Annotated in this window: 53 protein-coding genes (2 of these 53 running past the window's edge); 23 read left to right on the top strand and 30 right to left on the bottom strand. The window is 71.3% G+C overall.

The window, feature by feature from the left end:
- The 3 genes in view from DW297_RS12465 to DW297_RS12455 are tightly spaced (each overlapping or abutting the next) and all read left to right on the top strand, a layout consistent with a single transcriptional unit that may run on beyond the window.
- Window positions 1-460, top strand: the end of a protein-coding gene (locus tag DW297_RS12465; protein ID WP_136032845.1) for a heme/hemin ABC transporter substrate-binding protein. Its footprint begins 647 nt before the window's first position; 460 of the gene's 1,107 nt are visible here — the last part of the coding sequence; the start codon falls outside the window, past its left edge; the stop codon is at window positions 458-460.
- A complete protein-coding gene (locus tag DW297_RS12460; RefSeq protein ID WP_136032843.1) occupies window positions 457-1,530 on the top strand; it encodes a FecCD family ABC transporter permease in 1,074 nt (357 codons plus the stop codon). Before DW297_RS12465 ends, DW297_RS12460 begins: the two co-directional genes overlap by 4 nt.
- Window positions 1,530-2,300: a heme ABC transporter ATP-binding protein gene (locus tag DW297_RS12455; protein ID WP_240744612.1), complete on the top strand. Its 771-nt coding sequence runs from the start codon at window positions 1,530-1,532 to the stop codon at window positions 2,298-2,300. Before DW297_RS12460 ends, DW297_RS12455 begins: the two co-directional genes overlap by 1 nt.
- Here DW297_RS12455 and DW297_RS12450 read toward each other — a convergent pair.
- Window positions 2,297-2,665: a sterol carrier family protein gene (locus DW297_RS12450; protein WP_136032839.1), complete on the bottom strand. Its 369-nt coding sequence runs from the start codon at window positions 2,663-2,665 to the stop codon at window positions 2,297-2,299. The two genes, DW297_RS12455 and DW297_RS12450, sit on opposite strands and share 4 nt — an antisense overlap.
- A gap of 54 nt (window positions 2,666-2,719) precedes the next feature.
- Between DW297_RS12450 and DW297_RS12445 the strand changes: the two genes are divergently transcribed.
- The 4 genes from DW297_RS12445 to DW297_RS12430 all read left to right on the top strand — a co-directional run bounded on the left by DW297_RS12445 (window position 2,720) and on the right by DW297_RS12430 (window position 6,609).
- Window positions 2,720-3,394 carry an NUDIX hydrolase gene (locus DW297_RS12445; protein ID WP_136032837.1) on the top strand — a complete coding sequence of 225 codons (675 nt, stop codon included), beginning with the start codon at window positions 2,720-2,722 and terminating at the stop codon, window positions 3,392-3,394.
- Window positions 3,395-3,442: 48 nt separating this feature from the next.
- Entirely contained in the window at window positions 3,443-4,720 is a 1,278-nt protein-coding gene (purD, locus tag DW297_RS12440) for a phosphoribosylamine--glycine ligase (protein WP_136032835.1), read from the top strand.
- Between the two features lie 105 nt (window positions 4,721-4,825).
- Window positions 4,826-5,305, top strand: coding sequence for a winged helix-turn-helix transcriptional regulator (locus tag DW297_RS12435; protein WP_136032833.1), 480 nt, complete (start codon window positions 4,826-4,828; stop codon window positions 5,303-5,305).
- Window positions 5,302-6,609, top strand: a complete 1,308-nt coding sequence (locus DW297_RS12430; RefSeq protein WP_136032830.1) for an MFS transporter — start codon at window positions 5,302-5,304, stop codon at window positions 6,607-6,609. The genes DW297_RS12435 and DW297_RS12430 overlap by 4 nt, the downstream gene beginning before the upstream one ends.
- A 36-nt stretch (window positions 6,610-6,645) precedes the next feature.
- Here DW297_RS12430 and DW297_RS12425 read toward each other — a convergent pair whose 3' ends face one another.
- Together DW297_RS12425 and DW297_RS12420 are read right to left on the bottom strand one after the other, a co-directional pair.
- Window positions 6,646-7,374 carry an amino acid ABC transporter ATP-binding protein gene (locus DW297_RS12425; RefSeq protein WP_136032829.1) on the bottom strand — a complete coding sequence of 243 codons (729 nt, stop codon included), beginning with the start codon at window positions 7,372-7,374 and terminating at the stop codon, window positions 6,646-6,648.
- Window positions 7,371-8,849 carry an amino acid ABC transporter substrate-binding protein/permease gene (locus tag DW297_RS12420; RefSeq protein ID WP_136032827.1) on the bottom strand — a complete coding sequence of 493 codons (1,479 nt, stop codon included), beginning with the start codon at window positions 8,847-8,849 and terminating at the stop codon, window positions 7,371-7,373. The genes DW297_RS12425 and DW297_RS12420 overlap by 4 nt, the downstream gene beginning before the upstream one ends.
- A 189-nt stretch (window positions 8,850-9,038) precedes the next feature.
- On the opposite strand from DW297_RS12420, the gene DW297_RS12415 reads away from it, so the two are divergent.
- A complete protein-coding gene (locus tag DW297_RS12415; protein ID WP_136032824.1) occupies window positions 9,039-9,344 on the top strand; it encodes a hypothetical protein in 306 nt (101 codons plus the stop codon).
- 38 nt (window positions 9,345-9,382) lie between these two features.
- Here the strand turns inward: DW297_RS12415 and DW297_RS12410 are convergent, their stop codons facing one another.
- The 3 genes from DW297_RS12410 to DW297_RS12400 form a co-directional block, all read right to left on the bottom strand.
- Window positions 9,383-10,930, bottom strand: a complete 1,548-nt coding sequence (locus tag DW297_RS12410) for a DHA2 family efflux MFS transporter permease subunit (protein WP_136032822.1) — start codon at window positions 10,928-10,930, stop codon at window positions 9,383-9,385.
- Entirely contained in the window at window positions 10,927-11,553 is a 627-nt protein-coding gene (locus DW297_RS12405; RefSeq protein ID WP_136032820.1) for a PadR family transcriptional regulator, read from the bottom strand. The genes DW297_RS12410 and DW297_RS12405 overlap by 4 nt, the downstream gene beginning before the upstream one ends.
- Window positions 11,554-11,639: 86 nt before the next feature.
- Window positions 11,640-11,852 carry a DUF2945 domain-containing protein gene (locus DW297_RS12400; protein ID WP_136032818.1) on the bottom strand — a complete coding sequence of 71 codons (213 nt, stop codon included), beginning with the start codon at window positions 11,850-11,852 and terminating at the stop codon, window positions 11,640-11,642.
- A 104-nt stretch (window positions 11,853-11,956) separates the two neighbouring features.
- On the opposite strand from DW297_RS12400, the gene DW297_RS12395 reads away from it, so the two are divergent.
- Together DW297_RS12395 and DW297_RS12390 are read left to right on the top strand one after the other, a co-directional pair.
- Window positions 11,957-12,832, top strand: coding sequence for a phosphoribosylaminoimidazolesuccinocarboxamide synthase (locus tag DW297_RS12395; RefSeq protein ID WP_136032816.1), 876 nt, complete (start codon window positions 11,957-11,959; stop codon window positions 12,830-12,832).
- A 148-nt stretch (window positions 12,833-12,980) separates the two neighbouring features.
- Window positions 12,981-14,336, top strand: coding sequence for a uracil-xanthine permease family protein (locus tag DW297_RS12390; protein ID WP_136032815.1), 1,356 nt, complete (start codon window positions 12,981-12,983; stop codon window positions 14,334-14,336).
- A gap of 164 nt (window positions 14,337-14,500) precedes the next feature.
- On the opposite strand, the gene DW297_RS12385 is transcribed toward DW297_RS12390, so the two are convergent.
- From DW297_RS12385 to DW297_RS12365, 5 genes are read right to left on the bottom strand one after another with little or no spacing between them, the layout of a single operon-like run.
- Window positions 14,501-16,213, bottom strand: coding sequence for an acetyl/propionyl/methylcrotonyl-CoA carboxylase subunit alpha (locus DW297_RS12385; RefSeq protein ID WP_136032813.1), 1,713 nt, complete (start codon window positions 16,211-16,213; stop codon window positions 14,501-14,503).
- Window positions 16,210-17,790, bottom strand: a complete 1,581-nt coding sequence (locus tag DW297_RS12380) for a 5-oxoprolinase subunit B/C family protein (RefSeq protein ID WP_136032811.1) — start codon at window positions 17,788-17,790, stop codon at window positions 16,210-16,212. Before DW297_RS12380 ends, DW297_RS12385 begins: the two co-directional genes overlap by 4 nt.
- Complete coding sequence (locus DW297_RS12375) at window positions 17,790-18,590, bottom strand: putative hydro-lyase (protein WP_136032808.1); 801 nt, start codon at window positions 18,588-18,590, stop codon at window positions 17,790-17,792. Before DW297_RS12375 ends, DW297_RS12380 begins: the two co-directional genes overlap by 1 nt.
- A gap of 1 nt (window position 18,591) precedes the next feature.
- A complete protein-coding gene (locus tag DW297_RS12370; RefSeq protein ID WP_136032807.1) occupies window positions 18,592-19,356 on the bottom strand; it encodes a LamB/YcsF family protein in 765 nt (254 codons plus the stop codon).
- 4 nt (window positions 19,357-19,360) lie between these two features.
- A complete protein-coding gene (locus DW297_RS12365; RefSeq protein ID WP_136032805.1) occupies window positions 19,361-20,638 on the bottom strand; it encodes an NRAMP family divalent metal transporter in 1,278 nt (425 codons plus the stop codon).
- A gap of 172 nt (window positions 20,639-20,810) precedes the next feature.
- On the opposite strand from DW297_RS12365, the gene DW297_RS12360 reads away from it, so the two are divergent.
- Window positions 20,811-21,467 carry a GntR family transcriptional regulator gene (locus DW297_RS12360; protein ID WP_136032803.1) on the top strand — a complete coding sequence of 219 codons (657 nt, stop codon included), beginning with the start codon at window positions 20,811-20,813 and terminating at the stop codon, window positions 21,465-21,467.
- 17 nt (window positions 21,468-21,484) lie between these two features.
- On the opposite strand, the gene DW297_RS12355 is transcribed toward DW297_RS12360, so the two are convergent.
- The 6 genes from DW297_RS12355 to DW297_RS12330 form a co-directional block, all read right to left on the bottom strand.
- Window positions 21,485-22,156, bottom strand: a complete 672-nt coding sequence (locus tag DW297_RS12355) for a TetR/AcrR family transcriptional regulator (RefSeq protein ID WP_136032801.1) — start codon at window positions 22,154-22,156, stop codon at window positions 21,485-21,487.
- A 158-nt stretch (window positions 22,157-22,314) separates the two neighbouring features.
- Window positions 22,315-23,313: a LacI family DNA-binding transcriptional regulator gene (locus tag DW297_RS12350; RefSeq protein ID WP_275090546.1), complete on the bottom strand. Its 999-nt coding sequence runs from the start codon at window positions 23,311-23,313 to the stop codon at window positions 22,315-22,317.
- A 91-nt stretch (window positions 23,314-23,404) separates the two neighbouring features.
- A complete protein-coding gene (locus DW297_RS12345; RefSeq protein WP_205828288.1) occupies window positions 23,405-24,871 on the bottom strand; it encodes a GH1 family beta-glucosidase in 1,467 nt (488 codons plus the stop codon).
- 5 nt (window positions 24,872-24,876) lie between these two features.
- A complete protein-coding gene (locus DW297_RS12340) occupies window positions 24,877-25,767 on the bottom strand; it encodes a carbohydrate ABC transporter permease (RefSeq protein WP_136032796.1) in 891 nt (296 codons plus the stop codon).
- Entirely contained in the window at window positions 25,764-26,807 is a 1,044-nt protein-coding gene (locus DW297_RS12335; RefSeq protein WP_136032794.1) for a carbohydrate ABC transporter permease, read from the bottom strand. Before DW297_RS12335 ends, DW297_RS12340 begins: the two co-directional genes overlap by 4 nt.
- A 115-nt stretch (window positions 26,808-26,922) precedes the next feature.
- Entirely contained in the window at window positions 26,923-28,233 is a 1,311-nt protein-coding gene (locus DW297_RS12330; RefSeq protein ID WP_136032792.1) for an ABC transporter substrate-binding protein, read from the bottom strand.
- 145 nt (window positions 28,234-28,378) lie between these two features.
- Here DW297_RS12330 and DW297_RS12325 point away from each other — a divergent pair, with 145 nt between their 5' ends.
- The 3 genes from DW297_RS12325 to purQ all read left to right on the top strand — a co-directional run bounded on the left by DW297_RS12325 (window position 28,379) and on the right by purQ (window position 29,936).
- Entirely contained in the window at window positions 28,379-28,912 is a 534-nt protein-coding gene (locus tag DW297_RS12325; protein ID WP_136032790.1) for an adenine phosphoribosyltransferase, read from the top strand.
- Window positions 28,913-28,983: 71 nt separating this feature from the next.
- Complete coding sequence (gene purS, locus DW297_RS12320) at window positions 28,984-29,232, top strand: phosphoribosylformylglycinamidine synthase subunit PurS (RefSeq protein ID WP_136032788.1); 249 nt, start codon at window positions 28,984-28,986, stop codon at window positions 29,230-29,232.
- Window positions 29,229-29,936 (top strand): phosphoribosylformylglycinamidine synthase subunit PurQ, encoded by a 708-nt coding sequence (gene purQ, locus DW297_RS12315; RefSeq protein WP_136032786.1) that lies wholly within the window; start codon window positions 29,229-29,231, stop codon window positions 29,934-29,936. Before purS ends, purQ begins: the two co-directional genes overlap by 4 nt.
- A gap of 72 nt (window positions 29,937-30,008) precedes the next feature.
- Here purQ and DW297_RS12310 read toward each other — a convergent pair whose 3' ends face one another.
- Window positions 30,009-31,295 (bottom strand): hypothetical protein, encoded by a 1,287-nt coding sequence (locus DW297_RS12310; RefSeq protein ID WP_240744611.1) that lies wholly within the window; start codon window positions 31,293-31,295, stop codon window positions 30,009-30,011.
- A 230-nt stretch (window positions 31,296-31,525) separates the two neighbouring features.
- Here DW297_RS12310 and DW297_RS12305 point away from each other — a divergent pair, with 230 nt between their 5' ends.
- The 4 genes from DW297_RS12305 to DW297_RS12290 all read left to right on the top strand — a co-directional run bounded on the left by DW297_RS12305 (window position 31,526) and on the right by DW297_RS12290 (window position 37,765).
- Entirely contained in the window at window positions 31,526-32,422 is an 897-nt protein-coding gene (locus tag DW297_RS12305) for an SDR family oxidoreductase (RefSeq protein WP_136032784.1), read from the top strand.
- A 146-nt stretch (window positions 32,423-32,568) separates the two neighbouring features.
- Window positions 32,569-34,233, top strand: a complete 1,665-nt coding sequence (locus tag DW297_RS12300; protein WP_136032782.1) for a glycoside hydrolase family 13 protein — start codon at window positions 32,569-32,571, stop codon at window positions 34,231-34,233.
- Between the two features lie 77 nt (window positions 34,234-34,310).
- On the top strand, window positions 34,311-35,318 hold the full coding sequence (locus DW297_RS12295; RefSeq protein ID WP_136032780.1) for a LacI family DNA-binding transcriptional regulator: 1,008 nt from the start codon (window positions 34,311-34,313) through the stop codon (window positions 35,316-35,318).
- 125 nt (window positions 35,319-35,443) lie between these two features.
- The gene (locus DW297_RS12290) at window positions 35,444-37,765 is read left to right on the top strand and encodes an arylsulfatase (protein WP_136032778.1); all 2,322 of its coding nucleotides are present in this window, start codon (window positions 35,444-35,446) and stop codon (window positions 37,763-37,765) included.
- Window positions 37,766-37,785: 20 nt separating this feature from the next.
- On the opposite strand, the gene DW297_RS12285 is transcribed toward DW297_RS12290, so the two are convergent.
- Window positions 37,786-39,417: an FAD-dependent oxidoreductase gene (locus DW297_RS12285; protein WP_136032776.1), complete on the bottom strand. Its 1,632-nt coding sequence runs from the start codon at window positions 39,415-39,417 to the stop codon at window positions 37,786-37,788.
- 249 nt (window positions 39,418-39,666) lie between these two features.
- Here DW297_RS12285 and DW297_RS12280 point away from each other — a divergent pair, with 249 nt between their 5' ends.
- Window positions 39,667-39,933: a metal-sensitive transcriptional regulator gene (locus tag DW297_RS12280; protein WP_136032774.1), complete on the top strand. Its 267-nt coding sequence runs from the start codon at window positions 39,667-39,669 to the stop codon at window positions 39,931-39,933.
- A gap of 32 nt (window positions 39,934-39,965) precedes the next feature.
- Here DW297_RS12280 and DW297_RS12275 read toward each other — a convergent pair whose 3' ends face one another.
- From DW297_RS12275 to DW297_RS12245, 7 genes are all read right to left on the bottom strand, one after another.
- Window positions 39,966-40,496, bottom strand: coding sequence for a flavin reductase family protein (locus tag DW297_RS12275; protein WP_136032772.1), 531 nt, complete (start codon window positions 40,494-40,496; stop codon window positions 39,966-39,968).
- Window positions 40,497-40,592: 96 nt separating this feature from the next.
- Window positions 40,593-42,839: an exo-beta-d-1,3/1,6-glucosidase gene (locus DW297_RS12270; RefSeq protein ID WP_136032770.1), complete on the bottom strand. Its 2,247-nt coding sequence runs from the start codon at window positions 42,837-42,839 to the stop codon at window positions 40,593-40,595.
- A complete protein-coding gene (locus tag DW297_RS12265) occupies window positions 42,839-43,924 on the bottom strand; it encodes an ABC transporter permease (protein WP_205814343.1) in 1,086 nt (361 codons plus the stop codon). The genes DW297_RS12270 and DW297_RS12265 overlap by 1 nt, the downstream gene beginning before the upstream one ends.
- Window position 43,925: 1 nt before the next feature.
- Window positions 43,926-45,014 carry an ABC transporter permease gene (locus DW297_RS12260; RefSeq protein ID WP_136032768.1) on the bottom strand — a complete coding sequence of 363 codons (1,089 nt, stop codon included), beginning with the start codon at window positions 45,012-45,014 and terminating at the stop codon, window positions 43,926-43,928.
- Complete coding sequence (locus tag DW297_RS12255; RefSeq protein WP_136032766.1) at window positions 45,011-45,814, bottom strand: ABC transporter ATP-binding protein; 804 nt, start codon at window positions 45,812-45,814, stop codon at window positions 45,011-45,013. Before DW297_RS12255 ends, DW297_RS12260 begins: the two co-directional genes overlap by 4 nt.
- Window positions 45,811-46,635, bottom strand: a complete 825-nt coding sequence (locus tag DW297_RS12250) for an ABC transporter ATP-binding protein (protein WP_136032764.1) — start codon at window positions 46,633-46,635, stop codon at window positions 45,811-45,813. Before DW297_RS12250 ends, DW297_RS12255 begins: the two co-directional genes overlap by 4 nt.
- 109 nt (window positions 46,636-46,744) lie before the next feature.
- A complete protein-coding gene (locus DW297_RS12245; RefSeq protein ID WP_136032762.1) occupies window positions 46,745-48,406 on the bottom strand; it encodes an ABC transporter substrate-binding protein in 1,662 nt (553 codons plus the stop codon).
- Between the two features lie 125 nt (window positions 48,407-48,531).
- On the opposite strand from DW297_RS12245, the gene DW297_RS12240 reads away from it, so the two are divergent.
- Window positions 48,532-49,176, top strand: a complete 645-nt coding sequence (locus tag DW297_RS12240) for a TetR/AcrR family transcriptional regulator (protein ID WP_136032760.1) — start codon at window positions 48,532-48,534, stop codon at window positions 49,174-49,176.
- Between the two features lie 20 nt (window positions 49,177-49,196).
- A complete protein-coding gene (locus DW297_RS12235) occupies window positions 49,197-50,414 on the top strand; it encodes an amidohydrolase (protein ID WP_136032758.1) in 1,218 nt (405 codons plus the stop codon).
- A gap of 58 nt (window positions 50,415-50,472) precedes the next feature.
- Here DW297_RS12235 and DW297_RS12230 read toward each other — a convergent pair whose 3' ends face one another.
- From DW297_RS12230 to DW297_RS12220, 3 genes are all read right to left on the bottom strand, one after another.
- Window positions 50,473-50,790: a hypothetical protein gene (locus tag DW297_RS12230; RefSeq protein ID WP_136032757.1), complete on the bottom strand. Its 318-nt coding sequence runs from the start codon at window positions 50,788-50,790 to the stop codon at window positions 50,473-50,475.
- Between the two features lie 49 nt (window positions 50,791-50,839).
- Window positions 50,840-51,544 (bottom strand): GTP pyrophosphokinase, encoded by a 705-nt coding sequence (locus DW297_RS12225; protein WP_136032755.1) that lies wholly within the window; start codon window positions 51,542-51,544, stop codon window positions 50,840-50,842.
- Window positions 51,545-51,671: 127 nt separating this feature from the next.
- Entirely contained in the window at window positions 51,672-52,748 is a 1,077-nt protein-coding gene (locus tag DW297_RS12220; protein WP_136032752.1) for a VanZ family protein, read from the bottom strand.
- Window positions 52,749-52,973: 225 nt separating this feature from the next.
- Here DW297_RS12220 and DW297_RS12215 point away from each other — a divergent pair, with 225 nt between their 5' ends.
- Together DW297_RS12215 and DW297_RS18955 are read left to right on the top strand one after the other, a co-directional pair.
- Window positions 52,974-54,929, top strand: coding sequence for an APC family permease (locus tag DW297_RS12215; RefSeq protein WP_446724372.1), 1,956 nt, complete (start codon window positions 52,974-52,976; stop codon window positions 54,927-54,929).
- Between the two features lie 155 nt (window positions 54,930-55,084).
- Window positions 55,085-55,255, top strand: coding sequence for a hypothetical protein (locus tag DW297_RS18955; protein ID WP_168442854.1), 171 nt, complete (start codon window positions 55,085-55,087; stop codon window positions 55,253-55,255).
- Between the two features lie 4 nt (window positions 55,256-55,259).
- Here the strand turns inward: DW297_RS18955 and DW297_RS12210 are convergent, their stop codons facing one another.
- On the bottom strand, window positions 55,260-56,023 hold the 3' portion of the coding sequence (locus DW297_RS12210) for an aminotransferase-like domain-containing protein (protein WP_136032750.1). Its footprint extends 643 nt past the window's final position; only the last 764 of its 1,407 coding nucleotides appear in the window; its start codon lies off the right edge, out of view — the gene reads right to left on this strand; it ends in the stop codon at window positions 55,260-55,262.

Here is a 56,023-nt window from a genome sequence, read left to right as displayed (position 1 = left end):
GCGCCTCGATGCGCGGGTGGCGTCCGTGCTCGGCGAAATCGCGCAGGTGACCCCGGCCGCACCGGAGGACCGCGCCCGCATGCTGTTCCTCTACGTGCGCGGCAGCGCCAACGTCTACTACATCTTCGGCGCGGACTCGGGGGCGGACTCGCTCATCGATGCGGTCGGCGGTGTCGACGTCGCCTCCGAGATCGGCTGGGACGGCATGAAGCCGATGACAGCGGAGGCCCTGGTCGCCGCGCAGCCGGACGTGCTCGTCATGATGACCGACGGCCTGGAGTCCGTGGGAGGCATCGACGGGCTGATCGAACGGATCCCCGCCGTGGCACAGACCCCCGCCGGGGCGAACCGCCGGGTGATCGACATGGCCGACGCGGAGATCCTGAGCTTCGGTCCCCGGTCGGCCGACGTGATCGGCGCCCTCGCCCGCGCGCTGTACACCGCCGAGCCGCCCCAGTGAGCGGCGAGGTCGTCACCCCCACGCCGGCGCGGCACCGCGGACTGCGCTTCGGGCTGGTCGTCACGGGGCTCCTCGTCGCCCTCGCCGTCACGTGCGTCGTCTCGATCACCAGCGGTCAGTACGACCTGTCGCCCACGGCGTTGCTGGGCGTGCTGCTGCGGGGCCTCGGCGTCGACACCGCCTGGGCGCCGGACGCCGCCACGGACTACGGCGTGATCTACACCCTGCGACTGCCGCGCCTGGTGCTCGGCCTGCTCGTGGGCGCCGCGCTCGCGGTGTCCGGCGTGCTCATGCAGGCGATCTTCGGCAACCCCCTCGCCGACGCGGGCGTGGTGGGTGTCTCGTCGGGCGCGGCGCTCGGTGCGGCGGCCAGCATCACGTTCGGCCTCGCCACGTTCGGCATGTGGACCACCCCCGCGTTCGCGTTCCTGGGCGGGCTGGTCGCGGTCTTCTCCGTTTACCTCCTCAGCCGCTCGGGCGGCCGCACCGAGGTCGTGACCCTGCTGCTCACCGGCATCGCCATCAACGCCATCGCCGGGGCGGGCATGGCGTTCTTCACCTTCCTCGGCACCACGTCGACGCGCGAGCAGATCGTGTTCTGGCAGCTCGGGTCGCTCAACGGGGCCCTCTGGTCGAACATCCAGCTCGTGGCGCCGCTCGTCGCGATCGGCGTCGTGGTCGCCCTGATCGTCGCGCCGAGCCTCGACCTCTTCGCCCTCGGCGAGCGCACCGCCCGGCACCTCGGCGTGCGCGTCGAGCTGCTGCGCCTCGTGGTCATCGTGACCGTCGCGCTGCTGGTGTGCGCCGCGGTCGCGTTCGCCGGGATCATCGGTTTCGCCGGCCTCGTCGTGCCGCACCTCATGCGCATGATGATCGGACCCGCACACCTGCCCCTCGTGATCGCCTCGGCCCTCGGCGGCGCGCTGCTCATCGCGGTCGCCGACCTCGTCGCCCGCACGGCCGTTCCCCTGGCCGACCTTCCGATCGGCATGATCACCTCCCTCGTGGGCGGGCCGTTCTTCCTCTGGCTGCTGGTGCGCACGCGCCGTCGCTCGGGAGGGTGGGCGTGATGCCGCGGCTGCGGGGCACCGGACTCACGGTGCGCGTGGGCGAGGGACGCACCATCCTCCACGACGCCTCGATCGACGTGCACGCGGGCGAGGTGCACGCGCTCGTCGGACCGAACGGCGCGGGCAAGTCCACCCTGTTCGGCGTGCTGGCGGGCGACGTCGCCCCGGCCTCCGGGGAGGTGCTCCTCGACGGCCGCCCGCTGCGAGACCTGCGGCCGCGTGCCCTCGCGCAGCAGCGGGCCGTGCTGCTGCAGGAGAACACGGTCACCTTTCCGTTCACCGCGGAACAGGTCGTGCGCATGGGCCGCACCCCGTGGGCGCGCACCCCCGCGGCCGACGACGACGACCGGATCGTCGCGGACGCCATGAGGCAGACCGAGGTCACGGCGCTCAGGCCCCGCGCGGTGCCCTCCCTCTCCGGCGGCGAGCGCGCCCGCGTGGCCCTGGCCCGGGTGATCGCCCAGAGCACCGGCGTGCTGCTGCTGGACGAGCCCACCGCGGCCCTCGACCTCAAGCACCACGAAGACGTCATGCGGCTCCTCCGCGCCCGCGCCGCCGAGGGGGCCGCGGTGGCCATCGTGCTGCACGACCTGAATGCCGCGCTCGCGCACGCCGACCGCGTGACCCTGCTCGCGGACGGCCGCGTCACCGCCGGCGGAACCCCGGCCGAGGTGCTCACGGCCTCCCGGATCGAGCAGGTCTACGGGCAACCCGTCGACGTGTTCCCCCACCCGGCCACGGGCGTGCCCCTCGTGGTCGCGCGACGCTAGGGCCGCAGCGGCAGCACCCCGGCGAGGTCGGCCCTGGTGCCGGAGGCGTGCACCCGACCGGACTCGGCCGCGGCGGTCCAGGCCTCGGCCCCCGTGGCGACCGCGATCCAGGTCGCCGCGTCCATCTCCACGACGTTCGGCGGGGTGCCCCGGGTGTGCCGCGGGCCCTGGATCACCTGCACGGCCCCGAACGGCGGCACCCGCACCTCGACGCTGTTGCCCGGTGCCTTCTCGTCGAGCAGCTGCAGCAGATACCGCACCGCGGTCGCGAGCGACGTGCGCGGGGGCCTCTCGCCCGCCGCCTCCGCCGCCCGGACGGCGTCGAGCGCCGCACGACCGTCGATGATGTCGATCTTCCTCGCCATGGCTCCACCCTAGAACCGCGGCCCCCGCACCCGGCCGCGGCCTAAGCTCGGGGTATGAGCATGCACCCCCAGGGCGCGCGCGCCGAGCTGCTCGCCGCCGCCACGGATCACTCCTGGGGCGTGCCGATCCCCCCGCTCGCCGACCCGCGCACCGCGCACGACGCCGCCGTGCTCATCCTGTTCGGCGTGCTCGACCGCACCCCGGCACCCGCCGCCGACGCCGCCGTCTCGCGCGACCTCGACGTGCTGCTGCAGCGCCGCGCCCCCACGCTGTCGTCCCACCCCGGGCAGGTGTCGTTCCCCGGTGGTCGCGTCGAGCCGACCGACGCGGATGCCGTGGCCACCGCGCTGCGCGAGGCCGAGGAGGAGACAGGGCTCGACCCCGCGGGGGTCGAGGTGCTGTCGACCCTCCCGGTCATCCCGCTCGCCGCGAGCAACCACCTCGTCACACCCGTGCTCGCGTGGTGGCAGTCGCCGTCGCGGGTCGTCGCCGTCGATCATGCGGAGACCGTCGAGGTGTTCCGCGTGCCGGTGGCCCAGCTGCTCGACCCCGCGACCCGGTTCACCTCGACGCTGTCGCGGATGGGCCGCACGTTCCGCGGCCCGGCGTTCGACGTGGACGGCACCATCGTGTGGGGGTTCACGGCCATGGTGCTCGATGCCCTGTTCGACGCCACCGGCTGGACGGTGCCGTGGGATGCGACCGTGGAGCGGCCCATCGAGCTGTGACGCGCGGACGGCCGAAACCCGCTGTACCGGCCTCGGTAGGCTGGACGGGTGAAGATCCTCGTCCTCGGTTCCGGTGCCCGTGAGCACGCGATCATCCTCGCCCTGCGCGCAGAGGAGGTGGAGCACGAGATCGTCGTCGCCCCGGGCAACGCCGGCATCGCGCACGACGCGACGCCCGTGTCGGTCGACCCGCTCGACGCGGCCGCGGTCACGGCGTTCGCGAACGAGCACGCGGTCGACCTCGTCGTGATCGGGCCGGAGGCTCCACTGGTCGCCGGTGTCGCCGACGAGCTCCGCGAGCGCGGCATCCCCGTGTTCGGACCGGGCAGGGCCGCGGCGCAGCTGGAGGGGTCGAAGTCGTTCGCCAAGCGGGTCATGGACGCCGCGGGCGTGCCGACCGGGCGGGCCGTGCGTGCCGCGACGACCGCTGAGGTCGAGGCCGCGTTCGACGACCTGGGCGCCCCGTACGTGGTCAAGGCCGACGGGCTCGCCGCGGGCAAGGGCGTGATCGTGACGGACGACCGCGCCGAGGCGCTCGCGCACGCCGCGCAGTATCTTCCCGCCGGGCCCGTGCTCGTGGAGGAGTTCCTGTCCGGTCCCGAGGTGTCGCTGTTCTTCCTGAGCGACGGCGACACCGTGCGGGCGCTCAGCCCCGCGCAGGACTTCAAGCGGGCGTACGACGGCGACGCCGGTCCCAACACGGGCGGCATGGGCGCGTACTCCCCGCTGCCGTGGCTCGCGGAGCAGTTCGGCAGCGAGCAGGCCTTCGTCGAGGAGGTCACGCGCGACGTGGCGCTCCCCGTGGTCCGGCAGCTCGACGCGGAGGGCACGCCGTTCATCGGGCTGCTGTACGCCGGGCTCATCCTCACCCCGAACGGCGTGCGGGTGATCGAGTTCAACGCGCGCTTCGGCGACCCCGAGACGCAGGTCGTGCTGCCGCGGCTGCAGACCCCGCTGTCGCAGTTGCTGTTCGCCGCGGCCTCGGGCACGCTCGAGGATCAGCCGGAGCCGGAGTTCCGTGACGACGCCGCCATCACCGTGGTCCTCGCGAGCGAGGGCTACCCGGAGTCGCCGCAGACCGGCCGTCCGATCGAGGGCCTGGACGCGGCGGCCGAGGTCGAGGGTGTGCGCCTGGTGCATGCCGCGACCGCGAGTCCCGACGCGCCCGGAGGCTCCCTCATCGCCACGGGCGGCCGCGTGCTGAACGTGGTCGCCGTCGCTCCGGACTTCCGCACGGCGCGCGACCGCGCGTACGACGCGATCGGGCGCATCCGACTCGAGGGCGCGCACTTCCGCAGCGACATCGCCGCCCGCGTCGCCGAGTAGCGCGCGGCCCGGCGGGAGGGAGCGGTTGCGACAGGGGTCGCGCGAATCCTGCCGTTCTGCGGGGATCGGCTTGACACCGCCGACTTTCTTCAAGAAAGTGACGGCATGCCCCTCCGTTCCGACTGGTCGTCCGCGACGTGCCCGATCGCCCGCTCGGCCGACGTGCTCGCCGACCCCTGGGTCCTCCTTCTTCTTCGCGAGCTGTTCTCCGGCCGCACCCGCTTCGACGAGCTGCGCGCGGCCACGGGTGCCGCCGACTCCGTGCTGTCGCGCCGGCTCACCGCCATGCACGACGCCGGGCTCCTGACCCGCGAAGACCCGAGCGAGGCTCGCAGCGGCTACCGCCTGACCGACGCCGGACTCGCGACACTGCCGATCCTCCACGCGTACGCCCGCTTCAGCCGCACGACCGACCCGGACGGCCCCTGGGGGCTCGAGGTCTCGTGCGCGCGCTGCGGTGACACCGCCGTCTCCGTGGACTGGTGCGCGCACTGCGACGCCCCGCTCGACGCGCACAGCACCCGGTGGGCCCGGCGCAGCATGGGCGGCGAGCCGTTCGCGCTGCACACCGGGGCGAACGCATGACCGCCGAGTCCGTCGACGAGCCCGTACAGGACCCACCCGCACGCCGTCGCCGCCTCCACCCCGCCTGGACGGTCGCGCTCGTCGCCCTCATCGCCCTGATCGGCGCCGCGGGGTTCCGGGCGGCGCCGGGCGTGCTCATGGTGCCGTTGGAGGAGGAGTTCGGCTGGACGACGGCCGAGCTGTCGCTCGCGGTCTCCGTCAACCTGCTGCTGTACGGGCTGATCGCCCCCTTCGCGGCCGCGCTCATGCAACGCTTCGGCATCCGCGCGGTCACCGTCACCGCCCTGTTCGTGATCGGTGCGGGCGCCGCCCTGAGCGTGCTCGTCGCCACCCCCGCCCAGCTCATCCTCACGTGGGGCGTGCTGATCGGACTCGGCACCGGGTCGATGGCGCTCGTGTTCGCTGCGACCATCACCGACACCTGGTTCGCGACGCGCCGCGGTCTCGTGTCCGGCGTGCTCACCGCGGGCAGCGCCACCGGACAGCTGATCTTCCTGCCGGTCATCGCGGCCGCGGCGGAGGACATCGGCTGGCGAGGGGCGTCGTTCATCATCGCGGGCGGCGCGCTCGCGGTCGCGCCCCTGGTGTGGATCTTCGTGCGCAACCGCCCGAGCGACCTCGGCGTCGGACGGTACGGCGAGCCCGCGCCCGCCTCCCCACCGGCACCCCTGCCCCGAGGCAACGCCTGGGGTGCCGCCGCCCTCGCCCTCCACACGCTCCGCGAGGCCGCCCGCACCAAGACGTTCTGGGCCCTCGCGATCGGCTTCGCGATCTGCGGCGCGACCACCAACGGCCTGATCGGCACGCACTTCATCCCCAGCGCGCACGACCACGGCATGCCGACCACGACCGCCGCCGGGCTCCTGGCCGTGGTCGGGATCTTCGACATCGCGGGCACCGTGTTCTCCGGCTGGCTGACCGACCGCGTCAACCCGCGCATCCTGCTCGCCGCGTACTACGCCCTGCGCGGGGTGAGCCTGCTGTTCCTGCCCAGCCTGCTGTCGGCCGAGGTGCAGCCCAGCATCATCGTGTTCATCGTGATCTACGGCCTCGACTGGGTCGCCACGGTGCCACCGACGATCGCGCTGTGCCGCGAGGTGTTCGGCGACCGCGGCCCGCTGGTGTTCGGCTGGGTGTTCGCCGCCCATCAGATCGGTGCGGGCATCGCCTCGATCCTCGCGGGGCTCGTGCGCGACCACACCGGTCAGTACACGGTCGCGTGGTTCGCCGCGGCCGGCCTCTGCGCCGTCGCGGCGCTGGTCAGCGCGACCATCCGTCGCCACCCCGCACCCGTCCGCGAGTAGCCCGCTCCTTTCGCGGAACGACGCGGACGAGTACGGTCAGAGCACCTTCGACAGGAAGTCCTGCAGGCGCTCGTTCTTGGGGGAGCCGAACAGCTCGGCCGGCGCAGCCTCCTCGACCACGACACCGCCGTCCATGAACACCGTGCGGTCGGACACCTCGCGCGCGAAACCCATCTCGTGCGTGACCAGCACCATGGTCATGCCGCCCTCGGCCAGGTCGCGGATCACCTGCAGCACCTCGCCGACCATCTCCGGGTCGAGCGCGCTGGTGGCCTCGTCGAACAGCATGATCTCGGGGTCCATCGCGAGCGCACGGGCGATGGCGACCCGCTGCTTCTGGCCGCCGGAGAGCGAGGCGGGCTTGGCGTCCGCCTTCTCCGACAGTCCCACGCGCTCCAGCAGCGACAGCGCCCGCTCGCGCGCCTGGGCCTTGGTCATGCGGCCGAGCTCGACCGGCGCGAGGGTGATGTTCTCCAGCACGGTCATGTGCGGGAACAGGTTGAAGTGCTGGAAGACCATGCCGATGCGCTGGCGCACCTCGTCGAGCTTGACGCTCTTGTCGGTGAGGTCGACCCCGTCGATGACGACGTGCCCCGAGGTCGGCTCCTCGAGCTTGTTGAGGCAGCGCAGCAGCGTGGACTTGCCCGAGCCGGAGGGCCCGATCACCGCGACGACCTCGCCGTCGTCGACCGTGAGGTCGATGCCCTTCAGGACCTCGTTGTCGCCGAACGACTTGTGCAGGTTCCTGACGTCGATCTTGCTCATGCGTTGAGCGTCCTCTCCAGGCGGTTCGCGAGCAGCGTCAGCAGCGTGATCACGACGAAGTAGATGATGGCGACGATAGTGAGCACCTGCGCCGACAGGTAGGTGGAGGCGATGATCTGGCGCGACACGAAGGTCAGCTCCGCGAGGCCGATCACGCTGATGAGCGAGGTGTCCTTGAGGGTGATGATGCCCTGGTTCACGAACGAGGGGATCATGATGCGGAACGCCTGCGGCAGCACGACCTTGCGCATCGTCTTCCAGTGGCTCAGGCCCAGCGAACGCGAGGCCTCGGCCTGACCGGGGTCGACCGCCTGGATGCCGCCGCGGATGATCTCGGTCATGTACGCACCGGTGTTGAGCGACAGGGTGATCGCGCCGGCCACGAACGGGTCGAACTTCAGGTCGGGGATCAGCTGCGGGATCGCGAAGAAGACGAAGAACGCCTGGATCAGGATCGGGGTGCCGCGGAACACGTACACGTAGGCCGTGGCGACCCAGCGGAACGGCGCGAACTTCGAGATGCGCCCGAAGCCGAAGATGATGCCGAGGATGAAGGCCGCGACCACCGCGACGATCGTGGCGAGGATCGTGAGCCACAGACCCTGCATGAGCGCGGGCCAGTACTTCACCGCCACCGAGATGATGTCGGTGGGCTGCGCGCTCGGCTCGCCCTCACCCGAGGCGAGGTACGTGTCGACGATCTCGTCGTACTCGCCCGAGTCCTGGAGGTTCGCGAGCCCCGCGTTGAACATCTCCAGCAGCTCGGCGTTCTGCCCCTTGTTGACCGCGAAGCCGTACTCGCCGCCGAGCTCCGGGTCGCCGATCAGCCGGAAGCCCGACCCCTGCTGGATGCCGTACGCGAGCACCGGGAAGTCCTCGAAGTAGCCGACCGCCTGCCCGGCCTTCACGGCATCGACCATGTCGGTCGTGTCCTGGTATGGCGTGATGCGGAAGCCGTACTTCTCCTGGTTCTCCTCGGCGAAGGTCTGGCCCTGCGTGCCGGTCTTGACCGCGACCGCCTTGCCGTCGAGGTCGTCGAGCGACTCGATGTCGCTGGACTCCAGCACCCCCAGCTGCACCCCGCTGGTGAAGTACGGGTCGCTGAAGTCGAACGTCTGCTGACGCTCCTCGGTGATCGACATGCCGGCCATCACCGCGTCGACCTGGTTGGACTGGAGGGCCTGCACGGCGGCGTCGAAGCCCAGCTGGCGGATCTCGACCTCGAAGCCCTGGTCCTTCGCGATCGCGCGCAGCAGGTCCATGTCGATGCCGACGAGCTCGCCGTTCGCGTCCGTGAACTCGAACGGGGCGAACGTGGTGTCGGTGCCGATCACGTAGGTCTCGCCCTCGGCCGCGGCGGGCGCGGCTCCGGCGAGGAGCGCCCCGGCGGCGACGAGCGCGGCGAGCGCGGAGGCGGTCGCCGTCCGGGCGAAGCGGCGCAGGCGGCGCGCCGTGGAGGATGGATTTCGGCTCACGTCGAGTGCTCCTCGGAGGTTCGGATGGGGCGACCCGGCGGCCGCCGACCATCCACCCTAACCCTGTGAACCGGCTGAACCGGAACGCCGGAGTCCGCGGAACCCGCGTAATGAACCGGCTGTCGCGTCGTCTCATCAGCAGGGCATGCGGGGGCAGACGCCCTGTCAGACACAGGATCGGGGGGACCGATGCGTGCCGTCGCGCACACCAGCTTCCACACGTCAGCCGAGGCGGACTCCGTGCTCGCCGCCGTCCGGCGGATCGCCGAACGGCGCCACCACGCCGAGTGGCGCATCGTCGATGACCGACGCGTCGTGTTCACGACCCGCGGCTCCGCGTTCTCGGGCCCGCAGACCGTGCACGTGGCCGCGGCCGCGCTCCCGGACGGGTCCGACGTGCGGATCGCCCTGGAAGAGCCGGAGCGAGGTCACGCCCGGCGGGCGCGCGGTGCCGCCGACCGCCTCAGCGCCCGCCTCCAGCTCGCGCTGCGCTGAGGCGCCGACTCACGACACGGCGAGGCGCCTCCCCCGGCTCACGCGGGAGGGGCGGGGGCCGCGGTGGCCGGAGCCGCCGCGTCGTCACGGTCGTAGCGACCGAGGAACAGCGCGGCCACGAGCGCGACGACGATCACGGCCGCGGGCAGCAGCAGCGCCTGCGCCATACCTGCCGCGAAGCCCTCCGCCACCTGCGGCGGCAGCGACCCGCCCCCGCTGATACCCGCCGGCGCGTCCGACAGTCCGGGCAGGTTCGCCTCCAGCCGCGACTGCATGAACGCGGCGATCGACGCCGAACCGATCACCGAGCCGATCGTCCTGGTCGTGTTGTAGATGCCCGCGCCGGCACCGGCCTGCCGCGGCGGCAGCTTGCGCGTGGCCGTGGTCGCGAGCGGACCCCACATGCCCGCGTTGCCGATGCCCATCAGGGCCGACGGCAGCAGGAACATCAGGATCGGGGTGTCCATGGTCGTCAGCGCCGAGTACCAGAGCAGCGCCCCACCCACGCAGAGCAGTCCGGGGATGAGGATGACCCGGGGGTCGACGCGGTCGAGGATCTTGCCGGCCACCGGAGCCAGCACTCCCGACAGCACCGCCATCGGGATGAGCAGCATGGCCGCCTCGGTCGGGGTGAGCCCGCGGGCCGTCTGCAGGAAGAACATCATCGGCAGCGACATGCTGGTGACCGTGAAGCCGACCGCGGCGATCGCGACGTTCGCGCCCGAGAAGTTGCGGTCGCGGAACAGCCCGAGCGGCACGAGCGGCTCACTCCGGGTGCGGGCCTGCTGCACGATGAACAGCGCCAGCACCACGACGCCCGCGATGATCAGGCTCCACACCGAGATCGGACCCCAGATCACACCCCAGTCGAACTTCTCGCCCTCCTGCAGCCCGAACACGATCAGGAACAGGGCCACGGCGCTCAGCACGACACCGACGAGGTCGAAGCGGTGCGGGTGCGTCTTCAGCCTCGGCACCAGGATCCACGCGAGCACGAACGCCACGACGCCCACGGGCAGGTTCACGAAGAAGATCCACTCCCAGCCGAGGCCGTCCACCAGCAGGCCGCCCGCGAGCGGGCCGACGAGCGTGGCCACGCCGGCGGTCGCCCCCCACAGCCCCATCGCCGCACCGCGTCGCTCCGGCGGGAAGGTGCGCGTGATGACGGCCATGGTCTGCGGCGTCATGAAAGCGGCGCCGAGGCCCTGCACGGCACGCGCCGCGATCAGGCCCTCGAGGGTGGTGGACAGCCCGCACCACAGCGACGCGAGCGTGAACACCGCGAGCCCGATCAGGTAGATGTTCTTCGGGCCGAAGCGGTCACCGAGGCGTCCGGTGATCAGCAGCGGCACCGCGTAGGCCAGCAGGTAGGCGCTGGTGACCCACACGACGTTGTCGAGGTTGTTGGTCTGCGGGTCGAGCGCGGCCTTGATGGCCGGGTTCGCGACCGACACGATCGTGGTGTCGACGAGGATCATGAAGAAGCCGATGACGAGCGCCCACAGGGCGGGCCACGGGCTCTTCGGCGCGTGACCGGCCGCGAACGGGCCGGTCTGAGGCCCTGCGGCCTGGCGGGATTCGGTCATTGCTGTGCAGCCTTTCGCTGAGCGCGGTAGCGGTCGGAGTCGTCGAAGGCGTCCGGCCCCCAGGGGAGATCATCGCCGTCGAGGCGGGTGAGCAGGGAGTCGAGCCAGCGCAGCTCCGCGTCGAGCAGCGCCTCCTGTCGCTCGATCTCGACGAGGACCTGGGCGGGGACGCCCTTGGTGCGGGCGCCGCGGAGCCCGTCATGGTGCAGCGCGTGCGAGTCCCGGAGGGCGGCGCGGCGGACGTGGAGCAGCGCGACGACATCGGTGCGTTCGAGGTTGTGGGCCTCGGCGAGCGCGACCCGGGCGTCGACCTCGCGATCGATGCGGGGCAGGGCGCGACGCACCCAGGAGACCACCGTCTCGCGCCCCGCGTCGGTGAGCGTGTAGGTCGTGCGCTCCGGCCGCTTTCCGTCGCGGTCGGTCCCGACCTCGGCGAGCAGCCCCGCCCGCTGCAGCCGGGCGACCGTGTGGTACAGCGTGCCGTTGGTGACGGTGATGAGCCGATCGTCGTGCCGAGCGCGCAGCAGCCGGACCATCTCGTAGGGGTGCATGTCGCTCTCGCGCAGCAGCGCGAGCACCATCACGCCGAGCGGCGTGAGCGCGTCCACCGGGTCCTTCGCCATGTCCCCACCTCGATTAGTCCATGTGGACTATACGCCCGATCAGGCTCCCGGCGCCACGTCGCGCGGCGATACCGGTTCCGGGCGTCTCACCCCAGCCGACGCAGAGCGGAGCCCTTGTGCGCCGCACGATCGCCGCTCTTCTCCGACTCCACGAGATACGCCGGCTCCTCGTCCGAGGCGGTGAAGTGCTGCCCCGCGAACGTGAAGTCCTTCGTCCGCTTCTCGACCACCGTGCCGCGCGTGCGCCCCTGCGACGTGTTCCAGCTCACCCGATCGCCTTTCGCGAGATCCTTCGTCATACCCGCTCCCTTCGATGCGGCGATCCTCGCCCCGGGAGCACGCGGCCCGCGCTCCCCTTGACTTCTGTGCGGGCGCCGCCACGGGAGACCGGGATAATGGGCGGGTGAGCACACCCACGGCAGGCACCGCGCAGAGCATCCCCGGTTGGCGACACCTCTACTCCGGCAAGGTCCGCGACCTCTACGCCTCGGAGGACCCGGCCGACACCCGTATCCTCGTCGTCGCCTCCGACCGGGTGAGCGCCTTCGACGTGGTGCTGTCGCCCGGCATCACCGACAAGGGGGCCCTGCTCACCCGCCTCAGCCGCTGGTGGTTCGCCCAGCTCGACGTGCCGAACCACCTGGCCCCGGGCGAGCTGCCCGAGGAGGTCGCCGACCGCGCGATGCTCGCCCAGTCGCTGGAGATGCTCCCGATCGAGTGCGTCGTGCGCGGCTACATCGCCGGCTCCGGCTGGGCCGAGTATCAGGAGCACGGCACGGTGTGCGGCATCACCCTCCCGGACGGCCTGCACAACGGCGACCGGCTGCCCGAACCGCTGTTCACCCCCGCGTACAAGGCGCCGATGGGCGAGCACGACGAGAACATCACGTTCGACCGCGTCGTCGAGCTGGTCGGTGCCGAGCGAGCGGCCGAGCTGCGCGACACCTCCCTGGCCGTGTACGCGAAGGCGGCGGCGATCGCCGAGGAGCGGGGCCTGATCCTCGCCGACACCAAGTTCGAGTTCGGCACCGACGCCGACGGCACCCTGCGCCTCGCCGACGAGGTGCTCACCAGCGACTCCTCGCGGTACTGGGACGCCGAGGCGTGGCGCACCGGCACCACCCCGGCCGAGCGGATGGCGAGCTTCGACAAGCAGATCGTGCGCGACTGGCTCGCCGCGAACTGGGACAAGCAGGGCGAGCCGCCCGCGCTGCCCGACGAGGTCGTCGCCCGGACGACCGCGCGCTACCGCGAACTGATCGACCGCCTGGGCGCCTGAGCCGGACTACTCCACCCGTCGCACGTCGGTGGGGCTGACGTCGTCACCCGTGTAGAGGAGCGGCTGGCCGATCGGCGCTCAGGCAACACTCAGGAATCGGTAGTGTTTCTTCAGCACTCCCGCCACCCCCGAACCCTGAGGAGCCCGCATGGCCCTGTGGAAGCTGCACGGAAACGGACGCACGGTCGAGGCCGGCGCGGTCGTCCGTCCCGACGAGCGCCTGAGCTGGTCCGCCACCGTCGCGATCGGACTCCAGCACGTCGTCGCGATGTTCGGCGCCACCTTCCTCGTGCCGACGCTGACGGGCTTCCCGGTCTCGACGACCCTGCTGTTCAGCGGCCTCGGCACCCTCATCTTCCTGCTCATCACGAAGAACCAGCTGCCCAGCTACCTCGGCTCCTCGTTCGCGTTCATCGCCCCGATCACGGCCGCCGTCGCCGCGGGTGGCACCGGCTCGGCGCTCGCGGGCGTCGTCGCGGTCGGCGTGCTCCTCGCCGTCGTCGGGCTCGTCGTGCAGTTCGCCGGGCTGCGATGGGTCGACGCACTCATGCCCCCGGTCGTCGCGGGGGCCATCGTCGCCCTGATCGGATTCAACCTCGCCCCCACCGCGTGGAGCAACTTCCAGCTCGACCCGGTGACCGCGACCATCACCCTCGTCGCGATCATCCTGTTCGCGGTGCTGTTCCGCGGCTTCCTCGGCCGCATCTCGATCTTCCTCGGCGTCGCGGTCGGCTTCATCTGGGCCGCGTTCACCGGCTCGTTCGACGTGCCCAACGCCCTCCGCGGCGGCAAGACACCGGCCGAGCTCATCGCCGAGGCACCCTGGGTCGGCCTGCCGCACTTCCAGCTCCCCGACTTCGTCGAGCCGGGCACGTGGTCGACCATCGCGATGTTCCTGCCGGTCGTGCTCGTGCTCATCGCCGAGAACGTCGGCCACGTGCGCGGCGTCGCGACCATGACCGAGGACCCGTCGATCAACAAGCACACCGGCCGCGCACTGATCGCCGACGGCGTCGCGACCACGATCGCGGGCGGCTTCGGCGGCTCGGGCACCACGACCTACGGCGAGAACATCGGCGTCATGGCCGCGACCCGCGTGTACTCGACCGCCGTCTACTGGGTGGCGGGCCTCTTCGCGATCCTGCTCGCGTTCTCCCCCAAGGTCGGCGAGGTGTTCAACTCGATCCCCGCCGGCGTGCTGGGCGGCGCGACCACGGCCCTGTACGGCCTGATCGGCATCATCGGCATCAAGATCTGGGTCGACAGCCGCGTGGACTTCTCGCGCCCGGTCAACCAGTACACGGCCGCGGTGTCGCTCGTGATCGGCATCGCCGGGTTCTCGATGCAGCTCGGCGACTTCGCGTTCGGCGGCATCGTCCTCGGCACCGTCGCGGCGCTGCTCATCTACCACCTGGGCAACCTGATCGCCCGCGCCCGCAAGACCGGCGCCGACGACCCGAAGCCCCTCGAGCCCGTCGGCCCCCTGGGCGGCGACCCCGCGTAACGCCCGGGGTCCCGTCCCGTCCCGTCCACTGTCGGGATCGAAAACGCACCTCCCACGCACGTCGGAGGTGCGTTTTCGCACTCCCACGCGCCGGTCGGGCGGGGGCGGGGCGGGCGGGGGCGGGAGGACGGGGGACGGGAGGGCGGGGGACGGGAGGACGGGGGTCAGGCGATCGTGGCGAGGACGGCGTCGGGCGCGACGGTCGCGCCGGTCTCCGCGCGGCGGGTGAGAGTGCCGGGGCGGTGCGCGGTGACCGTCGTCTCCATCTTCATCGCGTCGAGCACGGCCACCGGGTCGCCCGCCGCGACCTCCGCGCCGTCGTCGAGCAGCCACCGCACGAGCGTGCCCGGCGCGGGAGTCCGGAGCTCGGACGCGTCCGCCGCAGGCTCCGGTGCCGGCTCCGGCACCGGACGGCCGATCCCCGCCAGCAGCTCCGCGGGCAGCCCGAGCACGACCCGGCGGCCATCGACCTCCACGGGGAACCGCTGCAGCCCGGACACCGGTGCGACCGCCGGTCGCGGCTGCGCGTCGAGCGCGGGCAGCAGCACCGTCTCTATCCACTGCGTGTGCACCCCGAAGGTGTCGGTCGCGAACGCGGGGTCGTCGATCGCGCGGAGGTCGAACGGGATCACGGTCGCCGGGCCATCGACGGCGAGCTCGCGCAGCGCCCGGCGTGCTCGCACGAGGGCGGCCTCCCGGGTGTCCGCGTGCACGATGAGCTTGGCGATCAGGGAGTCGAACGCGGGCTGCACCACGTCGCCCGCCTCGATGCCGCTGTCCCATCGCACGCCGGGGCCGCCGGGGATGCGCAGCGCCTCGACCCGCCCCGGGCTGGGAAGGAACCCGCGACCGGGGTCTTCCGCGTTGATGCGGAACTCGAACGCGTGACCCGACGGCCGCGGGGTCTCGGTGAACGACGGCCCCTCGCCGAACGCGATGCGGAACTGCTCGCGCACGAGGTCGGTGCCCGTGACCTCCTCCGTCACCGGATGCTCGACCTGGAGGCGGGTGTTGACCTCGAGGAACGAGATCGTGCCGTCGGCCGCGAGCAGGAACTCCACGGTGCCCGCCCCGCGGTACTGCACCTCGGCGCAGATCGCCCGCGCCGCCTCGTGGATCGCCGACCGCTGCTGCGGAGCGAGTGCGGGCGCCGGTGCCTCCTCGATCAGCTTCTGGTTGCGCCGCTGCATCGAGCAGTCGCGATCGCCCACCACGACCACGCCGCCGCGGCCGTCGCCCAGCACCTGCACCTCGATGTGCCGGGGGCGCTCCAGGAACCGCTCCACGAAGCACTCGCCGCGACCGAAGGCGGCCACGGCCTCCCGCGTCGCCGCCTCGAACGCCGCCGCCACCTCGGACAGCTCCCGCACGACCTTGAGGCCGCGGCCGCCCCCGCCGAACGCGGCCTTGATGGCGATCGGCAGCCCGTGCTCCTCGGCGAAGGCCACGGCCTCCTCCGGGCCGGAGAGCGGCTCGTCGGTGCCGGCCGCGAGGGGCGCGCCGACCCGCTGGGCGATGCGCCGCGCGGTCATCTTGTCGCCGAGGGCGTCGATGCTCTCCGGCGACGGGCCGATCCACACCAGCCCCGCGCCCTCGACCGCCCGCGCGAACGCCGCGCTCTCGGAGAGGAAGCCGTAGCCGGGGTGCACCGCGTCGGCCCCGCTGCGGCGCGCGGCGTCGATCAGCGCCTCGACCGACAAGTAGGTGCTCGCGGCCGTGTCACCGCCCAGGCCGACGGCCTCGTCGGCGAGCCGCACGTGCAGCGCATCCGCATCCTGATCGGCGTACACGGCGACCGACGTGTATCCGGCCTCGGCGCAGGCGCGGATCACGCGCACCGCGATCTCGCCGCGGTTGGCGATGAGCACACGGGTCATGGGGTCTCCTTCACGGTGAAGCGCACGTGCACCCCCGGCGGGAGCTGCGCGGCGAGGTCGAGGCTGCGGTCGGTGAGTGCACCGATGATGGGGTAGCCGCCCGTGAGCGGATGATCGGGGAGGAACAGCACGGGCTGACCGTCCGGCGGCACCTGGATCGCGCCGGTCACCGCGCCCTCGCTGGGTAGCTCCCCGCCCACGGCACGCTCCAGCGGCACCTCGCCGTGCAGCCGGATGCCGACGCGGTCGGAGCGGGGCGTCACCGTCCACTCCTGACCGGTGAGCGCGGCGACCCCGGCCGCGGTGAACCAGTCGTCGCGCGGGCCGAGCGTGATCTCGAGCGCCACGGTGTCGCCCGGGGCGGGAAGGTCGCGCGGCAGGACGACCGGATCCACCGAGGTCACCGGGGCCGTGCCGATCGGCACGACATCGCCCGCCGCGAGGGGCCGCGGGCCGAGCCCGGCGAGGGTGTCGCTGGCGCGGCTGCCGAGCGCCGGGGCGACGTCGATCCCCCCGCGCACGGCGATCACGAAGCGCAGCCCGCGCTCGGGGTGACCGAGGGTGAGCTCGTCGCCGTCGACCGTGGCGAACGGTGCCCCGGGGGCGATGTCGCGCGGCACGCCGGCGGCGTCCGTGAGGGTGAGATCCCCGGTCGCTCCGGCCACCGCGGCCACCCCGGCTCCGTGGAACCGCAGCACCGCACCGCCCACGCACTCCAGGACGGCAGCGGCGGAGGGGTTGCCGACCGCGCGGTTGGCGTCGCGCAGGGCCACCCGGTCCGCGATGCCGGAGGCCGAGACGCCCAGGGCGGCATAGCCCGCGCGACCCTCGTCCTGCACGAGCAGCTGCAGCGACGAGCGCACGACCTCCACCGCGGGGGCTCCGGGAGCGCGCGGCCCCTGGGTCGCGGAGGCTTCTCCGCCGCGCGGATCCGCGCCGCCGGCGCTCTCGGCCGACGCGACGACCGCGGCCCGCTCGGCCCGCACGAACCGCACCCGCCGCCCGGGTGCGAACAGTGCGGGAGGGTCGCGGTCGATGTCCCACATGGCCAGGTCGGTGCGGCCGATCAGCTGCCAGCCGCCGGGGCTCTCGCGGGGGTAGACGCCGCTGAAGGCTCCGGCGACCGCGACCGAGCCCGCGGGCACGCGCGTGCGCGGCGACGAGCGGCGCGGCACGTCGAACAGCGCGTCGTCGCTCACCGCATAGCCGAAGCCGGGCGCGAAGCCCGAGAACGCGACCCGCCAGTCGGCCGCGAGGTGACGCGCGACGAGCTCTTCCGCCGACACCCCGAGCAGCGTCGCCGTCTCGTCGAGGTCTTCCCCGTCGTAGCGCACCGGCACCTCGACCTCGCCCGCATCGGGGAGCTCGGCGGCGTCGACCTCGGTCGCGGCGAGCACCCCGGCGAGCGCGGCGGCCGTGGTGCGCAGCGGGTCGTAGCGCACCAGCACCGTGCGCGCGCCGGGGATGCGCTCGACCACGCCGGGCACGCCGTCCCACGCGAGGTTGAGTCGCATGGCCTGTTCGAGGTCGTCCGCCTCGACCAGGAGCGCGCCGTCGGAGGCCGTGAGGATGCGCATCAGACCCGGTACTCCGCATCCGGCACGTCGGTCACGAACATGTAACCGGGAGCGTGTGTCACGGCGAACGGCGGCTTCGACGCCATGATCGCCGCCTGCGGGGTCACACCGCAGGCCCAGAACACGGGGATCTCGCCGTCGCGCAGCTCGGGGGCGTCGCCGAAGTCCGGGGTCGACAGGTCGGTGATGCCCAGCGAGGCCGGGTCGCCGATGTGCACGGGTGCGCCGTGCACGGCCGGCGTGCGGGCGGAGATCTGCACGGCGTCGGCCACGCGGTCCGCGGGGATCGGGCGCATCGACACGACCATCTCGCCGCGCAGCCGTCCGGCCGGCGCGCAGTCCACGGCCGTGCGGTACATCGGCACGTTGCGCCCGAGCTCCTGGTGACGGATGGGGATGCCCGCCTCGACGAGACCGGTCTCGAACGTGAAGCTGCAGCCGATGAGGAACGCGACGAGGTCGGGCTGCTCGGCCCACGCGGCCGTCGCGTCGGTCACCTCCTCCGCGAGCTCGCCGTCGCGCCAGATGCGGTAACGGCCGATGTCGGTGCGGATGTCGCTGCCCGGCGCCAGCCGTGACTCCACCTGGCCCTGCTCGATCACCTCGAGCACGGGGCAGGGCTTCGGGTTGCGCTGCGCGTACAGCAGCGTCTCGAACGCCCAGTCGGCCGGCACGGCGATGAGGTTCGCCTGCGTCAGTCCCGGCGCGACGCCGCTGGTGGGCGCGGAGTGTCCCGCCCGGTGCGCGGCGCGGGCGGCGCGCGCAGCGGTGAGCTGGTCGGGGGTCGCGAGCACGGCCATGTCAGACTCCGGCGAACGGGGCGATCGTGATGCCCTCGGCCTGCAGCAGGCGCTTCGTCTCGGCGGCCATCGCGACCGAGCCGGGGCTGTCGCCGTGCACGCAGATGGACTGGGCGGACACCGCGACGTCGGTGCCGTCGATCGCCCGGATCACGCCGTCGGCGGCGAGGCGCACCATGCGCTCGGCGACCGCGGTCGGGTCGTGCAGCACGGCGCCCTCCTCGGTGCGCGACACGAGCTGTCCGTCCGGCTGGTAGGCGCGGTCGGCGAAGGCCTCAGCGGCCACCGCGAGCCCCGCCCGCTGTGCGACGTCGAGCACCACGCCTCCCGCGAGCCCGAGCAGCACGAGCGAGGGGTCGACCGCACGGATCGCCGCCACCACGTCTTTCGACTGCCGCTCGTCGCGGGCGATCGTGTTGTAGAGCGCGCCGTGGGGTTTGACGTACGAGACCCGACCGCCCACCGCGGCCGCGAGCCCCAGGAGTGCGCCGAGCTGGTACTCGACGTGGGCCTGGAGCGTCGCGGAGTCGATGTCGACCTTCGTGCGCCCGAAGTTCTCGTAGTCGCGGTAGCCGGGGTGCGCGCCGATCACGACGCCTCCGGCGACGGCCGCGGCGAGCGTCTCGCGGATGCCCTCGGGGCTGCCGGCGTGGAAACCGCACGACACGTTCGCGCTCGTGACGATGCGCAGCATGCTGGCGTCGTCGCTGACGATCCGGTCGGGGACGTTCTCGCCGAGGTCCGAGTTCAGGTCGATGGTCGCCATGTCGTCACGCTCCGATTCCGAGGAAGGCGAAGATGGGGCCGATCGAGACGGCACCCATGTACCAGGTGAGGGCGGTCACGACGGTACCGGCGATCAGCAGCCACATCGGGTACTTCCGGTCGCCGAGCAGGTCGCGCCGGAACCAGCCGATGTACATGAACACCGTGAGGCCGATCGGCAGGATCAGGCCGTTGAAGCCGCCGACGAACACGAGGATCGCCGCGGGGGCCGTGCCGATCGCGAGGTAGACCCCGAGCGAGACGACGATGAAGGCGACGGTCGCGAGCTGCAGGGGCCAGCCGCCGTGCAGCTTCGCCGTGAACGTCGACAGGAACGTGGCCGAGGTGTAGGCGGCGCCGATCACGGAGCTGATCGCGGCGGCCCAGAAGATCGCGCCGAAGATGCGCAGACCCGCGTCGCCCAGCACGGCGCCGAACGCCTGCCCGGCCGGGTTCGCGGCCTGCGACGAGAGGTCGAGCGCCACGCCGGAGGCCACCACCCCGAGGATGGCGAGGAACAGCACGTACCGCATGATGCCGGTGACGAGGATGCCGTTGGCCGCGGCGCGCATGACGGGCTTCGCGTACTGCGGGCCGACGTGGCCGGAGTCGAGGTAGCGGTGCGCACCGGAGTAGGTGATGTAGCCGCCGACGGTGCCGCCGACGATGGTGGTGATGGTGGCGAAGTTGAGTTGGTCGGGCACGAGCGTCTGCCGCAGCGCGTCGCCGATGGGCGGCTGGGCGATCAGGGCGACGACCACGGTCATCACGATCATGCCGATGCCGAGGACGATGAGCACGACGTCCATCACCCGGCCGGCCTTCTTCACCAGGAAGATGATGATCGCGAGCGCCGCGGTGAGTGCGCCGCCGATCTTCGGGTCGATGCCGAGCAGGGCGTTGAGACCGAGGCCACCCCCGGCGATGTTGCCGATGTTGAACGCGAGGCCGCCGATCACCACGAGCACGGCGATGACGTGCCCGGAGAACGGGATGGCGCTGTTGGCGAGCTCGCCGGCGCGCTTGCCCGAGGAGGTGATCATGCGCCAGATGTTCAGCTGCACCGCGATGTCGACCAGGATCGACACCAGGATCGCGAACGCGAACGCGGCCCCCATCTGCGCCGTGAAGGTGGCGGTCTGCGTGATGAAGCCGGGCCCGATGGCGCTCGTGGCCATGAGGAAGATGGCGCCGATGACGGCACTGCGTCCCGCGCGCTTCTTCGCGTGGGCGGCGCGGGCCTCGTCCTCCGGGGAGAGGGCGGCGGTGGACTGCTCGGACATAGGGGGGTCCCATCGTCGTTGGTGGGTGTCGGATCGATACCCAGTGTAGAACGGACAGACACCGATTGTTCAACAATCATGTTTCCGTCGTGCTACAGCGCGATTGCCGTCGTGTGATTCCCGCGGAGACCCGATCCCGGCCCGCCGCCCGCCCCGCACCTACGATGAAGGCATGAACCAGCAGGGCCCGCTCGCCGACGTGCTCCGTCAGCTCATCATCGACGGCGACGTCGCCCCCGGCTCCCGCCTGTCGGAGTCCGCCCTCGCCGAGCGCTTCGACGTGTCGCGCAACACGCTCCGCGAGGCGTTCCGGGTGCTCGCGGAGCAGGGCCTGGTCGAGCACGTCCCGCACCGTGGGGTCTCCGTGGCTTCCCCGTCGATCGCCGACGTGATCGACATCTACCGCGCCCGCCGCATCATCGAGTGCACGGCCCTGCGCCAGTCCGAGCCGGAGCACCCCGCCGTGCAGCGCATGAGGGAGGCGGTCGCGGCCGCCGAGGCCGCCGTGGCCGGCGTCTCCCGCGACGACGCCGCCGCGTGGCGCACGGTCGGCAGCGCGAACATGGCGTTCCACGTGGCGCTGGTCGACCTCGCCGACAGTCCGCGCCTGGCTCGCACGTACCGCAACGTCGCGGCCGAGCTGCGTCTGGCCTTCTTGAAGATCGACGACCCGCGGGCGCTGCACGAGCCGTTCGTGCGCAAGAACCGCGCCGTGCTCGACACCTTCCTCAGCAGGGGCGCCGAGGCGGGCGCCGCCGAGCTCGAGCGCTACCTGGTGCAGTCCGAACGGGTGGTGCTCGGCGCGTTCGCGCGCATGCACCTGGACTGACGCACCGCGCGCCGAGGTCAGGCGTTCGGGTCGGGCCGGAGCGCCCAGGTGGCCCGGGGCCGGGGCTCGCCGGTCCGCGGCGGCACGTCGAGGGGCATCGGGGCCGCCGGTTCCGGCAGTCCGTAGCGCCGGTGCAGCCAGCGCCGCGCCTCCTCCAGCGGATACGTGTCTCCGAAGACGCAGTACTTCACGAACACGCCCTCGAGGGTGCTGCGGAGCATGACCTCCTCCAGCGCGGGGTCGTCGGCTCCGCGCGCGCGGAACACTTCGCGCACAGCGTCCTCCGCCGCGGTCGCCGCCTCGGCGTGACGCTGCTCCGATTCCGCGAAGAGCCGGTGTGTGGAGGGCTGCTGCTGCATCGCGAGCACGGCGCGCTGGAGCGGCATCGCGAAGGCCGTGGCCATGAGGGCGCCGTCGATGATCGCGGCCAGCATCTCGTCGGGGGTGCCGTCCACCCGCGCGAGCCCGAGCACGGTCTCGAACCAGCGGTCGATCACCGCGGCGACCAGCTGCTCCTTGCCGCCGAAGTGGTAGTTGACCAGACCCTGGGCGACGCCGGCTCGCGAGGTGATCTGGGCGATGCTGGCACCCGCGACTCCGCGCTCGCTGAAGACCGCGATCGCCGCCTGCAGGATGTTCTCGCGGGCGCGCTCGCGCGCCTGGCGGTTCTGCTCGTCGGTTCGGGCCATGCGGCGACCACCTCCCGGGGTCACAAGAATATCGCCGCTCCGTGTAGCGTGTACGTTGAACGTTTGTTCAGTTCATGCGTTCGCGGGGTTCGCCCCCACCCGACGCACGGGTGCATCCCTGGCCATGAGGGGGCGTCAGGGCCGCACCCGTGCGCGCGTCAGGCCGAGCCGCGCACCACGAGCTCGGTGGGCAGGATCGTCGTCTGCGGCGGGTCCTCCCCCGCCAGCCGCGACAGCAGCACGCGGGCCATGGTCTCGCCCTGCGCATACATCGGCTGGCGCACCGTGGTGAGGGCCGGATCGGTGCTGACCGCCACCGAGGAGTCGTCGAAACCGACCAGGGCGATGTCCTCCGGCACCCGCACCCCCGCCGCGCGCAGCGCCGTGAGCGCTCCGCGTGCCATCAGGTCGCTCGCCACGAAGATCGCGTCGGGACGACCGGACGCGAGCAGCCGACGAGCCGCCTCCGCACCACTCGCCTCGCTGTAGTCGCCCTCCTCCTCGGCGCACGGCGCGAGACCCGCATCCGCGAGCGCATCCCGGAAGCCCTGCACGCGGTCGGTCGAGGAGATCATCGACAGCGGACCGGAGATCGTGGCGATCCTGGAGCGCCCGATGTCGATGAGCCGCTGCGTGGCCACGCGCGCCCCGGCCACGTTGTCGACATCGACCACGTAGTCGCCCGCGCTGCGGCGCACCGGCCGCCCGCCGAACACGACCGGGACCGCATCGGCGATCCGGTCCACGAAGCCGTCGCTCGCATGGTGCGACACGATGAGGGCGCCGTCGACGCCGCCGTTGCGCACGAAGCTCGTCATCTTGTCGCCGGGGTCGTCGCTCGCGATCAACAGGTTGAGCAGGTAGTCGGAGCTGCCGAGCGCCCCGGTGATCCCGGCGACGATGGCCGCGAAGAACGGGTCGCCGAAGAACCGCGTCGTGTCTTCCGGCACGATCAGCGCGATCGCGTGCGTCTGTCGCGAGGCGAGAGAGCGGGCCGCCCGGTTGGGCACGTAGTTGAGGTCGTCGATCGCGGCGCGCACGGCCGCGAGGGCCTCGGGGCTCACCGCCGTCGAGCCGTTCACGACCCGCGACACGGTCGAGCGGGAGACCCCCGCCGCGGCCGCGACCTCTTCGATGGTCGCCCTGGGCGACATCACCGCACGCTCTCTTCCATGGCCCTATTGTCGACCACGCGATGCCCCGCCGGAGACCACGGATCGCCGGGCGACGCCGCGCCGCCCGCCCCGATCAGGCCCTGGCCGGCTCACCGGGGACGGGCGCCAGCTCCCTGGCCGCGATGATGCGACGGTACTCGTGGGCCGAGTCCTTCAGCGTGCGCTCCTGGGTGTCGTAGTCGACGCGCACGATGCCGAACCTCTTGTCGTAGCCCCACGCCCACTCGAAGTTGTCGAACAGCGACCAGTAGAAGTACCCCCGCACATCCACACCGGCATCGATCGCATCGAGCACCGCGTCCAGGTGCAGGCGCAGGAACTCGGTGCGGTCGGCATCGTGCACGCGCGTCTCACCGTCCTCCACCACGGGCTCGTCGTCGTAGGCGGCGCCGTTCTCCGTGACGTACAGCACGACCCCGGCGGGCTCGGCGTACTCGGCCCACACGCGCTGCAGCAGTCGCGTGAGCCCCTCCGGCTGCACCTCCCAGTGCTGCGCCGTGCGGGGCAGCCCGCGCTCGACCGCGTGGATGCCGTCGCTCGACGGGTACGGGCTGCGCGTGGGTCGGGAGGTCGCCGGGCCGCCCTCCTCGGCGGTCGCGGTCGTCGCGGGCGCCGTGCCGGAGACGAGGTCGCCGTGGTAGTAGTTCACGCCCTGCGTGTCGATGGGCTGCGCGATGGTCTCAAGGTCGCCGTCGCGCACCGCTGCCTCGAACCGCGCGACCGCCTCGGGGTCGACCGCGCGGATGTCCTCGACGACGTCCGCCGGGTAGGAGCCGCGGTAGATCGGGTCGAGGAACCAGCGGTTGAACTGCCCGTCCAGGCGCCGGGCGGCATCCACGTCGGCGGGGTTCTGCGGGTCGGCGGGGTCGGCGACGGTGTGGTTCAGCGTGATGCCGAGGTTGAGCGACGAGTCGCGCCCGCGCAGCTCCTTCACCGTGGCGCCGTGGGCGAGCAGCAGGTGGTGCGACGCGAGCAGCCCCTCCGCGATGCTGGTGTGCCCCGGCGCGTGCTCGCCGCCCGTATAGGAGAGGAACGACGAGCACCACGGCTCGTTCAGCGTCGTCCACACGTTCACGCGGTCGCCCAGCGCGTCGTGCACGGTGCCCGCGTACTCCAGGAAGCGGTCGACGACGTCGCGGTTCGTCCAGCCCCCGCCCTCCTGCAGCGCCTGCGGCAGGTCCCAGTGGTACAGCGTGAGCCAGGGCAGGATGTCGGCCGCGAGCAGCTCGTCGACCAGGCGGCTGTAGAAGTCGACGCCCGCCCGGTTCACGGCCCCGCCGTCGGGCCGCACGCGCGACCACGACGTGGAGAACCGGTACGTCTGCAACCCGAGGTCCTTCATGAGCGCGACGTCCTGCGGGTACCGGTGGTAGTGGTCGCACGCCACATCCCCGTTGTCGCCGCCCACCACCGCGCCGGGCTCGCGCGCGAACGCATCCCAGATGGAGGCGGTGCGCCCGTCCTCGAAGGCGGCGCCCTCGATCTGGTAGGCCGCCGTCGCCGCGCCGAAGAGGAAGTCCGAGGGGAAGGCACGCGTCATAGGGGTCATCCTTTCACCGCGCCCGCCATGATGCCACTGACCAGCTGCCGCCCCGCCGCCACGAAGAGCACGAGGAGCGGGAGGGTCGCGAGCACCGCACCGGCGAGCACGATCGAGTAGTCGATGTAGTAGCCCGACTGCAGCTGGCTGAGGGCCGTCTGCAGCGTGGGGTTCTGGGGGGAGAGCACGATCAGGGGCCACAGGTAGTCGGTCCACGCGGTCATGAACGTGAACAGGCCGAGGATCGCCATGGCCGGACGGGCGGCGGGCACCCCGACCGTCAGGAACGTGCGGAACTGTCCGGCGCCGTCCATGCGGGCCGCCTCGATGAGCTCGTCCGGGATCACGTCCACCAGATACTGCCGCATGAAGAACACCCCGAACGCGGTCACCAGGGTCGGCACGATCACCGCGCCGATGGACCCGGTCCACCCGAGCTCGCGCATCAGCATGAACAGGGGGATGATGCCGAGCTGCGTCGGGATCGCCATGGTCGCGATCACGAACACCATCAGCCCGTCGCGTCCCCGGAACCGCAGCTTCGCGAAGGCGTAGCCGGCGAGGGTGGAGAAGGTGACGACCGAGAGCGTGATGATCGAGGAGATCAGGACCGAGTTGCCCAGTGCGAGCCAGAACGGGATCGCGTCGAACACCTTGGCCGCGTTCGCGAGGAAGTTTCCGCCCGGGATCAGCGGCAGCGTCTCCCCCCTGGTCGCGTTGGTGCCGCTGGCGACCACGAACGACCACCACAGGGGGTAGGCGCTGCCGAGCACGAAGGCCGCGAGCAGCCCGTAGGTGAGGAATCCCGGGCGGCTGCCGATGCCGGCGGTGCCGGATGCGGCGCCCCGACGGCGTCGGATGCGCTCCGGGACGCTGAGGGCCTGCGTGGCGGTCATCGCGCCTCCTCCTTGCTGGTGCGGGCGCGACGGCGGGCCGCGCGGTTCTTCGGGGCGTCGCCGGTGGAGATGCGCCGCGAGACGAGGAAGTTGATCAGGCCGATGCCCACGATGAGCAGGAACAGCAGGATCGCGACCGCGGAGGCCTCGCCCAGGTTGCGCCGGAAGAAGGCCAGCTCCCACAGGAACAGCACCGTGGTCTGGAACTGCCGGTCGCTGCCGCCGATGCCGCCCGCGGTGGAGACGTCGAACAGCCGCGGTTCCGCGAAGATCTGCAGGCCGCCGATCGTGGCCGTGATGATCACGAAGATGAGGGTGGGGCGGATGGTCGGGATCGTGATGGAGAAGAAGCGCCGCGCAGATCCGGCGCCGTCGAGCGCGGCGGACTCGTACAGGTCCCGCGGCACGGCCTGCATCGCGGCGAGGAGGATGAGGGCGTTGTAGCCGGTCCACCGGAAGTTCACCATCACCGCGATCGCGATGTGCGACAGGACCGTGTCGTGCTTCCACTGCTGATCCGCGATGCCGATCAGGTTCAGCAGGTTGTTGGCCAGGCCGTCCGCCTCGTTGAAGATGCTCGAGAAGATGATGGCCACGGCGACCGGGGTCACCACGAACGGGATGAGCACGCTCATGCGCCAGAACGTCGGGGCGCGCAGACCGCGGTCCAGCAGGTAGGCGATCAGCAGGGCGACCGCGAGCTGCGGGATCGCGGAGAGCAGGAAGATGCTGAGCGTGTTGCGGATCGAGTTCCAGAACATGCCGTCGCCGAGGATCTCGACGAAGTTGCCGAGCCCGATGAAGTCGCCCTCGCCCTTCAGCAGGTCCCACTCGTGCACGGCCACCCACACCGTGTACAGCAGGGGGAAGAGGCCGACCAGTCCGAACAGCAGGAAGAACGGCGAGATGTAGAAGTACGGCGACGCGTTCTGGTCGAAGCGGGAGAGGCGGTGCCGCCAGGGCCGCTTCGCACCGGTGTCGGCGGGCGGACGCTGCGACGACGCGGGCACCGTGTCGGGGCGGTCGTGCGTGAGTGTCATGGGGTGTCCTCGTTCGGTGGGGGCGCCCTTCGTCTCGCTCGGCTCGCTCAGGAACCGGAGGCACCGGTTCCTGAGCGAGGAGCGCCGGCGACGAGACGAAGGACGCCCCGAGTGATCAGCCGACCAGCTCGTTCAGCAGGCCGATGGCCTGGTCCCACGCGCCCTGGGTGTCGGTCTCGCCGCGGTCGAGGCTGCTGAGCGCCGGACCGAACACGTTCTCCTGGATCACGGAGTCGTCGGCGCCCTTGAACTGCGCGACGACGCCCTTGGCACGCTCGGCGAGGATCGCCCCGGTCGGCGCGTCGTTGAAGAACGCGTTGGGGGTGGCGTCTGCGGCGAGGGTCTCCTGCGCCTTCACGGTCGAGGGGAAGTTGCCCGCGGCGGCGGACTGCTTCACCTGCTGCTCGGGTTGCGTGAGCCAGTCGGCGAGCTCGGCCGCCGCCTCCTTGTGCTGCGAGGTCTCCGGGATGGAGAGGAACGCACCACCCCAGTTGGCCGCGCCACCGGGGAACACGTCGGCGAAGTCCCAGCCGGTCGAGGCGTCGCCGCCGCCGGCCTCGATCTGCCCCTGCACCACGCCGAGCATCCAGCCCGGGCACACGAACGTCGCGAAGGTGCCGTCGACGAACGACTTGCCGCCGTTCCAATCCCACGCGGTCTGCGCGGCGGACTGGCCGCCCTCGGTCGCGGCGCCCAGCAGCTCGAAGCGCTTCTTCAGCTCGTCGTTGCCCTCCACGTTCAGCTCGCCGTCGGCGGTGTAGTAGCCCTCGTCGAGCTGGTTGACCATGGCGTTCCACACGAAGCCGGAGTGGTCGTACCAGGCCTTGCCGGTCTTGGCCGTGTAGTCGGCGCCCACCTGGAAGTAGTTGTCCCAGTCGCCGTTCAGCAGCTCGGCGACGGACTCGCGGTCGCTGGGCAGACCGGCGGCCTCGAACGCGGCACCGTTGTAGCAGATGCCGCTCGGGCCGATGTCGGTGCCGTAGCCGATGACGCGGCCCTCGGCGTCGGTGGCCTGGCCGTACTTCCAGTCCACCCAGTCGTCCTTGCGGTCCTCGATGCCGTAGTCGCGCAGGTCGACGAACGTGTCGGACACGTCCATGATCGCGCCGAGCCAGCCCTCCTCGATCGCCACGATGTCGCTGAGGCCGGAGCCGGCGGCGATCTTGGTGAACGCGTCGGTGCGGGCGTTGCCGCCGGTGTCGATGTTGGTGGCCTCGATCTTCACGTTCGGGTGCGCCTTCTCGTACTCGTCGTAGAGGTCGTCGTAGCCGAAGGTGCCGAACGTGGTGACGGTCAGCGTGATCTCCTCGTCGGCGCTGCCGGCGTCACCGCCGCCGTTGCCGCCGGAGCAGCCGGCGAGGGCGAGGGCGGCGACGGATGCCAGGGCGACGGGCGCCAGGATCCGGGTGCGGGCACGTGTGTTCACAGTTCACTCCTTTGTGGGTGGTCGTGCGGTGTGGTGCATCGGGATGGCATGGGAGCGCTCCCACGGCCATGGTCTGCAACCATATGGGAGCGCTCCCACGGTGTCAAGCGCGGAAGCACCCGGGAAGGCGGCGTACCCTTGACCGGTGCCCGAAGCCACGCTCTCCCCCGCCCTCATCCGCGCCGAGTCGCTCATCCGCAGCATCCCCGACTACCCCGAGCCCGGGATCGTCTTCCGCGACATCACCCCCCTCCTGGCCGACGCCGAGGCGCTGAGGGTCACGACCGAGGCGATCATCGAGCCCTTCGCCGGGCAGTTCGACGTGGTCGCAGGCATCGAGGCGCGCGGCTTCATCCTCGCCGGCGCCGCCGCCATCGCCGCCGGGGTCGGGCTCATCCCCATCCGCAAGGCCGGCAAGCTCCCCCGTCCCGCCGCCTCGGTCGACTACGCCCTGGAGTACGGCACCGCCACGATCGAGATGCACGACGACCTCCCGGCGGGCTCCCGCGTGCTGCTCATCGACGACGTGCTCGCCACCGGAGGCACCCTCGCCGCGGGCCGACAGCTCGTCGAGCGTCTGGGCAGCCACGTCGCCGGGATCTCCGTGCTGTTCGAGATCGACGGCCTCGGCGGCCGCGACGCGATCGGCGACCTGCACACCGTCTTCCACTCCGCCTGACCCCGCGGGGAGCGCCGGTGCGAGGGCAGTAGACTGGGGGCGCCCGTCCACCCGCGACTCCTGGAGCCGTCATGCCCACCATCGTCGTCGACGTCATGCCCAAGCCCGAACTGCTCGACCCCCAGGGGAAGGCCGTCTCCGGCGCTTTCGCCCGCCTGGGCGTGGACGGCTTCACCGACGTGCGCATCGGCAAGCGCTTCGAGCTCACGGTCGAGGGCGAGGTCACCGAGGAGGTGCTCGCCGAGGCGAAGCGCCTCGCCGACGAGGTGCTCTCCAACGCCGTGATCGAAGACGTCGTCGGCATCGAGGTGGCCGAGTGACCACGCGCATCGGGGTCGTCACCTTCCCCGGCTCGCTCGACGACGTCGACGCACAGCGCGCCGTCCGCCTCGCGGGCGCCGAACCCGTCGCCCTGTGGCACGGCGCACACGATCTCGAGGGCGTTGACGCCCTCGTGCTGCCGGGCGGTTTCAGCTACGGCGACTACCTGCGCGCCGGGGCCATCGCCGCCCTCTCCCCGATCATGACCGAGGTCAAGGAGGCCGCCGCGAAGGGCCTGCCCGTGCTCGGCATCTGCAACGGCTTCCAGATGCTGGTCGAGGCGCACCTGCTGCCCGGCGGACTGATCCGCAACAACCACCAGCATTTCGTGCGCCGCGACCAGCGCCTCACGGTCGAGAACGCCGACACCGCGTGGACGAACGCTTTCCGCACCGGCCAGGAGATCGTCATCCCGCTGAAGAACGCCGACGGCGGCTACATCGCCGACGAGCAGACGCTCGACCGCATCGAGGGCGAGGGCCTGGTGGCGTTCCGCTATGCGGGCGTGAACCCGAACGGCTCGCTGCGCGACATCGCCGGGCTCACCAACGAGGCGGGCAACGTCGTGGGGCTCATGCCGCACCCCGAGCACGCCACCGAGCCGGGCTTCGGCCCCGACACGACCGCGGCCATGCGCAGCGGCGTCGACGGCCTGGGCTTCTTCGCGAGCGCGATCGCCGCGGTCGCCCGCGTCGCCGCCTGACGCACGGACGCACGCCGAAGCCTCAGCCGCGCGATCTCTGACGCACGGGCGCCCCGCAGGTCGGCCGCGGCGTCACTCGCCCGAGGACGCGGCAGCCGCGGGAAGCGCGAACGGGTTGTCGGCGGCTGCCGCCAGCAGGTACCACGCGGTCGTGCCCGTGTGCAGGCTCGCGTAGTAGAGGTCGCCGAAGCCGGAGTCGAGTCCGTCGGTCGAGGTCGCCACGATGCCCTTGCCGTCGCCGTTCACCGCATCGCGCTGCGCCAGGCGGATGTCCGCGAGCAGCTCGTCGGCCTGGGCGGCGTCGCCCGCGGCATCGCGCAGCCGGAGTGCCAGGGCCAGGTGCCCGCTGCCCTCGAACCACGCCTTGGACACGTCCACATCGCTGATCGAGGGGCCGCGGTACGGGCCGTCCGTGGCCATCAGGTGCCCGAGCGTCCAGTCCAGGGCGGCACCGTAGCGGGCGTCCCCCGTGCCGAGTGCGCTCCAGGTCTGCGCATCGAGCGGGACGGGACGGGTGTTGACCGTGCTGCCGTCGAGCACGGTGCCGGTGTCGACGTGGCCGTCCGCGCTCTGCATCGCGGCGACGAATCCGGCGGCGACGGCCGAGCGCTGCGCCCACACGGCGTCGCCCGTGAGCTGGGCGAGCTGGGCGAAGAAGCCCGCGACGTCGGTGTTGTGCTCCGTCGACTTCCACTCCAGCGAGGCCCCGGTGTCGGTCTGGCCTCCCGTGTAGCCGTACGGCGCCCTGGTCATGTCAGCGGTGTTGTCCTGGATCCAGTTCGCGGTGCGCAGCGCGCCGTCGAGGTACCGCTGCTCGCCCGTCGCGTGGAAGAGGCGCGCGAGGGCCATGCCCACCCAGGCCTGGTTGCCGGTGAAGCTGCCGGGCCCGGTGATCTCGACGCGCCCCTGACGGATGCCGTGGGGCTCGTAGGAGGCGCGCGTGCGCCCGTCGCCGATCGGGTCCTCCTCCTGCACGAACAGCAGGGTGTCGCCGATCGCGCGGGCGCGGCGCAGGTCGTCCGGCAGGCCGCGGGCCGTGTAGGCGATCACGACCAGCGCGTCGTCGTACACGAAGGAGGGGGTGAAGTCCCACGTCGGGGTGGTGAAGAAGCCGCCCTGATAGCTGCGCGGGAGGCAGTGGCCCGCGCCGTCGCAGAACTCGTCCACCCTGGCATCGAGGAACTCGTAGGCGAGTGCGACGGATGCCGCGGGGTCGGCCGTCACGTCGGTTCCGGTCTCGGCGCGCGGGGCCCGACTGTCCGACATCGCGGGTGCGGCGCCGAGCAGGACCACGGCGGCGACGAGCGCGGCGACGGCGCTGATCGGGGCGGAGCGGCGCACGGCGACCAGGGGCGACACGACACGAGCGGTGCCCGGTCGGCGCGGGGGACGGGACGGAGCGGGGGGCACGGTACCGAATGTGCCAGATCGCGACACGCCGCTGAAGAGCCTTTCGTCCACATCTCCCGTGCGATATGGCGAGGGCCCGCGCGTGTAGCAAAGCCGGCCCGGGCGTGCAAGGCGTTTGCGGCCTCTCGGTACCGATCCGACGATGGGAGCCAGTCCACGATCCCCCGGAAAGGACGACCATGTCCCGCGACCAGTACACCTTCACGAACCCCGCCGAGCTCTACGCCGACATCCAGCCGCAGAAGCAGCACATGCCGGAGCCGGGCCTCGACGCCGACCTGACCCCGAAGGCCGACCTCGGCGAGGACACCTACCGCGGCACGGGGCGTCTCACCGGACGCAAGGCCCTGATCACCGGGGGCGACTCCGGCATCGGCGCCGCCACCGCGATCGCGTTCGCCAGGGAGGGCGCCGACGTGGCGATCTCCTACCTGCCCGAGGAGGAGGCGGACGCGAGCCGCATCGCCGGACTCCTCCGCGACGCCGGAGCGACGGTCGCCACGATCCCCGGCGACCTGCGCGACCCGGAGTACTGCCGCACGCTCGTGGCCGAGGCCGTGGCCGCCCTGGGCGGGCTCGACATCCTCGTCAACAACGGCGGCAAGCAGGTGTACCGCGAGTCGCTGACCGACCTGACCGACGAGCAGTTCGACGACACGTTCAAGACCAACGTGTACGCCATGTTCTGGATCACGAAGGCCGCGCTCCCGCACCTGCCCGCCGGGTCGACCATCATCAACACCACGTCCATCCAGGCGTACTCGCCGTCGGACATCCTGGTCGACTACGCCTCCACGAAGTCCACGATCAACGCGTTCACGAAGGGTCTCGCCCAGCAGCTCGCGCCGAAGGGCATCCGCGTGAACGCGGTGGCGCCGGGCCCGATCTGGACGCCGCTGCAGCCCAGCGACGGACAGCCCCAGGAGAAGATCGAGAAGTTCGGCGAGGACACGCCCCTCGGCCGCATGGGGCAGCCGGCCGAGCTCGCGCCGGCATATGTGTTCCTCGCGTCGCCGGAGTCGAGCTACGTGATCGGCGAGACGCTGAACGTGAACGGCGGCATGCCCACGCCGTGACCGTGCCCCCATCGCCCGGCCACTGTCGGCGACGGGAGCCGCCGGGCGATGGAAACAGCACGCCACCGACCGGGTACGCGGACTGCTCCGAACCGATTCGATCCGCGTGGTGGTCAGAGTGTAAGCGTTTGCAGTAGCCTGTTCGCATGGCACAGCTCGAACAGTTCGCAGCCCCCGGTACCGAGTGGTGGCGCAGCGCCGTCATCTACCAGATCTACCCCCGCTCCTTCGCGGACGCGTCGGGCGACGGCATCGGCGACCTGCCGGGGATCACGCGCCGGCTCGACTCCCTGCAGGAGCTCGGCGTCGATGCGATCTGGCTCAGCCCGTTCATGACGAGCCCGCAGCGCGACGCCGGCTACGACGTCGCCGACTACCGCGACGTCGACCCGCTGTTCGGCACCCTCTCCGACTTCGACGACATGCTCGCCGCCGCACACGACCGCGGCATCCGCGTGATCGTCGACCTGGTGCCCAACCACTCGTCCGACCAGCACCCGTGGTTCCAGGCGGCCCTCGCCGCGGGACCGGGCAGCCCGGAGCGTGCGCGCTACATCTTCCGCGACGGCAGGGGCGAGAACGGCGAGCTGCCGCCCAACAACTGGGAGTCGGTCTTCGGCGGCGGCATGTGGCAGCGCGTGACCGAGGCCGACGGCACGCCCGGCCAGTGGTACCTGCACATCTTCGACGCCACGCAGCCCGACTTCGACTGGAACAACGAGGAGGTGCAGGAGGAGTTCCGCTCCATCCTGCGCTTCTGGCTCGACCGTGGGGTCGACGGCTTCCGGGTCGACGTGGCCCACGGCATGATCAAGACCGAGGGGCTGCCCGACTACACGCCCCCCACCGACGCCGACTCCATGGGCGGCGGCGAGTCGAACGTGCCGTACTGGGGCCAGGACGGCGTGCACGAGATCTACCGCGACTGGCATCGCGTGCTGGCCGAGTACGACGGCGACCGCGCGCTGTGCGGCGAGGCCTGGATGCCGACGCTCAAGGAGACCGCGCTGTGGGTGCGGCCCGACGAGATGCACCAGACCTTCAACTTCCCGTATCTCATGACCGAGTGGGACGCGAAGGCCCTGGGCGATGTGATCCGCGAGTCGCTCGACGAGTTCGGCGCGGTCGGCGCGCCCAGCACCTGGGTGCTGTCGAACCACGATGTCGTGCGCCACGCCTCGCGCCTGGCCCTCACGTCCGAGAACCCGCAGGGCGAGGGCATCGGGCCGAACACGCCCGACAAGCCCGACACCGCGATCGGCCTGGCGCGCGCCCGCGCCGCCACGACCCTGATGCTGGCCCTCCCCGGCTCGGCGTACCTGTACCAGGGCGAGGAGCTCGGGCTGCCCGAGGCCATGGAGATCCCGGACGAGTTCCGGCAGGACCCCACGTGGTTCCGCACCAACGGCGAGCGCTACGGCCGCGACGGCTGCCGCGTGCCGCTGCCGTGGGAGGCCGAGGCCCCCGCGTTCGGCTTCAACGACACCGGGCTGTCGTGGCTCCCGCAGCCCGCGGACTGGGCGGCCCATGCCCGCGACGTGGAGGAGGTCGACCCCGCGTCGACCCTCGCCCTGTACAAGCGCCTGCTCGCCGGGCGCCGCGAACACGGCTTCGGCACCGGCTCCCTCGTGTGGGAGGACGCGGGGCCCGACGCGGTCGCGTTCCGCCGCGGCGAGGTGCACGTGCTCGCCAACCTCGGCACCGCCCCGCTCCCCCTGCCGGACGGCGCCCTGATCGTGCTGCGCAGCCAGCCCTTCGACGGCCCCGACCTGCCGGTCGACACCGCCGTCTGGTACACCACCGCGGCCTGACCCGCCCGTTCCCGTCGCGGTCGCAGACGCTGCCCGCAGCGCGCGACCGCGACGGAACAGGAACCCCAGGAGGACCCATGGCGAGCATCGACGAGGTCGCCCGGCTCGCCGGCGTCTCCACCGCGACCGTCTCCCGCGCGCTGAGCGGACGAGGGCAGGTCTCGGAGTCGGCGCGCGAGCGCGTGCGCGCGGCCGCGCAGTCGCTCGGCTACGTGGTGTCGTCGCGGGCCTCGAGCCTCGCCTCGGGTCGCACGCGCAACATCGGCGTGGTGGTGCCGTTCCTCGACCGGTGGTTCTTCAGCACGGTGCTGTCGGGGGTGTCCGCCGCGCTCATGCGCGCCGGCTACGACATCACGCTCTACAACATCACCGCCGACGAGGACGTGCGCCGTGACGTGTTCGGCACATTCCTGCGACGGCAGCGCGTGGACGCGGTGATCGCCGTGTCGATCGAGCTCGACGAGGACGAGACGCAGCAGCTGCTCGACCTCGGGCTGCCCGTGATCGCGATCGGCGGCCCGAACCCGAAGCTCGACACGCTCACGGTCGACGACGTCGCGGTCGCACAGCTCGCCACGGAGCACCTCATCGGACTCGGCCACACCCAGATCGCGCACATCGGCGCGAACCCGGAGTTCGACCTCGACTTCCACATCCCCACCAACCGCCGACTCGGGTTCGAGCGGGCCCTCGCGACGGCCGGGATCCCGCTGCAGCCGGCGTTCCTGGAGCCGGCCGACTTCACGGTCGAGGGCGGCTACCGGGCCGCGAAGCAGCTGCTGGGCCGCCCCGGCCCGCGCCCTACCGCGGTGTTCGCCGCCTCGGACGAGATGGCGATCGGGGCGCTCCTCGCCGCCCGCGACCTCGGATTCCGCGTGCCGGAGGACCTGTCGATCGTGGGCATCGACGGCCACGAGCTCGGCGAGTTCTTCCGCCTCACCACGGTCGACCAGTTCCCCCTCGGGCAGGGCGAGCGCGCGGCGGATGCCGTCCTGGCGAAGCTCACCGATCCCGAGGCCGTACGGCCCCCGGCCGCGCTGCCGTACGAGCTCAACGTGCGCGGCACGACCGCCCGCCTGGTCTGACCCGCTGCGGCCACGACGGCCCCCGCGGGAATCACCCTGGTGATCCTGCGAGAGCCACCTGTCCCCCCCTTTGCGCCCTCGATACCGTGCCGAGCAGACACGTGTTCCGACCGGAGGGAGACATCATGGCTCGGGAGTTCCAGGGGAAGATCGAACTCGACATCCGCGACTCGACGCCTGACTGGGGGGCGTACGAGCTCACCAAGGCGCCGGAGGGTGCGCCGAACGTGCTGGTGATCCTGTTCGACGACACGGGTCTCGCGGCGTGGGAGCCGTACGGCGGGCGCATCCACATGCCCACGCTCCAGCGCCTCGCCGACAACGGCCTCACCTATTCGCAGTGGCACACGACCGCTCTGTGCTCGCCCACCCGGTCGACGTTCCTCACCGGACGCACGCACCACCAGAACGGCTACGCCACGATCTCCGAGACCTCAACGGGGTTCCCTGGCTACAACGGGCACATCCCGAAGTCGAACGCGCCGCTCGCGCGCATCCTCCGCGACAACGGCTGGTCCACGTACTGGGTCGGCAAGAACCACAACGTGCCGATCAACGCGATCTCCAGCGGCTCGGACCGCAGCGAATGGCCGCTCGGGCACGGCTTCGACCGGTTCTACGGCTTCATCGGCGGCGAGACCAACCAGTGGTACCCCGATCTGGCCGTCGACAACCACTACATCGACCAGCCCTCCCAGCCCGAGGACGGGTATCACCTGTCCAAGGACCTCGCGGATCAGGCGATCCGGATGCTGCGCGACACGAAGCAGTCGAACCCGGACAAGCCGTGGTACCTGTGGTTCTGCCCCGGCGCGAACCACGCCCCGCACCACGCCCCGCAGGAGTACATCGACAAGTACCGGGGCGTGTTCGACGACGGCTACGAGGCGTACCGCGAGTGGGTGCTGCCGCGCATGATCGAGCGCGGCATCCTGCCGGAGGGCACGCAGCTGACCGACATGAACCCGATGACGCCCGGCACGTTCGCCGAGGTCGACAGCGTGCGTCCGTGGGCGGAGCTGACCGACGAGGAGAAGGCGCTGTTCTCGCGGACCGCGGAGGTGTACGCGGGGTTCAGCGAATACACCGATGCGCAGGTCGGCCGCATCATCGAGCACCTGGAGAAGTCGGGACAGCTCGACAACACGCTCATCATCTACGCCGCAGACAACGGCGCCTCCGGCGAGGGCAGCCCGAACGGCTCGATCAACGAGAACCTGTTCTTCAACGGCTACCCCGAAGACGTCGCACGCAACCTGACGATGATCGACAAGCTCGGCGGGCCCGACGCCTACAACCACTACCCGACCGGCTGGGCGATGGCGTTCTCCACGCCGTTCCGCATGTTCAAGCGCTACTCCTACGCGGGCGGCTCGGCCGACCCGCTGATCATCCACTGGCCCGCGGGGATCACGGCGCGCGGGGAGGTGCGCAACCAGTACCACCACTGCACCGACATCGTGCCGACGATCCTGGAGGCGTGCGGCGTCGAGGCGCCGACCGTCGTGGACGGCGTGGAGCAGACGCCGATGCCCGGGGTGCCGATGAACTACTCCTTCGACGCCGCGGACGCCCCCACCACCAAGCAGACGCAGTACTACGAGATGCTCGGCACGCGCGGTATCTGGAGCAAGGGGTGGAAGGCCGTCGCCGAGCACGGCCCCGTCCCGATCGGCCTGGGGCACTTCGACGAGGACCGTTGGCAGCTGTTCCACGTCGACGAGGACAGGGCGGAGGCCGTGGACCTCGCCGAGCAGTACCCCGAGAAGCTGGAGGAGCTCACGGCGCTCTGGCTCGAAGAGGCCAAGAAGTACGACGTGCTGCCCCTGAACGACCTGGGCGTCGCCGACTTCATCAAGTACGAGTACCACCTGCCGGTGCCCGCCGACGGCCGCTTCACGTACTACCCGGAGACCACCGAGGTGCAGGAGCAGCTCGCCGCACGCACGCAGCAGGTGTCGTTCAAGATCCTCGCCGACGTAGACTTCACCGCGGCGACCGAGGGCGTGATCGTCGCCCAGGGCTCGCGCTTCGGCGGCTACAGCCTGTACGTGCAGGACGGCACGCTGTCGTTCGTGTACAACTTCCTCGGCATCCCGCCCGAGCAGCGGGTCGGCACCGCCGCGCCGACCGAGGGCCGCCACATCGTCGGCGTCGGCTTCGAGAAGGAGGGCAGCGGCGACCACGGCGAAGCGCTCGGCACGCTCACGCTCTACGTCGACGACGAGGCCGTCGAGTCGATCCCGATCCGCACCCAGCTCGGCCGCTACGCCCTCACGGGCGAGGGACTGAGCGTCGGCTACGACTCGGGCGACACCGTGACCACCGCCTACCCCAACCGCTTCGCCTTCACGGGCGGTGAGATCCACCAGGTGGTCTACGACGTGGCCGACGACCACTACGTCGACGTGGAACGGGAGTTCGCCGCGAAGCTCGCCAGCGACTGAGGCCCCGCGACTCCGGCGCGCTACCGCACCGTGCCGTCACGCCAGGTGCGGTAGCCGCCGTCGAGGTTGCGCACGTCGCGTCCGTCCTGCCGCAGCAGCCGCGTCGCGATGTGACCGCGGAGCCCCACCTGGCAGTGGACGACCAGTGGCCCCGCCGGCAGCTCGTCGAGGCGGTCGCGCAACTCGTCCAGCGGGACGTTGAGCGCGCCGGGGATCGCGCCGGCCGCGTGCTCCGCGGGGGAGCGCACATCGATGAGCACGGCCCCCGCGCGCACGGCGTCGTCGAGCCCGTGCCACTGCACGGTGGGGGTGGTGCCGGTGCGCGTGTTCTCGGCCACGTAGCCGAGCATGTTGACCGGGTCCTTCGCCGAGCCGAACTGCGGCGCATAGGCGAGCTCGAGCCGAGCGAGCCCCGCGGCCGTGACGCCCGCCTGCATCGCGGTGGCGATCACGTCGATGCGCTTGTCGACCCCGTCGCGACCCACCACCTGCGCGCCGAGGATGCGGTCGCTCGCCGGGTCGGCCAGGAGCTTCATCGACAGCGTCTCCGCACCGGGGTAGTAGCCCGCGTGCGAGCCCGGGTGCACGTGCACGACGTAGAACTCACGACCGGCGGCGCGGAGCTGCCGTTCGCTCCAGCCGGTCTTGGCGAGCGCGAGCCCGAACACGCCCACGATGCCGGTGCCGACGGCCGGTGACGCAGCCTCGACCCGGCCCGCGATGAGGTCGGCCACCATCCGGCCGTGCCGATTCGCGAGTCCCGCCATCGTGATGAGTGCGGGGCCGCCGCCCACCAGGTCGCTCTTCTCGACACCGTCGCCCACCGCGAACACGTCGGGGGCGCTGGTGCGGCAGGCGTCGTCCACCGCGATCCCGCCCGTCTCGCCGATCCGGATGCCCGCGTCCCGCGCGAGCCCGACCTCGGGCACCACTCCCGACGCGTCCACCACGAACTCGGCGGCCACGACGGTCCCGTCGCTCAGGGTCACGGCACCCGGCGCGGACGCGGTGATCTCGACGCCGAGCCGTACGTCCACCCCGCGCACCCGCAGCTCCTCGGCGAGCGGTGCGACCATCTCGGGGTCGAGCGGGGAGAGCAGCTGGGGCCCGCGCTGCACGAGCGTGACCGCGGCGCCACGGGCGACGAGGTTCTCGACGGCCTCCAGCCCCGTGTAACCGCCGCCGACCACGACCACGGGCAGCCCGGGTCGTGCCGCGGCGTGGATCGCGTCGGCATCGTCGACCGTGCGCAGGCTGCGCACGGGCGGTCCCGCGTCGGGCTCGTCGCGGCGCGGGCGAGCTCCGGTGGCGAGCACGAGGCGATCGTACGGCTGGAGCATCCGCTGCCCGTCGGGCCCTTCGACCTCGACGACGCGGCGGTCGGTGTCGATGTGCACGACCTCGTGGCGCACGCGCACGTCGAGCCGGAAGCGGCGGTGCAGCGACTCGGGGGTCTGCAGCAGCAGCGCCTCGCGGTCCTGGATCACCCCGCCCACGTAGTACGGGAGGCCGCAGTTGGCGTATGACACCTCCGGCCCGCGCTCGAAGACGACGATGTGCGCGGACTCGTCCAGTCGGCGCAGTCGGGTGGCGGCGGACATCCCGCCCGCGACCCCGCCGACGATCACGACCGTGAGGGGCGCGGCACTCATCGGCCGAACAACCGCGACAGGAAGCCGCCGGTGGGCTGCTCGTCGGCGTGTCCGCCGCACCAGTCCGACCTCGGTACGGTCTGGCGGACGGCGTCGACGTGCTGACCACATCCCGCCCAGGTGGTCTTTCCGCAGGTTCGGCAACGGACGGCTCGGCACATGGATGACTCCTCTCGATACCCCGGTGGGTATCCATCACTATACCCCTGGGGGTATGATGAGTTCTCAGCCGACGATCAGGGAGCCGCCATGTCCACCACCGATGCCGAGACGCAACGCAAGATCGCCAACCGCCTCAAGCGCGCGCAGGGTCAGCTCGGCGCCGTGATCGCGGCCGTCGAGGCCGGCAGCGACTGCCGAGCGGTCGTCACGCAGCTCTCCGCCGTCACCTCCGCGCTCGACAAGGCGGGCTTCCAGATCATCGCCACCGCGATGAGGGACTGCCTCGACGGCCCGGAGGACGGGGACGACGTCTCCCTGCCCGAGCTCGAGAAGCTGTTCCTCTCGCTCGCCTGACGACGGGCCGGACCGCCGCCGGGCAGTCGGGGTCAGACGGCGGGGACGTGCGGCAGGGCGTGGAACCGGCGGTCCACGTACACCAGCGGGCGGGCGGGTCGCCCCGGCAGCACCTCCAGGACCTCCGCGATCACGACCGTCGAGGAGCCGACGGGCACGGTGTGCAGCGGGCGGCAGCGCAGCGCGACCCTCGCCTCCGGGAGGTGCGGCTCGCCGGTCGGCAGCGTCGTCCAGCCCTGCTGCGACGTGAACCGCTCGGCACCGCTCACGGCGAAGCTCTGGGCGAGGTCGGAGTGCTCGTCGTCGATCAGGTGCACCACGAAGCTCGGCGCGGACAGGATCGCCCCGGCGCTCCCGGTCGCCCGCGTGACCGAGAACATGATCGCGGCGGGATCGACCGCCACGGACGACACGCTGGAGGCGGTGAGGCCCACCGGACCATCGGGGCCCTGAGCCGTGATGATCGCGACACCGGCGGGGTGCGCGCGGAACGCGGCCTTGAGTCCCTCGCCGACGGCGGACGGGACGGGGGCGGCGGGGTGGGGGCGGGGGTCGATGGTCATGCGGGGAACTTCCGGGTCACCCTTCCACCGTAAGACCTCAAGCGCGCTTGAGCTCAAATCGAGCGAACTCGTCCGTCCACCCTCCGCCCCACCGCCTCAGCCGATGCGGAACCCCGCCGCCCGCAGCACCTCCTCGCGCGAGCTCGGGCCGACCAGCAGCGTGAACGCGCCGGGCTCCACCCGGCGCACCCCCGCCGCATCGACGATCGTGCACTCGGCCGCCGGCACCTCCACCCGCACCCGCACGGACTCCCCCGGCGACACGTCGACCTGGCGATACGCCTTGAGCTCCCGATCGGTCCAGCTCACGCTCGTGACCTCGTCGCGCACGTACACCTGCACGGTCTCGCGCGCGGGCCGGGCTCCCGTGTTCGTCACGGTCACGTGACCGACGACCGTGTCGTCCGGGGTGAGAGCCTCCGCCTCCAGCTCCAGGTCGGAGTACTCGACCGTGGTGTACGAGCGCCCCTCGCCGAACGCCCAGGCGGGCGACTGCGTGAGGTCGGCGTACCGGTCGCCGTGCTGTCCGCGGATCTGGTTGTAGTAGGTCGGCTGCTGTCCCACGTGGCGCGCGAACGAGATCGGCAGTCGGCCGGACGGCTCGACCAGGCCCGCCATGACCTCGGCGAGCGCGCGACCGCCCTGCATCCCGGGGTTGGCCGCCCAGATCACGGCCGCCGCGCGCTGCGCCGACGCCGGGAGCACGAGCGGCTTCGACGCGAGCAGCACGATCACGACCGGCGTGCCGGTGTCGATCAGCGCGTCCAGCAGCGCGTTCTGGCCGCCGATGAGCTCGAGCGTGGCCGTCGAGCGGCCCTCACCCACGAGCTCGATCCGGTCGCCGACCACCGCGACCACGACGTCGGCGGCCTCGGCGTCGGCCACGGCCTCCGCGATCAGCGCCGCGTCGGGCGCACACGGCCGCACCACCGGCGGCCGCGGCTGCTTGTCGGGGAAGTGCATGCCCCGCGGGTCGTCCTCGAGGGTGAGGATGTCGGCGCCGCGCGTGTGCGTCACGCGCCAGCCGTCCACCGCGCGCAGCCCGTCGAGCACGGTCGTGATCATGTCGCGCGGCTGCCCGTCGAGCCACCCCGCCTGACCCGAACCTCCCGCCCAGTCGCCCAGCTGCGTCTGTGCGTCATCGGCCAGGGGTCCCGTCACGGCGATGCGCAGCGGGGCGGCGGGGTCGAGCGGCAGCACGCTGTCGTTCTCCAGCAGCACGAGGGAGCGTCGCGCCGTCTCCAGGTTCAGCTCGGCGTGCGCGGCGCTGCCCACCACGGACGACAGGTCTGCGCGCGGCAGTCGCGGATCCTCGAACAGCCCGAGCTCGAACTTGAGCGTGAGGATGCGAGCGACCGCGTCGTCGAACGCGTCGTCGGGCAGCAGCCCCTGCGCCACCGCGTCGAACGCGCCCTCGAAGAACCCGGGCGTGGTCATGACCATGTCGTTGCCCGCGCGCACCGCGGCCGCGGCCGCCTGGGTCAGGTCGGGCTGGATGCGCTGCTCCCACACCATGCGCCCGACGTTGTCCCAGTCGGTGATGAGGGTGCCGGTGTAGCCCCACTCGTCGCGCAGCACGTCGCTGAGCAGCCAGTCGTTCAGGGTGATCGGCACGCCGTCGGTGGTCTGGTAGCCGAGCATGAACGTGCGGCAGCCCTCGCGGGCCACGCGCTCGAACGGCGGCAGGAACCAGGAGCGCAGCTTGCGGCGCGAGATGTCGGCCTCGCTCGCATCCCGTCCGCCCTGCGTCTCGGAGTACCCCGCGAAGTGCTTGGCGGTCGCGAGGATCGCGGTCGGGTCGTCGAGCCCGTCGCCCTGGTAGCCGCGCACCATGGCGCTCGCGAGCTCGCCGATCAGGAACGGGTCCTCGCCGAACGTCTCGTTGATCCGGCCCCACCGCAGGTCGCGCGCGATGCACAGCACGGGAGAGAAGGTCCAGTGGATGCCGGTGACCGCGACCTCCTCCGCGGTGGCCCGCGCGACGCGCTCCAGCAGCCCGGCGTCCCACGTCGCGGCCATGCCCAGCTGGGTGGGGTAGATCGTCGCACCCGGCCAGAACGAGTGGCCGTGGATGCAGTCCTCGCCCACGAGCAGGGGGATGCGCAGGCGGGTCTGCGCCGTGAGCTCGTTCGCCCGCACGATGCGCTCGGGAGACGTGTGCAGGATCGAGCCGACGTGACGCCGCAGCACGTGGTCGTCGAGGTCGTCACGGGCGTCGAGCTGCAGCATCTGCCCGACCTTCTCCTCCACGCTCATGCGGGAGAGGAGGTCGGCGACGCGCTCGGGGATCGGCAGGGAGGGGTTCTGGTACGGAAGGGTGGTCGTCGGGAGCAGAGAGGTCATCACTTCGTGTTCTGTGTCGTCGTATCGGTGGTGTCGGTCGTCGGCAGGGGGACGGAGCGCACGGCCGTGACCGGCGCGTTCACGTCGAGCCCCTTCTTCTTCATGGCCCGTGCGCGCTCTCCGGCGGAACGCAGCCGCGGGTTCACATACTCGTCGATCCCGAAGTTGATCAGCGACAGGGCCACGCCGATGATGGCGATGCAGAGCCCCGCGGGCACGTACCACCACCACAACCGGGGGAAGGCGCCGTTCTGCTGCGCCCAGAACAGGATCGTGCCCCAGTTGAGGTTGCTCACCGGGATCACCCCGATGAACGCGAGCGTCGTGAGGCCGAGGATCGCGGCGGTCACGGTGCCGACGAAGCTCGACGCGATGAGCGCCATCAGGTTCGGCAGCATCTCGACCGTGATGATGCGGCGCAGCGGCTCGCCGTTGGCGCGGGCGGCCTGGATGAAGTCGCGGTTGCGCAGCGACATGGTCTGCGCCCGGAGCACGCGCGCACCCCACGCCCACCCGGTGAGCCCGAGCACGGCGGCGATCACGATCAGCGGCGGGTTGTCGAACTGCGACGCGATGATGATGATCAGCGGGATGCCGGGGATCACGAGGAAGACGTTCGTCAGCGCCGACAGCGACTCGCTCTTCCAGCCGCGCACGTACCCGGCGATCACGCCGACCGTGATGGCGATGATGGTGGCGATGAACGCGGCGAGGAAGCCGACGACGATCACCCCGCGCGTGCCGTAGATGATCTGGCTCAGCACGTCCTCCCCCATGTGCGTCGTCCCGAGCCAGTGCTCCCACGACGGCGGCTGGCGGAGCGCGGTGCGGTCCTTCTGGGTGGGTCCGTATGGGGCGATCCACGGGGCCAGGATCGCGACGAGCACGAAGATCCCGAGGATGATGAGCCCGGCCAGGGACTTCGGGTTGCGGAACATCGCGAACGCCTGGCCGAGCTGCGACCGGAACGTCGCGCGGTGCGGGTCGCCCGACGGCGCGGTGCGCAGGGTCGCGGTCTCCGGCATGCCCGAGGCGACAGGGGAGCCGTCGGGGGCGGTGCCTGCGGCGGTGGTGGGAACGGTCATGTCAGGCCTCCGTCTGGCGGGTGCGCGGGTCGAGGTAGGCGTAGACCACGTCGGCGAGGATGTTGGCCACGAGCACCGACAGCGTGATCACCAGGAACACGCCCTGCATGAGCGCGAAGTCCTTGGCGTTGGTGGCGTCGAGCAGCAGCTTGCCGACACCGGGATAGCTGAACACCATCTCCATGACGATGGTGCCGCCCACGATGAAGCCGATCGACAGCGCGAAGCTCTGGATCTGCGGGAGCACGGCGTTGCGGGCGGCGTAGGCCCACAGCACGCGCCGGTTCGGCATGCCCTTCGCCTGCGCGACCGTGATGTAGTCGTCGTCGAGCACGGTCAGCATCATGTTGCGCATGCCGAGCACCCAGCCGCCCAGCGAGGCCACCACGATGGTGAGCGCGGGCAGGGTGCCGTGCATGATCACCTGCCCGATGAAGTCCAGGCTCCACTCCGGCGACTGCCCCTTGTCGTAGGCGTGCGACGACGGGAACCACTTGAGCGTCGACGAGAAGACGGCGATCGCGATGAGCCCGAGCCAGAAATACGGGATCGTGTTGAAGAAGGTGGTCACCGGGATGATCGCGTCGAGCTTGCTGCCCCGCTTCCACCCCACGATGGCCCCGGCGACCGTGCCGATCGCGAACGAGATGATCGTCGCGATGCCGACCAGCCCGAGCGTCCACGGGAGGGCGGAGGCGAGCACCTCGGCGACCGGACGCAGACCGTGCAGCGTGGAGATGCCCAGGTCGCCGCGCAGCAGCATGCCCCAGTACTCGACGTACTGCTGCCACACCGATTTGTCGGAGTCGATGCCGAGCAGGATGCGCAGGGCGTCGGCGGCCTCCGGGCTCACGTTGGGGTTGCGCGCGAGGTACGAGCTCACCGCGTCGCCCTTCATGAGCCGGGGCAGGAAGAAGTTGATCGTGATCGCCGCCCACAGGGTGAAGAGGTAGAAGCCCGCGCGCCCGGCGAAGAAGCGCCACGGCACGCGACGCCGGCCACGGTCGACCGCCGTCGCGGTGGTGCCGACCTCGAGGGCGTCGCGCGCGACGAGGTCGTTGTCGTCCAGCTGGGGGAAGGCGGTACTCACCGCGCACCTCCGTTCGTGGTGGCGGCGAAGTGCTTCTCCGGGTCGGGAGAGGCGGCGCGCAGCTCGCGGGTGTAGGGGTTCTGCGGGTTCAGGATGACGTCGTCGGCGGTGCCGTACTCGACCACGCGGCCCTGGTTGAGCACCATGATCTCGTCGCTGAAGTGGCGGGCGGTGGCCAGGTCGTGCGTGATGTAGAGCACGCCGAGTCCCTCGTCACGCTGCAGCTCGGCGAGCAGGCTCAGCACGCCGAGACGGATCGACACGTCGAGCATCGACACGGGCTCGTCCGCCACGAGCAGCGACGGGCGGGAGGCGAGGGCGCGGGCGATGGCCACACGCTGCCGCTGGCCGCCCGACAGTTCGTGCGGGCGGCGGTCGATCACGGCGTCGGCGTCGAGCCGCACGCGGGCGAGCAGGCGCCGCACCTCGGCATCGGTGTCCTTCTTCGGCACGACGTCGTCGAGGCGGATGGGCCGCTCCAGGTGGTAGCGGATGGAGTGGGAGGGGTTGAGCGAGGCGAACGGATCCTGGAACACCATGCGCAGCTGCTGACGGTAGCTCCGCAGCCCCCTGCCGCGCCGCGGGATCGGGGTGCCGTCGAGCAGCACCTCCCCGCTGGTGGGGGTCTCGAGCTGGGTGAGGATCTTCGCGATCGTGGACTTGCCGCTGCCGGACTGCCCGACGAGTCCGATCGTGCGTCCGGACTCGAGGGTGAAGCTCACGTCGTCGAGGGCCTTGATCTGGCCGGCGCCGCGCACGGTGTAGCTCTTGGTGACGTGTCGGAACTCGAGCGTGGTCATCGCACCAGCACCCCTCTCTCGCCGGTCAGCCGGGGGAACGACGACAGCAGCCGCCGCGTGTACTCGTGCTGCGGCGCGTTCCAGATGCGCTCGGCCGTGTCGAGCTCGACGATCTCGCCCTCGCGCATGATCGCGATGCGGTCGCTGATCTCGAGCAGCAGCGGCAGGTCGTGGGTGATGAAGACGACCGAGAACCCGAACTCGCGCCGCAGCTGCGAGATCTGCTTCAGGATCTCGCGCTGCACCAGCACGTCGAGCGCCGTGGTGGGCTCGTCCATCACCATCAGCTGCGGACGCAGGGCGAGCGCCATCGCGATCATCACGCGCTGGCGCATGCCGCCCGACAGCTCGTGCGGGAAAGACCGGTGGCGCTGGCGGCCGACCTTCACGATCTCGAGCAGTTCCTCCGCCTCGGCCCTGCGCTGACGCCGATTCATGTCGGGACGGTGGATCTCGAACACGTCCTCCAGTTGCGAGCCGACCGTGGCGACCGGGTTGAGGGCGTTCATCGCGCCCTGGAACACCATCGACACCTTGTCCCAGCGGAATCGCTGCATCGCGTCGACGTCGAGCGCGTTGATGTCGATGTCCGCTCCGGAGGCATCGTGGAAGGTCACACTGCCCCCGGTGATGACGGCGGGAGCACGCAGCAGCCGCTGCACGCCGTAGGCGAGCGTGGTCTTGCCGCAGCCGCTCTCCCCGGCGAGCCCGAGGATCTCGCCGCGCTGGAGTTCGAGGGTCACGTCCTTCACCGCCGCGACGGGCGGATCGACGTCGTACACGACCGAGAAGTCGCGCACGGTGAGCAGGGGGTCTGGCATGGGGTGTCCTTCGTGGGAGGCGTCCGTCGTCTCGTCGCTCCGCTTCTCGCTCAGGAACCGGTCGCCGAGGGCGAACCGGTCCCTGAGCGGTCGGAGCGAGACGACGGGTCTACTCGGCGGGCTTCAGCTTCGTGAGGATCTGCACGATGTTCGGCTGCGTGGGGTCGGCCGACGCGTACGTGTCGGTCTCCGAGGGCCAGCCGACGTAGTTGCGCGTGTTGAACTCGCCCAGCAGCGGGTGGGCGCCCAGCGGGATGGCCGGCACCTGCTCCGAGAAGATCGTCTGCAGCGTGTCGATCGCGGCGGTGCGCTCCTCGTCGGACGAAGCGTTCGCGTACGTGTTCAGCGCCGTCGTCGCCGCGGGGTCGTCGAAGCGGCCGAAGTTGAAGCCGGCCTTGCCCTCGGGGGAGATCCACCGCGGGTCCATGGTCGAGGTGTACAGGCCGTAGGCGGTGCCGCTGTCCTCCAGCCAGTGGATGATCGCGGAGAAGGTGCCGTTGTCGCGGGGGTCGGCCCAGCCGCCCCAGTCGGGCATGTCGATCTTGACCTCGGCGCCGATGCCGTCCTTCACGTCTTCGGCGATGAGCTCCTGTGCGGTGTTCCAGTCGCTCCAGCCGGACGGGACGGAGAGCGTGAACGACACGGGCGTGCCGTCCGGGTCGATCAGGGCGTCGTCCTTCCAGGTGTACCCGGCGGTCTCGAGCAGGTCGCGCGCCTTGTCGGCGTCGACCTTGTAGTCCACGCCCTGGAACTCGGGCTGGATCTCGTCCTCGAGGATCGACGACAGGCCGGTGACCGACCAGACGGGCTCACTGGCGCCTTCGCGGGCGATGTCGACGTAGGCGTCGCGGTCGATCACCCAGGCGAGCGCCTGCCGGAAGGCCGGGTCGTCGAACGGCTTCTGCTGCAGGTTCATGAACAGCGTGGCGGAGCCGGTGGTCGGGGAGGCGAGGAACTGGTTGTGCTCGGGGTCGGCCGAGAGGAACTGCTCCTCGATCTGCGGGATGAACGCCTGGGCCCAGTCGGCGTCGCCATTGGCGAGAGCCGTGGTGAGGGCGGTGTTGTCGCCGTAGGAGACGTAGTGCAGCTCGGGCACGGCGAGGTCGCCGGCCCAGTAGTCGTCGCGGGCGTCGAGCGTGACCGACTCGGTCGACCAGTTCGCCATCGCGTAGGGGCCGGTGCCGACGAGGTCGTCGCCCTTGACGGGGTCGGTGGCCGGGTCGTCGAACTTCTCCCAGATGTGCTTGGGGACGATGGGCACGTGCAGCACGCGCGCCTGGTTGACGTACTTGGAGTCGCCGAAGCTCAGCACGACCGTGTCGCCGTCGACCTCGGCTCCCTCGTACTTGAGGCCGGCGGTGTCGAGCGCGGGGATCGAGGCGGTCTCGAAGGAGAAGACGATGTCGTCGGCCGTGAACGGCTCGCCGTCGCTCCAGGTGACGCCCTCGCGGGGGACGACCGTGAGCTGCGTGTAGTCGTCGTTCCACTCGAGGCTCTCGGCGAGCCACGGCGTGGTTCCGCGGTCTCCCGTCTGGTTCACCAGGGCCAGGGTCTCGAACACGACCTTGGCGTAGCCGTACTTCGACGCGGCGGAGTCGCCGACGAACGGGTTGTTCGACTCGGTGGTGATGGCGCCGTCCGGCTTGGCGATGGTGAGGGCGGCGCCGCCGGCTGCGGCGTCGTCCGACCCTCCGGACGAGCATCCGGCGAGGGCCGAGACCCCGAGTGCGGTGATCGCGGTGGCGGCGATCAGAGACGTTCTGAGCTTCATTGCTTCTCCTTGGGCACGGTCGTTGTGCGGCGGCGGTTTGCTTACTGTCGAGAAAGTAAGCTGAGGTGAGGTTACCGAGGAGTAAGTTGGTTGGCAAGCGGGGCCGGTTGAGGAGAGGACGACGCATGTCGGAGAGCGATCACGCCGTGCGGGTGCGCCCGGCGACGCGGGAGAAGCGCGAGCAGATCCTCAAGGCGGCCATCGAGATCTTCGGCAACAAGGGCTCGACCAACGGCACCCTCGCCGATGTCGCCGAGCAGGTCGGCATCACGCACGCCGGGGTGCTCCACCACTTCGGCTCGAAGCAGAAGCTGCTGCTCGAGGTGCTGGCCTACCGCGACCAGGACGACGTCGCCGGGCTCGCCCAGAAGCACATCCCCGACGGCCCCGAGCTGTTCCTGCACCTCGTGCGCACGGCCCTCACGAACGAGAAGCGCCCGGGCATCGTGCAGGCGTACACCGTGCTCTCGGCGGAATCGGTGACCGACGACCACCCCTCCCGCCCCTACTTCGAGGACCGCTACACCACCCTCCGCCGCGAGGTCGCCGCCGCCTTCGGCGAGCTCTGCGTGCAGGAGGGCGTGACCGAGCCCGACACGATCGCGGCGGCGTCGGCCGCGATCCTCGCCGTGATGGACGGCCTGCAGCTGCAGTGGCTGCTGCACCCCGACGCGGTCGACCTGGCCGACGCCAGCGCCTTCGCGATCCGCGCGATCGTGAACGGCGTGCTCCACCCCGGGCCGGAGCTCGAGTCCTACGCCCGGCCCTGACCGCGGGCTAGGCTCGGCCCATGGCCATCGATCTCGAAGCGCTCTACATCGACCTCCATCAGCACCCCGAGCTCTCGTTCCAGGAGACGCGCACCGCGGGCATCGCCGCCCAGCACCTGCGTGACCTCGGGCTCGACGTGGAGGAGGGCGTCGGCGTGACCGGCGTCGTCGGCGTGCTGCGCAACGGCGACGGCCCCGTGGTGTGGGTGCGCGCCGACATGGACGCCCTGCCCGTGGAGGAGCAGACCGGCCGCGCGTACGCGAGCACCGCCAAGGGCGTCGACCCGTCCGGCACCACCGTGCCCGTCATGCACGCGTGCGGCCACGACATGCACGTGACCGCGATGATCGGCGCGGTCGAGAAGCTCGTGGCGGAGCGCGAGGACTGGTCGGGCACGCTCGTGGTGCTCATCCAGCCCGCGGAGGAATACGGTGCCGGCGCCAGGGCCATGCTCGACGACGGCCTGCTCGCCCGGTACCCGAAGCCCGACGTGGTGCTCGGCCAGCACGTGACCCCGCTCCCCGCGGGCGTGATCGGGGTGCGCAGCGGCACGCAGATGGCCGCGTCGGACGGCCTCACCGTCACCCTCCACGGCCGCGGCGGCCACGGCTCCCGGCCGCACGCCACGATCGACCCCGTCGTGATGGCGGCCGCCACGGTGATGCGCTTGCAGACCATCGTGTCGCGCGAGATCGACCCGCAGGGGGTGGCCGTGGTCACGGTCGGATCGATCCACGCCGGCCTCAAGAACAACATCATCCCGGCCGAGGCGAAGCTCGAGCTCAGCCTCCGCTACCCGAACGACCAGGTGCGCGAGAAGGTGCTCGCGAGCGTGGAGCGCATCGTGCGCGCCGAAGCCACCGCATCCGGCGCCGAGCGGGAGCCCGAGATCCGCACCGACCACACCCTGCCCGCCACGATCAACGACGAGGAGGCGACCGAGCGCGTCACGACGGCACTCCAGCGTGCGCTCGGCGAGACCGCCGTGATCGACCCCGGCATGTTCACCGGCAGCGAGGACGTCTCCTGGTTCGCGCGGGACGCGGGCGTGCCGCTCGTGTTCTGGTTCTGGGGTGGCGTGGATCCCGCACGGTTCGCCGAGGCCCTCGCCGCCGGCCGCCTGGAGCAGGACATCCCCACCAACCACTCTCCGTTCTTCGCCCCCGAGATCCACCCCACGATCGAGGTCGGGGTCACGGCCATGTCGGCCGCCGCGCGCGAGTTCCTGGGCGCGTAGCGGGGCGACACCCGAGCTGGGTGGCTCCGGAGCGGCGACGCGGATCAGTGGCCGCGGATCAGATCCCGCGCACCGTGACGCGCTCGCGGCCGAGCTGGCTGCTGCGGTTGTTGAGGCACCGCGTGCACAGCAGCTCCACGCGGCGCGGGTGGCCGCCACCGCAGACGCACTCGGTCGTCACCCGCCACGCGGCCGCCCTGCCGCACGGCACCGGGGCGTCGCGACCGGTGTCGACGGCGGTGTGAGGGGTGTCGGACCCGGTGTGCGGACACTCGCAGCGCGGACCCTCGTCGAGGTCGGGCAGGAGCGCCGGGTCGGTGTGCGGACGGTCGTCCGTCGCGGGCGACGTGCGGGCGGGCGAGGCGGCGGAGGTCATCGCCGTCATGCTCCCACGACCCGCGGAACGGCGCGACGGGTGGCCCGGGTCACACGCCCACGATGCGCGGAGCCGGCGGGGGCGGCGGGGCGAGCTGCCGGCGCGGGACGCCGTGCGCCTCGCGGTGCAGGCGCTCCATGCGGCTGTCGAGCTCGGCGGCCGCATCCGCCGCATCGGTCAGGCTCTGCACGAGGTGCGAGGGCACCTGGTTGGAGAACTTGTAGTAGATCTTGTGCTCCAGGCTCGCCCAGAAGTCCATCGCGATCGTGCGGAACTGCACCTCCACCGGCACCGAGAGCGCGCCGGTCGACAGGAACACGGGCACCTCGATGATCGCGTGCAGGCTCTTGTAGCCGTTGGCCTTCGGCTGCGCGATGTAGTCCTTCACGGTGCGCACGGTCACGTCGTCCTGCGCGGTGAGCAGGTCGAACAGCCGGTACACGTCGGCGACGAAACTGCACGTGACCCGCACCCCGGCGATGTCGGTGATCTCGGTGCGGATGCGCTCGAAGTCGGGCTCGTCGATCCCCTTGCGCGCGAGCTTCTCCACGATGCTGTCCGGCGACTTCAGGCGGCTCTTCACGTGCTCGATCGGGTTGTAGGCGTGGTCGTGCGTGAACTCGTCGCGCAGGATCGAGATCTTCGTCTCCACCTCCCGCATGCCGAACTCGTACTCGCGCAGGAAGCGCTGCAGCTGATCGCGCAGCTCCTTGGCCTCGCTGATCATGGCTTCGTCGACCGGGATCACGCTCATGGGATCGACGTTATCGATCCGTGATCGGAAAGCGCTGTGGATTATCACGGTCACGCGGGAGCATCCGGCGCGTCCCGACCGAGCCCGGCCTCCCTGGCACGGACGATCAGCCGGGCAGGGCGACCGGTCAGGCCGACGCGACGGGCGCCGACGCCTCCCGCTCCCGCGCGTCCTCCACGTCCTGCCCGGAGAGGAGCCCGGGGAGCCCGCGGCCGCGACGCGTGGTGAACAGCAGCACGACCGCCACCGGGTAGAGCACCGAAGAGATCAGGTCGAACGGGAAGCCGAGCAGGGCGAGCGCGCCGATGCCGCCGATGCCGCCCGCCCACCGCAGCAGGCGCGCGAGCATCATCGGCAGGCGCGAGCCGGTGTAGCGCAGCTGCACCGCGACATCGCCGACCGAGCGACCGGTGACGAGGATCAGAACGAGCCACAGGCCCGAGGCGGCCACCGTGCTCACCAGCTCCGACGCAGCGCCGTCGAGCACCGCCGCCCGGTCGTCCACGACGTACGCGAGCCAGAGCTGCACGGTCACGGCGACGACAGCGCTCACGAAGAAGTACGCCAGACCGTCGCACAGCATCGCCAGGGCCCGGCGTCCGCGCGTGACCGGGCGCGGCTGATCCGCATCCGCGGCGGCGCGCGAGCCGCGCAGGGCGCGCGGCACGACGAGTGCGAGCGTGCAGCCCACGACCGCGCCGATCGTGTTGGTCATCAGGTCGCCGACGTCGAAGAACCGGTACGCGCACGGGTACAGTCCCCACACGCCGGTCAGCTGCGTGGTCTCGACCAGCAGCGAGAGCCCGAGACCGGCGAGCAGGGCGACCACGACCCCGCGGCCGGCCAGCACCCGCACGAACGCCCCGAGCGGGAGGAACAGCAGCACGTTGAAGGCGAGCTGCAGGAACGCCGGGTGACGCAACGGCTGGGGAGACGCGAACGCGCGCTGCAGATCGTGCACGACCGACATCGGGTCGATGATCGCGCCGACGCAGCGGATCGCGTCGGGGTCGGGCAGAGGCAGCAGCGTGTACGTCCAGATCGCCCAGAAGTAGATCAGGGCGGCGAGCCACAGCATCGTCCGCCCGAAGCTGAGCCTCCCGCGGCGGCGGTAGCTGATCGCGACGAACGGCACGAACAGCACGATGCCGACGGCCATTCCGATCGCGATCGCGATGACACCCAGAACGACCTGCTCCCCCATGGAGAACAAGGCTACGCGGTGCCCGTAAGGATTCCGTCAGGGTGCGGAATGCGACCGTAGGGATTCCGTAAGGATCTTGTGAGGGCGCCGCGCGCGGGCGTAGTGTCGCCGGACGTGTCAGAAGAAACCCGACTCGGCGTGGACGCGCCGCCGCGAGCGAAGCGCATCCTCATCGGCGACCCGCTGACGAGCGAGCAGGTCGACGAGCAGCTGCTCCCCAAGCGCATGGCGCTGCCGATCTTCGCCTCCGACGCACTGAGCTCGGTGGCCTATGCGCCGCAGGAGCTCGTGATGATCCTGCTGATCGGCGGGCTCACGTTCCTGTCGTTCACGCCGCTCGTCGCGATCGCCGTCGTGGTGCTGCTGCTCGTGGTGGTGCTCAGCTACCGTCAGCTCATCAAGGCCTACCCCTCGGGCGGCGGCGACTACGAGGTCGCGTCGAAGAACCTCGGCGAGATCCCCGGCGTGATCGTGGCGGCGGCACTCCTGGTCGACTACGTGCTGACCGTCGCGGTGTCGGTCGCCTCGGGCGTGGACAACATCATCTCGGCCGTGCCGGGGCTCGACCCCTTCCGCGTCGAACTCGCGGTGGGCTTCGTGATCCTCATCATCATCGTGAACCTGCGCGGCGTGCGCGAGGCGTCGCTGGTGTTCGCGATCCCGACGTACGTGTTCATCGGCTCGGTCGGCATCATGATCGTCACGGGCCTGATCCGCACGGTCTTCGGCGACGCCCCCGTCGCGTCCAGCGCGGACTTCAGCGTGCAGGCGGAGAGCCTGAGCCAGGCGGCCGTCATCCTCCTCATCCTGCGCGCGTTCTCGAGCGGATGCTCCGCGCTCACCGGTGTCGAGGCCGTGTCGAACGGCGTGCCCGCGTTCCGGGCGCCGAAGGTACGCAACGCCCAGTCCACGCTCGTGCTCATGGGCACCATCGCGATCTGCCTGTTCTCCGGCCTCACCGCCCTCGCGCTCATCACGGGCGTGCACTACGCCGAGAACCCGTGCGACCTGATCGGCTTCGACTGCACCACGCCGCAGCCGAGCCTGATGGCGCAGATCGCGGCCGCGACGTTCGGCGGCGGCAGCATCCCCTTCTTCATCGTGCAGGCCGCGACCGCGTGCGTGCTGCTGCTCGCGGCGAACACGGCCTTCAACGGCTTCCCGCTGCTGGGCGCGGTGCTCGCGCGCGACGGCTACGCCCCCAAGTCGCTCAACACCCGCGGCGACCGCCTGGTGTTCTCGAACGGCATGATCCTGCTCGGCATCGCGGCGATCGCGGTGCTGGTGGTGTTCCAGGCCCGGCTGACGACACTGATCCAGCTGTACATCATCGGGGTGTTCGTGTCGTTCTCGCTCGGGCAGATCGGCATGGTGCGCCACTGGCGGCGCGTGCTGCGAGAACCGGCTGCGGGACCGCGAGACGGCGCGGCGGCGACCGACCGCCGCTCGGCGAAGGTGGGCCTGCTGATCAACTCGGCCGGGGCGACCCTCACGGTGCTGGTGCTGGTCATCGTGACCATCACCAAGTTCACGCACGGCGCCTACCTGGTGTTCTTCGCGATCCCGGTGCTCGCGTTCCTCATGATCGGCGTGAAGCGGTACTACCGCGACGTGGAGCACGAGATCGCGATCGACGACACCACCCGCTTCGGGGCGTCGGGCGACGTGGCGATCGTGCTCGTGAACCACCTGCAGAAGCCGGTCATGAAGGCCATCGACTACGCGATCGCCGCCAAGCACGACAAGACGCTCGCGGTGCACGTGGCCGTGTCGGCAGACGACGCGGCGACGCTCCAGCGCGAGTGGGCGGAGCACCTCGTGCCGGTGCCCCTCGTGATCGTCGAGTCGCCGTACCGCTCGTTCGCGCAGCCGGTGACGCAGTTCATCCGCCAGTACCGCGAGAAGCACGGCTCCTCGGTCGTGACCGTGTATCTGCCGCAGTACATCGTGGGCCACTGGTGGGAGTCGTTCCTGCACAACCGGCGGGCACGTCGACTCGCGAACCAGCTCATGCTGGTGCACGGCGTCTCGATCACCCTGGTGCCGTGGCTGCTCGACTCGTCCGAGCTCATCTACGGTCGCCGCTCCCGCCCGCTGCCCGGCCAGGAGCGCGCCGGCCGCCCGGTCGTGGTGTCGGGCCGACGCGCCCACCGCCCCGCCGGTCCCCCCTCGACGGACTGAGTCCGGCGGGTTCCGCGCGCGCCGGCTCAGCCGAGACCGCCGGGTCGAGGCCGCACCTGCCATGCTCCATGGCAGTCATTTCGGATCATACTGTCGTCATATGAGGTAGTCTGGAGGGTGAGATGAGCGCGCGCACTACCCAGGGGAGAAGAACGATGTATCTCGTGCTGGCTCTCGCCGTGATCAGCGCCGCCGGGAACGCGGTGGTCTACGAGTTCCTCTCCGGGGAGAATCCGATCTTCCTGCTCAACGTCGCGATCTCCCTGCTCGTCGCGGTCGCCCTGCTGTTCCCCGCGCTGCGAAAGAAGCTCTGGCCGCGGAAGTGAGGAATCAGGACCGGTCGACGACGGCGCCGAGGATGCCCGCGGCCTCGGCGTACCGGGAGGGATCGGCGTTCGCGTAGGTGAGTCGCACGTACGCGCCAGCGGGCTCCGCCGGGAACCACTCTCCGCCCGGGGCGATGAGCAGCCCGCGGAGCTCGCACTCCCGCACGACCCGGCCGACGTCCGTCCCCTCCGGCAGCCGCGCCCACAGGTTCAGGCCGCCCGCCGGCACGTTCTCCACCGTCACCCCGGGCGCGTGCGCTGCGAGGCTCGACACCAGCAGGTCACGGCGCGTGCGCAGCTGTTCGCGGAATCCGCGCAGGTGCGTGCGCCAGGCCGGCTGCGTCACCACGTCGAGCGCCGCGGCCTGCAGCAGCCCGCTCACGTACATGCCCTCGGCAGCCCGGTCCACGAGGATCCGCTCGCGCGCCGGGCCGCGGGCGATCACCGCCGCCACGCGCAGCGCGGGCGAGACGCTCTTGGTGAGCGAGCGCACGTACACCACGTGTCCGTCGTCGTCGGCCGCGGCGAGGGGATGCGCGTCGGCGTCGATGCCGAGGTCGTGCGCCCAGTCGTCCTCGATGAGGAACGCCCCGTGCCGCCGCACGATCTCGAGCACCGCCTCCCCCGTCGCCACGGACCAGCGTGCGCCGCTCGGATTCGCGAACGTCGGCTGGGCGTAGAACGCCCGCGCTCCCGTCCGCGCGAACGCCCGCTCCACCTCGTCCGGGTCGGGGCCGGCGGGTCCGGAAGAGATCGGCACCAGTGCGA

It is taken from the genome of Microbacterium sp. PF5, assembly GCF_004794315.1.
GTDB classification, from domain to species: domain Bacteria; phylum Actinomycetota; class Actinomycetes; order Actinomycetales; family Microbacteriaceae; genus Microbacterium; species Microbacterium sufflavum.
This window is presented reverse-complemented; position numbering and strand designations above follow the sequence as displayed.

Excerpts from the sequence above, each read along its gene's own strand:
- DW297_RS12455 (WP_240744612.1), top strand. The coding sequence starts at position 1,530 with ATGCCGCGGCTGCGGGGCACCGGACTCACGGTGCGCGTGGGCGAGGGA.
- DW297_RS12450 (WP_136032839.1), bottom strand. The coding sequence starts at position 2,665 with ATGGCGAGGAAGATCGACATCATCGACGGTCGTGCGGCGCTCGACGCC.
- DW297_RS12445 (WP_136032837.1), top strand. The coding sequence starts at position 2,720 with ATGAGCATGCACCCCCAGGGCGCGCGCGCCGAGCTGCTCGCCGCCGCC.
- DW297_RS12435 (WP_136032833.1), top strand. The coding sequence starts at position 4,826 with ATGCCCCTCCGTTCCGACTGGTCGTCCGCGACGTGCCCGATCGCCCGC.
- DW297_RS12430 (WP_136032830.1), top strand. The coding sequence starts at position 5,302 with ATGACCGCCGAGTCCGTCGACGAGCCCGTACAGGACCCACCCGCACGC.
- DW297_RS12425 (WP_136032829.1), bottom strand. The coding sequence starts at position 7,374 with ATGAGCAAGATCGACGTCAGGAACCTGCACAAGTCGTTCGGCGACAAC.
- DW297_RS12415 (WP_136032824.1), top strand. The coding sequence starts at position 9,039 with ATGCGTGCCGTCGCGCACACCAGCTTCCACACGTCAGCCGAGGCGGAC.
- DW297_RS12410 (WP_136032822.1), bottom strand. The coding sequence starts at position 10,930 with ATGACCGAATCCCGCCAGGCCGCAGGGCCTCAGACCGGCCCGTTCGCG.
- DW297_RS12405 (WP_136032820.1), bottom strand. The coding sequence starts at position 11,553 with ATGGCGAAGGACCCGGTGGACGCGCTCACGCCGCTCGGCGTGATGGTG.
- DW297_RS12400 (WP_136032818.1), bottom strand. The coding sequence starts at position 11,852 with ATGACGAAGGATCTCGCGAAAGGCGATCGGGTGAGCTGGAACACGTCG.
- DW297_RS12390 (WP_136032815.1), top strand. The coding sequence starts at position 12,981 with ATGGCCCTGTGGAAGCTGCACGGAAACGGACGCACGGTCGAGGCCGGC.
- DW297_RS12385 (WP_136032813.1), bottom strand. The coding sequence starts at position 16,213 with ATGACCCGTGTGCTCATCGCCAACCGCGGCGAGATCGCGGTGCGCGTG.
- DW297_RS12380 (WP_136032811.1), bottom strand. The coding sequence starts at position 17,790 with ATGCGCATCCTCACGGCCTCCGACGGCGCGCTCCTGGTCGAGGCGGAC.
- DW297_RS12375 (WP_136032808.1), bottom strand. The coding sequence starts at position 18,590 with ATGGCCGTGCTCGCGACCCCCGACCAGCTCACCGCTGCGCGCGCCGCC.
- DW297_RS12370 (WP_136032807.1), bottom strand. The coding sequence starts at position 19,356 with ATGGCGACCATCGACCTGAACTCGGACCTCGGCGAGAACGTCCCCGAC.
- DW297_RS12365 (WP_136032805.1), bottom strand. The coding sequence starts at position 20,638 with ATGTCCGAGCAGTCCACCGCCGCCCTCTCCCCGGAGGACGAGGCCCGC.
- DW297_RS12360 (WP_136032803.1), top strand. The coding sequence starts at position 20,811 with ATGAACCAGCAGGGCCCGCTCGCCGACGTGCTCCGTCAGCTCATCATC.
- DW297_RS12355 (WP_136032801.1), bottom strand. The coding sequence starts at position 22,156 with ATGGCCCGAACCGACGAGCAGAACCGCCAGGCGCGCGAGCGCGCCCGC.
- DW297_RS12345 (WP_205828288.1), bottom strand. The coding sequence starts at position 24,871 with ATGACGCGTGCCTTCCCCTCGGACTTCCTCTTCGGCGCGGCGACGGCG.
- DW297_RS12340 (WP_136032796.1), bottom strand. The coding sequence starts at position 25,767 with ATGACCGCCACGCAGGCCCTCAGCGTCCCGGAGCGCATCCGACGCCGT.
- DW297_RS12335 (WP_136032794.1), bottom strand. The coding sequence starts at position 26,807 with ATGACACTCACGCACGACCGCCCCGACACGGTGCCCGCGTCGTCGCAG.
- purS (WP_136032788.1), top strand. The coding sequence starts at position 28,984 with ATGCCCACCATCGTCGTCGACGTCATGCCCAAGCCCGAACTGCTCGAC.
- DW297_RS12305 (WP_136032784.1), top strand. The coding sequence starts at position 31,526 with ATGTCCCGCGACCAGTACACCTTCACGAACCCCGCCGAGCTCTACGCC.
- DW297_RS12300 (WP_136032782.1), top strand. The coding sequence starts at position 32,569 with ATGGCACAGCTCGAACAGTTCGCAGCCCCCGGTACCGAGTGGTGGCGC.
- DW297_RS12295 (WP_136032780.1), top strand. The coding sequence starts at position 34,311 with ATGGCGAGCATCGACGAGGTCGCCCGGCTCGCCGGCGTCTCCACCGCG.
- DW297_RS12290 (WP_136032778.1), top strand. The coding sequence starts at position 35,444 with ATGGCTCGGGAGTTCCAGGGGAAGATCGAACTCGACATCCGCGACTCG.
- DW297_RS12285 (WP_136032776.1), bottom strand. The coding sequence starts at position 39,417 with ATGAGTGCCGCGCCCCTCACGGTCGTGATCGTCGGCGGGGTCGCGGGC.
- DW297_RS12280 (WP_136032774.1), top strand. The coding sequence starts at position 39,667 with ATGTCCACCACCGATGCCGAGACGCAACGCAAGATCGCCAACCGCCTC.
- DW297_RS12275 (WP_136032772.1), bottom strand. The coding sequence starts at position 40,496 with ATGACCATCGACCCCCGCCCCCACCCCGCCGCCCCCGTCCCGTCCGCC.
- DW297_RS12270 (WP_136032770.1), bottom strand. The coding sequence starts at position 42,839 with ATGACCTCTCTGCTCCCGACGACCACCCTTCCGTACCAGAACCCCTCC.
- DW297_RS12265 (WP_205814343.1), bottom strand. The coding sequence starts at position 43,924 with ATGACCGTTCCCACCACCGCCGCAGGCACCGCCCCCGACGGCTCCCCT.
- DW297_RS12255 (WP_136032766.1), bottom strand. The coding sequence starts at position 45,814 with ATGACCACGCTCGAGTTCCGACACGTCACCAAGAGCTACACCGTGCGC.
- DW297_RS12250 (WP_136032764.1), bottom strand. The coding sequence starts at position 46,635 with ATGCCAGACCCCCTGCTCACCGTGCGCGACTTCTCGGTCGTGTACGAC.
- DW297_RS12245 (WP_136032762.1), bottom strand. The coding sequence starts at position 48,406 with ATGAAGCTCAGAACGTCTCTGATCGCCGCCACCGCGATCACCGCACTC.
- DW297_RS12240 (WP_136032760.1), top strand. The coding sequence starts at position 48,532 with ATGTCGGAGAGCGATCACGCCGTGCGGGTGCGCCCGGCGACGCGGGAG.
- DW297_RS12235 (WP_136032758.1), top strand. The coding sequence starts at position 49,197 with ATGGCCATCGATCTCGAAGCGCTCTACATCGACCTCCATCAGCACCCC.
- DW297_RS12230 (WP_136032757.1), bottom strand. The coding sequence starts at position 50,790 with ATGACCTCCGCCGCCTCGCCCGCCCGCACGTCGCCCGCGACGGACGAC.
- DW297_RS12225 (WP_136032755.1), bottom strand. The coding sequence starts at position 51,544 with ATGAGCGTGATCCCGGTCGACGAAGCCATGATCAGCGAGGCCAAGGAG.
- DW297_RS12220 (WP_136032752.1), bottom strand. The coding sequence starts at position 52,748 with ATGGGGGAGCAGGTCGTTCTGGGTGTCATCGCGATCGCGATCGGAATG.
- DW297_RS12215 (WP_446724372.1), top strand. The coding sequence starts at position 52,974 with ATGGCGCTGCCGATCTTCGCCTCCGACGCACTGAGCTCGGTGGCCTAT.
- DW297_RS18955 (WP_168442854.1), top strand. The coding sequence starts at position 55,085 with ATGTATCTCGTGCTGGCTCTCGCCGTGATCAGCGCCGCCGGGAACGCG.